Genomic DNA, 55,550 nt, shown 5'->3' with positions numbered 1-55,550 from the left:
GATAGGACGTCCAGCAAATTCCTATAGGTGGCATACGTGGTCAACGAGTTGCCCGTCGTCACCGGAATCTGCGTGCGCTCCAGTGTCTGCAGGCCACGATTGCCAACGATGGACGTGAAGCCACCCAGTCCTACAAGTTCTGCCCCCTCGTCCTTGAGCGCATTGACACCTTCGACGACACGCTCGGCGATGCGCCTTGGCTGACTCAACATCTGCTCGGCCGTCAATGGCATGAACTGCAAGATGCCTTCACATTGCGATCCGCTGGCACTCACGATGCGGGTGAACTCAAGGAACGGAACCAAATTGCGGCGACGCCAGTGATCGGCGTCGTAGCCATTGGCCTGATCTTCAAGCATGCGGCCCGCCATATCGATCAGCTTGACCTGATGCAGCAAGTCCCGGGTGGTAGGATGGGCGATAAATCCGAATTTCATAATGTGTTCACTCCCCATGAGTACGCAGGCGACTCCAAGACTCTTCCGAGATCAGGCTCAAGCCATCGCCCTCCGAGTTGTGCCCAAGCCAGACATCGAAGAAATTGACGCGGCGCGGAGACACCAAGGCCTCGCCTAGAAGTTCCGGGCAGAACCGTCGGATAACGCGGCGATGAACCCTCACACCGCCTCCAACGTGCTCGACGGACTCGTCCTTCCACTCCGTCAATGGCACGTTGACCTGGCTGCAGCCGTTCAGCGTGTAGCGTTTGTCCAGATAGGTCTGAATCATGGAGAGCACGCCGTTGCTCAGATAGAAAACGGTGACATTGCCACCACGCCCAGCCACGCCACGGATCGACGAGCTAACCAGGCGCTGCTCCACATTCGGCACCACTGCGCGAGCACCGTCACCGATGAACGCCAGCACATTGCGTTCGTTCTTCAGGGAGATGTAGGGCAGCGACATCAGGCCGTCTCCCATCAAGGCCCGGCCATACCAACCGGAGAAACCGGGATCGGTGCGTGCCACGTTGCGCAGTGCCGACAAACCACAACGACCAACGTCGTAGATCCCGGTATAGCGATAGCCTTGCGACTCGATCAGGTCGACCACCAACTGTCCCAACTGATGGAAGAAATAATTGGGGGTCATCGGCATTGTCTCGATCAGGTCGCTTGGCTGAGCTGCCGGCAGCTTTCGCAATTGTTCGAGTCGCGCCCGACGCTGACGCAGTACTGCGTCGGCTACGTTTAGACGTGGTTCGAGATAGTTCAGGAAGTCCGCCAACCGAACGTCCAGCCCCAGCAGTGTGAATGGCGAGAGATGCGCCTTATTGCAGTTGACCTGGCCAATGCGGAAGTTGCGCTTGAGTTTGCCTTCCGAATACGGGGTAGCGGATTGTTCCACTTTGCCCTTGAGGAAAAAGAGCCAGGGCATGCCTTCCTCGTCAGAACTTTGTGCTTCCAGGAACTCATAGACCGCACGATTGAATCCATACATGGAAAGCGGTCCCAGATAGTTCGGTACGGGCACGCCATCGCGGAAAGCGGGCACGCTTCCCGGATGAATGATGCTGTCCACCAGGGCGATGCCGGCCTTTTCAGCCAGGCGAAGAATCTGCTTCCGCTCGTCCGACGTGAGCCGGCCGCAATGCCACAGCATCCGAGCATTGTCGTGGTTGATTGCGGCCACCGCCTGATCCAGCCGTTCGCATTGCGCGGAAGAAAGCATGGCTATCTTGGGGGAGGGGCGTTGCGTCACGATTGCTGGGATTTTCGACTGCGATTCCAGCACGTTCTGAGTCGCCAGGACAAACGTTGGGGCCGGGCGCTCGTCGAGCGTCTGGAAAGCATTCACAAGGCAAGTTGGCATGTCATCGGGTGTGCGCATGAACCCATGCCATAAGCCGCGTGCTGCGATAACTGCATGTCCGTCGCCGTCGGCATCGAGCGTACCCTGGAATGGATACCAGACCGTTTCCGGAGAGTCGGCGCAGACGATGATCCCGGGGGCCGCCGCACGCTTGAGGTTTGCCAGGGTGCCACGTGCTTCGTCGATCATGCCGGAGGTCATGGCCATGACATAGGCACGGCCATACAACTGCCAGCCGGCCAGCGCGCTCACGGCTAACGAGTGTTCGTTGTTACCGGTCAGGCAGCGGTTTTCCGTCCCCTGCAGCAGGGTCTTCATCGAGTCGATGAAGCCGGCGACCATGGAACCCGTGTAGAAGTGGAAATCCCATTGATTACCCCAGCGTTCAGTCATCAGGTGATGAATCTGGTGTGCCAGCGTCACATGACCGTTGGTTTTATGGTTCGCGCGCGCAAGCATGCGGTTGAAATGGGCATGCTCCAGATGATCCAGAATCAGCCGGAGGATATCGGCACGGCGTTGCCACGGATTGGAATGAGGCACTCGCACCAGTCGGTTGCCTCCCAGCCGGCACATCCACTTGCCCAGGACCTTTTCCTCGCACAGCAGCATTGCGGAGCAAGGGGAGGGCCGGGTCGGTGGCTGTTGCAGCGTAAGCGGAAGGAAGGGGTCGTCATCGAGCGGCTCTTCATGTCGCGTATCCAGCAACACGCACTCGACTGGAGATAACGTCCGGTCGTAAGTCGACAGGGCTTGGCAGGCCGTTGCCATCGAACTGAAACACCGCGAAAACAAGGTGGGAAGCTTGTCTTTGCGTTGTGAGCGCAAGTATCGGCACGCCTGCGCGAAAATCTGGCAATAGGGGAAGCACTCGTCGTCCGATGGCACATCGTATGGCGTGTCGGTATTGCCATTGAGCAGACCGTTCACGCTTTCCAATACCATGTCCAAGTCCAGTGCCAATTTTTTATCCTGGCTGACCAGGAAAACTCCGATCTTCCGTCTCTCTTGCTGCATATGCCCGCGTCCTCTCTGGCTTGGTGCCACTGCCCCATCCGGTGGGCTTCCGACCGTTCCGTTTACAGACGCCATGTCAATCGCAGGCCCGCTTCACGCGGTGGGCTGTAGACGGTGACGAAGCCGTTCTGGTAGCCCACTGCGTCGTAGCGCTGATCGGTAGCGTTGTCGGTATAGGCCGCGATTTCCCAGCTGCCGCGCTGGTAGCCGGCCACCAGGTTCACCAGGGCATAACCGTTGCGTTCGTACTGGTTGGCTGCATCCAGATAGACCTTGCTGCTGCCTGTCACGCTGGCTTGCGCATACCAGCCCTGTGGCGCGTCGTAGCGGATGCCGATGTACCCAGTCAGATCCGGGGCGAACGGGTTGTGCTTGCCGTCGTAATCGGCAGCACCATCCCGGAAGTGGTCGAAGCGCGTGCGGTTCCAGGCCAGCCCGCTCTTGAATTGCCAGCCAACGCCGAGCAGGTAGTCCATATCCAGCTCGACACCTTTGGACGTCGCCGTTGCGGCACTGGTGATGTACATCATGCCCACGGTGGGCATCTGCATGACCTGCATGTCATCGATGTCCATGATGTAGGCGGCCAGCGAGTAGCGAATACGCCTGTCGAGAAGCCAGCCCTTGAGGCCGGTTTCATAGGACCAGTTCTTCTCCGGGTCGTAGGGCAGATAACCCAGGGTGGGGGCCAGAACATTGAAGCCGCCTGTGCGAACGCCTCGGCTGGCACTCACATACCATTGGTGATTGGCGGTTATCTGGTATTGCAATGCGAGTTTGGGTGATACGTGCGTCCAGCCCTTTTTCTGGCTTGCGGATCCTTGCGGGCGCAGTTCCACTTCGTTGCGTTCGATACGCGCTCCGGTAGCCAGGGACCAGTTGGCTGACAGAGGGATGTTCCAGTGGGTGAACAGGGCAGCGGTATTGCTTTCCTGATCTGCGCGCACGTCCGACAGCCCCATCATGGTCTTGCTGGTACTGTGCAGATCGTTGTCGCTGTGATCTCCATAGACGCCAACTAGCCAACTGGACTCGCCAAGCAGTCCTTCCAGGCGGAGCTCCTGGGATAACGTGCGCAGGTGATTGTCGCGACCGACGTGCAGGGCGTCGATTGGCATGAAGTCCGTGTCCTGCTGAATCCGGTCCTCGAAGTCGTTCCAGGCCGTCACCGAATGCAACTGCAGGCCGGAAGCGAGCTCATGCTGGACGTTGAGGGACAATGTCTGCCCTTCGGAGTGATTCCAACTCGGCGTTCCGGAAGCAACATGCGTTCTTGGCGCGCTGGGCGAGCCCCAGAGGGAAGCGCCATCGTCGTATGCCTGACGCGCGTAGCGCATGACCACGTCCGTTGACACCGTCGGCGTCCAGCGCAGCCCCAGGTTGAGGTTTTTCTGCTCGCGATCGTCCTCTTCGTGTCCCGTATGGGTGTTGTCGATGAAGCCGTCCTGGCTCGACCAGTTGCCCGATACGCTGGCATATAAAAGGTTGTCCACCAGCGGCTGGCTGAGCGCAAAGCGCGTGACCCGCTTATCCCGGCTGCCTGCTTCCGCTGACACGCTGGCTCTTGGCGTGGCGTCCATCGGCAGGCTGTGGATGGCAATCACGCCGGCCTCGGCGTTGCGGCCATACAGCGTGGATTGTGGACCGCGAATGACCTCGATGCGATCCAGGTCCAGCATGCCATTCTCGAATCCCTGCGCTGTCAGCGTGGGAACGCCATCGACCAGCAGCAGTGTCGAAGTGGAGAAGCTATTGAAGTTGGCCGTCAGCCCGCGCATGACGGGTGAATTCATACCCGCTTGCCCGAACGGCTGGAATGACAGACCGGGAATTCGTCCTTCAAGTTGCTTCAGGCTGGTGATGCCTGACTGCTCGGCGTCCCAGCCATCGATCACCGCTACACTGGCGGGTACCTTTTCCAGCGGCTGTTCGATTTTTTCTGCCGTGATGGTGATCTCCGGCAGAGTCCTGGGCTCCGACTCCACATCCGTGCCTTGCGCTGCAAATGCCAACTGCGATCCAGGCGATAACGCAGAGATCAAAACCGAGGCCACCATGGTCAACTGGCCAAGAGTATCTCCGAGAGGGGGGCGTGCTGATTTCTTCATGCGTGTTCCCTTGAGCTGTGGTTCAGTTCGAGCGTCGATCGCTCCGGCTCAGGGGGATAAGGGCCCGGAATGCCCAACTCGCGTGCTTCTTCGGCCAGTGCCTTTTTGTCAATCTTTCCGGCTGGAGTCAGCGGCAGAGTGCGGTAGAAGCGCAGGTACTCGGGTAGCTTGTTCACCTCCAGCCCCTGTTCGCGCAGGAAGTCGGTGATTGCTTTCAGGGAAAACTTCGCCGCACCCTCGCGCAAGGTGACGCAAAGGCACACCCGCTGTCCGAGATCAGTGTCGGGAACAGGGACGCAAGCCACGGTGACGACATCGGGATGCGCCATGGCCAGACCTTCAATCTGGATCGGGCTGATGTTGGCGCCCCCACGAATGATGATGTCCTTCTTGCGACCGGCCAGTACCAGATAACCCTTGTCGTTGATAAAGCCCAGATCTCCGGTCTTCACCCAACCTTGCGGGTCGCGGTAACGCTCGTCCAGTTCCGGCGCGTTGACATACTGCATCGGGCTCAATGGTCCGCGGGCGGTGATTTCGCCAACCTCGCCTTGCGGTACCTCGAGGCCGTCGTCGTTCACCAGCCGAATCTCGCAGACCGCTGGGTTGGGCGTGCCGACGCTGGTCAGCACCACCTCGATGGGGTCGTCCAGGGTGTTATGGCAGTTAACACCGTCGGCGGAACCATAGAGGCTAATGAAGCCGCAGCCAAAGGCATCGCAGCATTTGCGTACAGTGGCTTCGTCGATGACCGAACCGCCGACGATCAAACCGCGCAGGCTGGATTTGTCGATGCTACCCAGTGCCGGTTGAGCGGCGATGCGCTGCAGCATGGTTGGTACGCCGAGAATGAAGCTCGGCCGGAATCCTGCAATCGCCTTGATTGCTTCGTCCACGTCGAATTTGGGCAGTACGACCAGTGAACCGCCCAGCCAGCACAGCACGCCGAAGGTGGCGGTAGATCCGAAGGATGAACCCAGCGGAACGAGGTACATGCCGCGAAATTCTTCGCCGTCCGGAGCTATGCGTTGCAGGAAGCGCCCGCGTCCACCAACCAGGGCATTGTGCGAGTACGCCACCAGCTTGGGCTCCGACTCGGTACCGGAAGACACTAGCAGACGTACCGGTGAGTCGGGGCACACTCTGGGCAGGCTGTCGAGGTCCAGCGGCTCGGCGCTCAACAGCTCATCCAGCGTGACCCATCCTTCACGGGGCTTCCCCTGAACAATCAGCCGACGCATGGACAGCAGGGTGGGCCGCAGTGATTCAATGACCTCGCAAAGATTGATGCCTTCGTATTCTTCGGGGACGATCACCGCCCGAGCGTCGCAGCGACGAACCAATGACTGGATATCCAGCTTGCCGCGTCCCGGCGGGAATGGCGCGACGATGGCGCCCAGCGCTGCCACCGCCAGGTCGATGGCGCAGCACAACCAATGGTTGGTCAACTGGTAGGCGACCACGTCACCGGCCACGATGCCTGAATCGCGAAGGCTGTGGGCCAACCGCAAGGCTGCATTCAGGAGTTCGCCATAGGTCACGTTACCTTGCGGCGACAGCACTGCTTCCTTGTCGGGATGTGCTTTGGCCTGGGTGGCGAACAGCGTGAATACAGGCTGGTTGGGATAGGTACCGTCCCGCGCCCAACGTTTGCGTACCTCAGCGGGAACCAAGTCGATGATGCCGGCGTTGTTCATAGGAAGCTCCAGGGGGCGTTGACAGAGGAATAGGCCTTGTGGCCCAGGCATTCGGCAATGCGGGTGTCGGTAGCGAGTTGCTTGAGGTCTTCGATGACCACGCAGGCGCCGATACCGTGTTCGTTGAGCATCGTTTCCCACTCCAGAGCGGGTCGTGTGCGTAGGTGCTCCGCCAATGGCTCCTGGCAGGTGTCCACGTCGGGAGGTATATCCAGCAGCATGGCCAGCGACTGGAGTTGATCAGGGTGTTGGCAGTCGATGGCGATCAGTCCGGATTGCGTGGGATACACGCCGGACAGGACACCCCTCGACGTCTTACCGCTGCCTTGCATCAGTAGATCGGCGGCTCCCAGCAACGAGCTTTCGACATGAGCGCCTATGCCCGTGACCGCACGATTGAGCAAGGCGGCCGTCACACCCAGCGCCGCGACCGCACCGCCCAGTACATCCAGCACCGTGAACAGCGAGCCGCCGCGGGTACTGCATTTCGTTGCAGTGGCGTCGGCGACACCCGACCAAGCCTGGACGGTGAAGTCGGTACCGGGGGCATTGACGGGTGCCTCGCCCCAGCCACCGGCGTAGGCATAAACCAGATGTGGCTGAACTCTGCGCAGGTGTTCGGCATTCAGTTGCATCTCCTGGGCCTTGCCGGGAGCCCAGTTATGCAGAAAGACATCCGCCTCACGGGCCAACTCGTAGACCAACTGCCGTCCCTGGGTGGATTTGATATCGACCTCGAGAATGGACTTGAGGTGGTTCAACGCATCGAAGCGCACCGAACAGCCTGCCGCGCAGGGCGGCATGGCACGTAGTGGGTCGCCACCTGGAGGCTCCAGACGAATGACTTCCGCGCCCAGCAGTGCCAGCAGATGCCCGGCTAGTGGTCCCTGAATGCGCCGACAGGATTCGATGACGCGCAGGCCCTGTAGTGGTAGATGTGGCGGAGCTGCGATGTCCCGGTGCTTTCGGGAGGGCGTAGGGGAAAGCTCGAACTGCCATGGCGCACCCAGTGTCTGCTGGTAATCCATATCCTCATGGCGTTGCGCAATGGAGCGAACAGGAACCACCGCAACGCCCGCTTGCGCTGCCAATTGCTGGATCTTTGCGTAACGCAGGCGTGCCAGAGCCATGGGACATGCAGCAGGCAGCGGTGATATGGCCCTGGCATAGCGAAGCAAAAATCCTTTCCAGGCCGTTCCAGCCAATTCCGATGCAATGCCAACGGATGTCCAGAAGTTTCGCCATGGTGAGCTGTCGAGCGTTTCCAGCTCGAACGTGATGCCGTCAGAGGAACGAAATGGCGGCCTCAACTGCGGATCGGAGCAGCCAGGCTGGAACTCCTCACGGTCTTCCGGTGCCGTGGCCCCTGCCAGATATTGCCCGATACTGAGTAGCCCGCAGCCAAGTGGCGATATCCGAACCTGATGGAACACGCCCCCGCGCAGCTGTCCAACGGCAGCGGCCAGCGTGCCGTGCAGCGTCATGGCAGCGGTCAACGCCGAGAGATAGTCCACGCCCAGCGGTTGCGCGTTGCCGCTGGCACGGCCATGCACGGACATGAGGCCGCTGCCCGCCTGCAGTAGCAGCTCCGAGAGGTGTCGATTCGGTAGCCAGCCGGCTGGAGAAGCGTAATGGCCCTGGATGGGTGAGATCGCCGGATGTTGCAGTACGAACGCAGTACTGCCCATATCCACTGGGGGGGAAATCGACAACTGCTGAATACCCAACAATCTGGCCTGTTCCATCAGGCAAAGTTGCAATGCATTCCATTTCGGCAGAGACGCTGTGTTTGAATGCAACAGGGAGAATTCATTCAAGAGTGTCGGCATATTCAAGACCAAGAGACAAAAGCGTTGCACTTGCCCCTGGCTTTGAATCGCCAGGGGTCATTCTTTCAGCAGTGTCCTGGCGTACGAATCAACCACCTGCGACGGCAGGCAATACGGTCAGACTGTCACCGGCCTTGATCGGCGTGTTGAGTCCATCGGCAAAGCGAATGTCGTCTTCGTTGACGTAGATATTGACGAAGCGGTGCACCTGTTCCGCGTTGACCAGCCGGGCCTTGATGCCAGGGAACTGGCGCTCAAGATTGTCGATGGCCTCTGCCACCGAGTTACCGTGGGTGGAAACTCTTTTTTCCCCATTGGTCAGGGGCCGCAGCAATGTGGGGACAATCACTGAAATCGACATGCAGAACTCCTTTGCCCCCAATAACGGCTGGGGCATTCCTTGTTGAAATGTTGGAAAAGTCGCTACTCCAGAATGGAGATGCTCTCTTCGATGACCTTTCCATGAAGAACCCGGAAACTCCGGACAGGCTCTTTGGTCCTTTCCCAGGTGGACACGATCAGGTGATGCGCCTCCGGGTAGCCCGCATACTCAACATCATCCTGGCTCGGATAGGCTTCACTCGCGGTATGGGAGTGGTAGATCGCCTGGTGGAACTCGTTGCGTTCTTCCAGGCTGCGAAACACCTGGAGTTGCTCCCGCGAGTCGAACTGGAAGAAGGTTGTTGAAGCCGCCTGGTTGCGCATCGGGACTACCCGGGTCGCTACCTGGCCTGCCAGTGAAGACGCAACGATGCCGCAGGTTTCGATTGGGTGATCGCGGCGTGCATGAGCCAGAACCTGCTCCAACGCCCGACGCTTGATATGCAATGCCATCTCCTTGGCCTCCTTATCAGTAGCTGGGCAGCGAAGGATCTACGTCCTTCACCCAGGCCAACACACCACCTTCCAGGTTGCGCACATTGCGCATGCCCAGTTTCAGCATCTCGATGGTCACGTCGGCGGAGCGCCGGCCGGACTTGCAGACGATCACCAGGTTGGCATCTGCCCCGTATCGCTGCCTGAGTGTCTGGGCCGCTGTGGGTGATTTGGTCACCAGCATCGCTCCCGGAATATGGGCGATGTCCCACTCGGTGGGTTCGCGGACATCGATCAGCACGGGCATTTCGTTCCGATCCATCAGTTCCTTGAGTTGCGTCGCGCTGATGCCCGGCACGGAGGCCGCTGCGCTGCCATTCGGCAACCCCAGGCCGCAGAACACTTGGTAGTCCTCGGCCAGTTCGGTGATCGGCTGTCGGTTATGCAACCGGCGCACGGGAAGTTCGCGATAGCGCATCTCCAACGCGTCATACACCACGAGCCGTCCCAGTAGCGGCTCACCGATGCCCGTGATGAGCTTCACCGCTTCAGTGGCCATGATGGAGGCGATGGATGCGCAGAGCACGCCGAATACACCGCCCTCGGAGCACGACGGAGCCATCTCGGGTGGCGGGGGTTCCGGATACAGGTCGCGGTAGTTCAGGCCCAGACCGTTCGGGGCGTTCTCCCAGAATACGGAAGCCTGTCCTTCGAAACGGAAGATCGAGCCCCACACGTATGGCTTGTTGGCCAGCACGCAGGCGTCATTGACCAGGTAGCGGGTTGCGAAATTGTCGGTGCCGTCCATGATCAGGTCGAAGCGCGAGAACAACTCGATCGCCATGTCCCGTTCCAGGCGATCCGTGTAGGTCTCCACCTGGACAAAGGGATTCAGCCGCGCAATGGCTTTCTTGGCGCTGTCCACCTTGAGTTCACCCACGCTATCCACGCCGTGGATGACCTGGCGCTGCAGGTTGGAGTCATCGACCCGGTCGAAGTCGATTATCCCGATGGTGCCCACACCGGCTGCGGCCAGGTAAAGCAGGGTTGGAGAGCCAAGACCACCGGCACCGATGACCAACACCTTGGCGTTTTTCAACCGACGTTGCCCGATCACGCCCACGCTGGGAATCAGCAGATGGCGGCTGTAGCGGTTGATCTCAGCACGGCTCAATTCCGAAGCCGGCTCGACCAGAGCAGATAGGGTCATATCGCTTTTCCTATTCAGTGGATATAAGAAATATAATCATTATCATTACTGGTATTGGCTATGACAACCGGCGTTGGCTGTGACTTCCTATGGCATGGGCACAAAAAACTATGCGAAAGAACCCCGGCTTTCGGATGATGCCGAAAGGGCACCTGTCCGTTTCCACGCGCTTCAAACCCGTTCGCCTTCCAGTATTGACTGTGTCGAGCGCTCCACTTTTCCGCGTACCCGCCAGGCCAGTGCGAAGGAAAACAGCACCGCCAAGGTCAATACCAGGAGCATGCCGGTGTAGCCCAGGCGGTCGAGCGACACCCCGGCGGCGATCGGCACCGCCAGGCGTGCCAAGGTAAACACCGTGGTTTGCAGACCATAGTCCGAGGCGTTGCGCTGGCGCCGGGTGAAGAACATCGTCAACCCGAACATCAGCGCCGAGACCGCCCCCATGCTGGCTGCCACGCAGATGGTGCTGGCGATCAGCCAGGCCGACCCCAGTTCGGCCCATACGGTGAGCGTCAACAGCGCCAGCGCACCCAGCGCCGCCAGCAGGTACAGGGCGATGGCCCGCGCCATGCCCAGTATCGGTACCAGGCGTCCACCGAGCAGGCTGAACAGTGCGCCGGTGGCGCCGCCGCCGATGCCGACGATGAAGGCCACGCGCTCCAGCGGCATGCCCATATCCAGCATCAGTGGCTTGAGGTACAGCCACGCTGCGCCGATGAAGGGGAAACTGGTCAGCAGTAACAGCGTCCATTGCCGTGCCCCCGGCTGGTGGAAGAAACCTGCCCAGTCCGCCATCACACCCAGGGCCGGAGCGTTGCAGGGCGCGGCCTGTTCAGGCAGTGCGGCCTGTGCACGCAACAGCAGGAAGGGCAAGGCGCCGATCAGCAGCCCGGCACCCATCAGCCAGAAGGGTGCCTGCCAGCCCAGGCGCGACTGCACCATGATCATGACGCCGCCGCCGACGATCGCCCCCAGGAACAGCGCTGCGGAGCGAATGCTGCCGGCGCGTAGTTGTTCGTTGCGCGGCAGCCACTGCACCGCCAGCGCATTCAGCGGGATATCGGCCCAGGTGGCGGCAATGCTGATGGCGAAGGTCAACGCGAACAGTGTCATGCGATTGCCGATCAGGTTGTGCCGACCGATCAGCCAGTACAACGCCAGCAGCAGCGCACTGAGCAACAGCAACCAGTGCACGAAGTGTCCGCGCCCCAGGCGCACGCGCTGCACTGGCACGGCAAAGAGAAATTTGAAAATCGCCGGTAGCGCGGCAAGCTGGAACAACCCTATCTCGGTACCGCTCCAGCCATGCTGGCGCATCACCAGGGGCATGCCGAGCATCAGATAGATGCTTGGTACCGCCAGCACCAGATTCATCCAGCCAAACAACAGTTGCAGGCCGAGCAGGCGGGACCTGGTCATGACAGGGGCATTCCTTTGTGGGCGAGCAGAACGGCAACGGGGGCGACTGGAAAGCAGACCTCATCCAGTTGCTCGACCCGAACGAAGCCGGCTTGTCGCAACTGCATCGCCAGTTGCCCGGCGGGCAGCACCTGGCGTCCCTGCATGCGCATGTGCAGGTAATACTGCAGAACCGGCCTGGCTTGGCGCGCGGCATCTGCGATCTCGGCATGACAGCAGACCAGTAGCCCGCCAGGACGCAATGCCGCATGCAGACGGTTCAGGATGGCTGGGATATCCGGCACGAAATGCAGTACCGACGAACACCAGATCAGGTCGTAGTCACCGCCGAAATCGTCCTGCAGCAGATCGCCGCCCCGTGCGCTGAAACGACCGGAGAGGCCAGCGCGCTCGATATTCTCCTGCGCTACCTCGGCGACGGCCGGGTATTCGAATACCACGCCGGACAGTTCCGGCTGCTGTTTGGCCAGTGCAATCGCCACCAGGCCGGGACCGCCGCCCAGGTCCAATATCCGCCTTGCGCGGGCAAATTCTGGCCGGTGGCGAAGAACCTCGCAGGCCACATCGACCGTGACTGCGCGCTGCTCTTGGGCGATCTGCACTTTGGCCGCCTCGGCCCAGCCCCGCTGCTGTGCGGCAGGGGCAGGCAAGGGTGGGGAGGGGACGCCTTCGCCCAGCAAATCGGCCAACTGCGTGCCGACCTGTCGCAGCACCTTATGGCGATAGAGCAAGGCATCCCCGCAATACCGTGGCGAGTCCGCATGCAGATAAGGCCTCAGTTCTGCACGGGTGCGGTAGGCCGCGCAGCCATTGCCCGGGTGTTGGCGCTCCAGCACGTCCATGCTCCACAGCAGCTCAAGAAAATAGCCGGTGTTGGCAGGTATCCATGACAGGTGTTCAGCCAGTTGCGACGCGCTGACGAAATCGTCCAGTTGGGCAAACATCCTGGCCTCCAGGGCTACGCGCAAGGCGTCTGCCCCCAGGCCGGCCAACTGCGCGTCCCAGGAAGGTTGAAGGGGAAGTGGTTCGAGCGGAGAAGAGCAGGTGCTCTGAATAGGATTAGACGCCATGGGTGGAACTCTCGACCGCATGAATCACATAGGTGCAGTTGGCTGTGTTCATGGGGGCTCTGCATGTGGCAACCCATTCTTCAGATTCTGTCGCGCAGGTGATGGATTGCTTATAAAGCATTGATTTTCCTTTGATTTTCTCTGTTTCTAGAGAAGCAATGTCTGGGCTCCTAGGAAATGATGCATTACATTAATGAGAATCATTGGCATTTTTGCTATGCGAGAATCACGAATTCCTATGCGGAAAACTTCAGGGACCGAGAAAGGACGGGAGGCGAGAGGTGAGCGAACGGAAAAATTGCTGTCGGTTGACAATGGAAGAGCCGCGCACCCGCACCGTCCTGGGGGATGGCAAGACCCGGCTGCAGTTGCCCGAGGAAATCGGTCAGTGCTTCCATGACTTCGTCGAACTGGAGCCAGGGCTTGGTCTTGGCAGGCTGCACTATCGTCCAAGCGTACCGCTGATCGAGGAAACCAACGGACCGCATGAAGGCCGGGTCATGGTCATCACCCTCGGCATGAAAGGCCGCTCCTGCTACCAAGGGCAGGACGCCACCTGTCTGGAGTTTCAGAAGGGCTATACCACCATCTCTTCGTTTCGAGGCATTCCTGGCGAGAGGCGTTATGAGGCCGATGACACCGTGTCGCAGCTGCGCGTGGTGGCGCATGAGTCGCTGATCTGCAAATACGTGGGCTCCGAACGTGCGGCGGAGATTCTCGGAAACCAGCAGCTCAGTCGTCTGGCGTTCCGCGCCAGTACACCGGCGGCGATGGCCCATGCCAATGCGCTGATCAGCCATCTGCTGCCCTGCCAGAGCCGGCTCTCGCGGCTGGACCTGCACATTCACACCCTCAGCCTGCTCAACGAACAATTCAGCCTGCTGGCGCCGCAACATGGCGCCGCGGCATCCCCGTTCTCGCCAGCTGAGATTGAGCGTATCGAGCAGGCGCGGCAGACGATGGAGGAGCGCCTCGACAAGCCCCTGACGCTCGATTACCTGGCCACCATCGTCGGCATCAACAAGAACAAGCTCAAGGACGGCATGATCTATCTGTACAACGCTACGCCGACGGAACTGCTGCTGGAACTGCGCATGACCAAGGCCCTCACGCTGTTGGAAACCGGCCTGCAGGTTTCCCAGGTTGCCTGGCGGGTGGGCTACAAATACGCCAACAACTTCACCGTCGCCTTTACCCGGTACTACGGCAAATCACCCAAGGCGCTCTTTGGCAAGCGGGTTGTAGAGCCTTGATCAACGCCAGCAGGAGCTGGACTGATGCGGGCGATGGGAGAGCCCTTGGTACCTATCGCGCACCAGGCAGCGTCCCCGTTCAAAATTACCGAGCAAAACGCTTATCACCCAGGTGGAGTGGAGCTATCCCGAGTACGCCCAGCTCCACTCTCGCTTGACAGCCCGGCCAGATCGCCTGGAAGGTCTACACTGGAGATCGGCCCGGAGGCGAGCGAGATGAAAGTCCGTATCTACCGTTATCTCCCGGAACAGGATGCAGCGCCGCGCCTGCAGGACTACACCTACGACCTGCAGCCGGGCGAGGACATGATGGTGCTCGACCTGCTGGAGCACCTGAAAACCCAGGACCAGACGCTGACCTACCGGCGCAGTTGCCGCGAAGGCGTCTGCGGCTCCGACGGCATGAACATCAACGGCGCCAATTGCCTGGCCTGCATCACCAGCGTCTCGACCCTGCTCCACGGCGGGCAGCTGCCATCCGGGCAGGCGATCAGGCCGTTGCGCGGCGAGGTGGACATCGTCATCCGGCCATTGCCCGGCCTGCCGGTGATACGGGACCTGGTCGTCGACATGCGGACGTTCTACAGGCAGTACGAGCGGATAAAGCCCTACCTCATCAACGACCAGCCGCCACCGGCCATCGAGCGGCTGCAGTCGCCGGAGGAGCGGGCCAGGCTGGATGGCTTGTACGAGTGCATCCTGTGCGCCTGCTGCTCGACGCAGTGCCCCTCCTGGTGGTGGAACCCGGAGCGCTTCATCGGCCCGGCGGGCCTGTTGAATGCCTACCGCTTCCTCGTCGACTCCCGCGATACGGCCACCGAGGCGCGGTTGGCGGCGCTGGACGACCCGTTCAGCGTGTTTCGTTGCCGCTCGATCTACAACTGCATCGCCTTCTGCCCGAAAAAGCTCAAGCCGCGGGCGGCCATCGGGCATATCGAGAGGATGCTGCTGAAGCGCGGTACCTAGCCGCTCACGCCGGCGGCGAACCAGTCGCGGGATAGACCACCGAGCCATCCGCCTGGACGACGGCGCCGGGCGTCAGCCGGGCCGGCTCCAGGCGGCCTTCCCCCATGATGTGGAAGACCGTCTCGCCCCTGGCGATGAGGTAGTCGCTGACGATGCGGCGGTGGCAGCGCCACCACACGGCTTCCGAGCACATGATCGCGCAGCGGCGCTGGCGCCCGGCTTCCAGCAGGTGCTCCAGTCCCTCGTGGAACTGCTCCGAGAGCGCGTAGTCGGCATAGTTGTGGAAGCTGCGGTTGTCCCAGAATCCATTGACCTGCGCCGGCAGGCCCCGGGCCTTGCCGCGCAGCCCGCCGAGCGCGGCAAGGTGCTCGTAGGCAATGCCGCAGTCGGCCAGCGCCCCGGGAAGCGTATCGGCATTGAACTGCGGGTTGGACGCGGAGCGCGGAACCTTGCGGATGTCCACGAGCAGCCCGACGCCGGGCTCGCGCAGCAACTCGACGAAGGCCTCGAGGCTCCGGTTGGAGTGGCCGATGGTGAAGAACGGAAGCTTCACGGGCCGCCCGCATCACACAAGGGTAAGGGCGCTGCCCTTGTGCGCCGCGATGTGATCGGTCCTGTCGCTCTTGATCTCGTACTGCGGATCGTCTTCCGAGGCGTGATGGCGGTGGCCCTTGTAGTCGAAGTCGCGGGTATGGATGGCGATGATCGTCCCCGACACGCGGCCCGCCTCGGAATTCCAGCTCACATGATCGCCGATCTCGAATCTCCTGGTCATCGTGCAGGCTCCTCAGGATGTTGCGCTAACCGCTGGCGCTGCCAGCACGGACAGTCTAGCTCGCCCCGGATGCGCGAAGCCGAGCTGCGCCCGGCGGAAGTTCTTGATCCCGCTCAGGAGGCGCAACGCCCACATGGGTGTATCTTTGGACGGACGACTTGCAGCGACAGACTGCCAGCGTCCGAGGAGCCGTGCCATGTCTGAGTCGATGAGTTTCAACCGCGCGCTGGTCGAGAAGTACGATCGCCCCGGCCCGCGCTATACCTCCTATCCCACCGCGCCGCAGTTCCATGGCGCGTTCGCCGCCGACGACTATCGCCAGGCCGCCCGGTCGAGCAACCGGGCGCCGGCCAAGCCGCTGTCGGTCTACATCCACATCCCGTTCTGCAAGAGCCTCTGCTACTACTGCGCCTGCAACAAGATCATCACCCAGAAGACCCACCGCGCCGTGGAGTACCTGGACTACCTCAAGCGCGAGATCGCCATGCAGGCGGCGCTGTTCGAGGGTTCGCGCAAGCTCACCCAGCTGCACCTGGGCGGCGGTACGCCGACCTACCTGACCAGCGAACAGTTGTCGGATCTGATGGACAGCCTGCGCGAGCACTTCAACCTGGACGAGAGCGACGACCACGAGTTCTCCATCGAGGTCGACCCGCGCACCATCAGCCGCGAGCGCATCGCCGAGTTGCGCGCCCAGGGCTTCAACCGCCTCAGCTTCGGCGTGCAGGACTTCGACGAGAAGGTCCAGGCCGCGGTCAACCGCGTGCAGAGCGAGCAGCAGATCTTCGACCTGGTCCAGGCCGCCCGCGAGGCGCGCTTCAAGTCGGTCTCGGTGGACCTGATCTACGGCCTGCCGCTGCAGACGGTGGAGAGCTTCGACGCCACCCTGGGCAAGATCATCGCGCTGCGCCCGGACCGCATCGCCGCCTACAGCTACGCCCACCTGCCCGAGCGGGTGCGCGCGCAGCGGCTGATCCGCCGCGAGGACATGCCGCCGCCCGAACGCAAGCTGGAGCTGCTGGAGCTGACCATCCGGCGGCTGACGGGGGAGGGCTATGCGTACATCGGCATGGACCACTTCGCGCTGCCCGACGACGAACTCACCGTGGCCCGCGCCAGGGGCACGCTGCAACGCAACTTCCAGGGCTATTCGACGCATGCCGACTGCGACCTGATCGCGCTGGGCGTGTCGTCGATCAGCAAGGTCGGCGACACCTACGGGCAGAACGTGAAGGAGCTGTCGCAGTACTACGCGCGCCTCGACGAGGGCCTGCTGCCGGTGCACAAGGGCTACCGGCTGACCGACGACGACCGCCTGCGCCGCGAGGTGATAGGCGCGCTGATGTGCCATGGCCGCGTGGACTACGCGCCGCTGGAGGCGCGCCATGGCATCCGCTTCAGCGAGTATTTCGCAGGCTCGCTGCGGCAGTTGCGGGAGCAGGTCGACGACGGGCTGGTGGAGCTGCGCGACGACGCGCTGATCCTGCTGCCCCAGGGCCAGCTGATGATGCGCAGCGTGGCGATGGCCTTCGATGCCTACCTGGGCGGCGAGCAGCAGGAGCGTTTCTCGCGCACGATCTGAGGCGGGCCACGGTGCGGCCCTGGCCGGCGGCCTTCCTATCGTCGCCCGCCGGGGGCCCGCTGCCGAGCGGGCTCCCCGGCGGGCTTCGCGCTACTCAGTCGAGCCCGAACAGGCGCGCGGCGTTGCCATGGAAGAAGCGCTCCAGGGCGTGTCCGCTCAAGCCCAGGCGCTGGGCGTCCTCGATGCTCTGGCGAATGGGCCTGAAGGTGTAGGAGGAGCCGAACAGCAACTGGTCGGCGAGGAAGCCGTTGGCGGCCTGCACGTAGGCTTCGCTGCCGGGCAGGAACAGGTACATGTCCGGTACCAGGTGGACGTTCTCGTAGCGGAACGCCAGGCCGATGGCCTGCTGCACGTTGGGCCAGAAGCCGTGGTAGACGACGATCCGCAGGTCGGGGAAGGCCCGGGCCACTGCCGCCAGGCGGCCGGGGTCGTTGTAGGCCGGGTCGGGTGTGGTCGGCCCGCTCATCAGGAACAACGGGATGGCGCGCTTCTGCAGGTGCTCGTAGATCGGCCAGTACAGCGCGTCGTCCGGGTGTCGGGCCGGTTCGCCGAAACCGGGCTCCAGGTCGATGCCGGCCAGGCCCAAGTCGTCGATCGCATGGTCGATCTCCGCGAGCGCGCCTTCCACGCCCTGCAGCGCCGGGTCCACCGAGCCGATGCCGAGCAATTGCGCGTGGCCGTCGACGATGGCGTGGATCCGCTCGTTGGGCAGGTGTTGCGCCGGCGTGTGCCGGCCGACCACCACGGCCTTGTGCAGGCCGGCGTCGCGCACCTCGGCGAGGAAGCCTTCCTGGGTCAGCGAGCGCTCGAAGTGGGCGTCGTCGCCGCGGGTGCCGACGCGCCGGTTCAGCCAGCGCGCCGTGGCGTGCTCGGCCGAGCCGGGCACGGCGCCGAAGAACGGATGCAGGAAGGCCGGGCGGCAGCGCATGTCGATGATCTTCATGCGCCGTGCTCCTGTTTCCGGTCGCCGCGGGAGAGGCTTGGCTGGCGGTTGTCGCTGGAAGAGGGTGGGGCGCGGAAAGCGTCCAGACTCATGTTGCTGTCCTCGTTGGCATCGGTTGGCGCCGTTCACCTGGCAGGGAAGGGGGCCATGGGAGGTGTTCCCGAAATAAGCGGTGATGCCCCGAGGCAATCCCTGTGCCACTGGCATACCTCAGTGATTTCGGGGGTTGTGGCTTTCTGCCAGGCTTTTACTGTTGTTCTTCCAACTGTTCTGTTGGGGCGCTGTCGGCGGGCCAACAGTTGGCCCGGCCTGCCGCAAGTGATTTCAGAACGGGTGGGCGACGGCCTTGAGGAAGATGCCGATCGAGAGCCCTGAGGCTGGCAGGTGAGTCTTCAGAGGCGAATGAAGAAATTTAATCTCAGGTGTTGCCAGCCTTGTCCCATTAGTCCATAATCCCGGCCATCGAAAGCGCAGGGCGATGAAAACTCTGTGTAATCAATAGGTTAGAGCTTGAAAGAAAGCCAAGCCGAACAGAATTGCAGCGAACCGCAGCGCGGTTTGCCAGGTTCAAAGGCTGAGTAGCAGAGTGGTTATGCAGCGGATTGCAAATCCGTGAACGCCGGTTCGATTCCGACCTCAGCCTCCAACAGAAAAGCCCCGTAGATCAAGGTCTACGGGGCTTTTTCTTTGCCCGCTGTAAGCCCGGCGATTTCCACTATTTCAGAATCATTTCCACTATCCGCGCGTCAACGTGTCGGGCTGCCGGCGATGCGTCGGTATGCGAAAGAGGGCGACAAAAGGCCCGGACGGAGCCGGGCGAGGAGGGTGGCGTACTTGCCAGGGAGGTCAGGGGGGGGATTGCGAATTACAGGGAAAGTAGATATGAGTTCATCGTTGGAACCCGCCGAAATATCGCCAGGTAAGGCACCAAAATGAAATCGCCGTATACCCCGCCGCTTAGCAGCATCAAAGGATTGCCAGCCGCTCATGAGAGTCGTCCACTGTGGAAGGTTTTTTGGCTGATCTACCTTCCAGGGTTTCTACTCACGCTGTTCCTGTCGCACCTCCTCAAGGAGGGATTCTGGATGGCATGGGTCGCCTATCAAGTTTATGTAGCGAAGGCATCCCTTATTCAGATGGGGTTTGCCTTGCACCCTGGTCTTCTCTTGTCGTCCCTGATGCTCAGAGCAGCTCCATTCGCTGTTTTCTTTCCATGGATAATTAAGATCGCCTGGCGGTGCTCTAGAAATACCAGTAGGGAGATCTTTGGATATTCGGCGAGGGCTGCGGTGATACTTGGATTGCTCCTTGTCGCAGGGCGCTTTGTCTACGAGGCCAGTAGCATCATTCGGATCATCTTCCCGTAGCGTTCTGTGTGTCTTGCTGCTGGCTGGACTAGGGGATCGGTTCCTACTGATTAATCGCGAATGCAGTCGAAGCTGCGGGCCCCCGTGTCGCAATCGTTGCCACGGCCGTTCGAGCCGAGTTGCCCCTAAACCTTGGCGTCGTAGTGATAGAACAGACTGCCGCTGGCACGGTACGCCTCATCGCGTCACGACCAGTAGGGAGAAGCAGAAATGAAACGGCCGTACTCGATGGTGCGGCCTTGTCTGGGCATCGCTGTCTTCCCATGTCGCAAAAGCCGCACAGGGAATCCTGCTTCAAGAGTCAGCGCTGGGTGAAATGATCCGCTACCTGGGATCGATGCAGAAAATCAGGCCACTGGAGAGAACACGGCTTCGTCTCCTCGGAGCAGGCGTGCTGCCCTTGCGGCGCACACGAAAAAGCCCCGTGGGTTCGCACCCACGGGGCTTCGGCATTCCAGTGCGGCGCTGGATTTACTTCTTGCCGCCGAGGGCGCCGCCCGCCGCGCCGCCCAGGCCGGCGCCGATGGCCGCGCCGGTGCTGCCGCCGAGCTTGTTGCCGATGAGCGAGCCACCGGCGGCGCCCAGGCCGCCACCGATGGCGGCCTTGGTCTTCCTGCCTTTCTTGGCGGTGGCCGCGCTACCTGCCGCGCCGCCGACGCCGGCGCCGATCGCGGCACCGGTGCTGCCGCCCAGTTGCTGGCCGACGACGTTGCCCAGGGCGCCACCCAGGCCACCGCCGACGGCTGCCTGGGTACCGCCGCCGGCCATGGCGGCTTGGGCGAAGAGCAGGCTCAGGGCCAGGGCGGGGAGTGCTTTGCGCATATTGCTAACCTCGAGGGATGAAGGGCGGCAGGCTTGCCGCCCGGGATGGTCGATGGAGCGTCCGGATCGCAGGGCGATCCGCAATGTGAATTCGCTGGCGGTGTCAGACCGGCCGTAGCCGTTCCGGTTCCCGGGGCGGCGGAATTCTACCGGGCCCGGCGCTGCGCCGCTCGTTTCCTTGCCTGCCGCTGAATGCCGGATGCCATCCATGGTTCGCCGTGGCATACTGGCACTTTGGAATTGCGCTGCTCAAGGATGAGAGATGTCGCGCTTCGAATGGCTCGTCGTGGCCGCCGCCTGTCTTTTCATCGTCTGCTATCTGGCGGCCTATCTGCTGCTCCCATACGAAAACATCGCGCCCGGCTGGCTGCCGCTGCGCTAGGCCGCGCCGTCTAGAGTGAAGGGAAAGCCCGATCGCGGAGGGGCCCGGTATGGCTGGCGTGAATCGGCGGTTGCTCTGGCACGGCTTGCTGCTGCTGTTGCTCGGGCTGCTCACCGGGCTGGTCGAGGCGCAGCTGAGCAATCCGCGCATGGCCCTGGCGGCCCACCTGGAGGGCATCCTCAATGGCCTGCTGTTGCTGGCGCTGGGGGCGATCTGGGATGAGGTGGCACTGTCGCGCAGGTGGCTGGGTGTCACTTTCTGCGCATTGCTCTACGGCGCCTATGCCAATTGGGCCTTTACGTTGCTCGCCGCGGTTTTCGGCACCGCGGCCATGTCGCCCGTCACCGCCGCTGGGCATAGCGGGGAGCCCTGGCAGGAGCTACTGGTGACCCTTGGTTTCGTCAGCGTCGGCCAGGCGATCATCGTCGCCATCGGACTGCTGCTCTGGGGATTGCGCGGCAGGGTGGCGCGCTGAGAAGGGCGAGTGGCTGGCCGTCGCGTCCCTGCTCGGCCGGCCATGTCCTCAGCAAGAGGGCCAGGCATATTGCCATTACGCGACAGCGAAATAAACATACATCCTCGATTGCATGTATGCGAATCGCTCATACCTTGAGCTGATGCAGGTTTTCACTCGAACGATGGATAGCGGAAAGGAAAAAGCCCCGCGGCGAGGCGAGGCTTCTTCGTACTACCGATGGGGGCTGGTCCGTCAGCCTTCATGCAGTATAGAAGCGTGATGTTGCTTTGATATTGCAGGCGGTCGAGCGATACGCTCTTTCGTCAGCCAGCCCGCAGGGCAGGGGCTGTCTGCGGGCTGGCCAGCATGGAAGGTGGCAGCGACCCGTCCAGGGTGGCGATCACGGTCGCTCCGTCGCGGGCCCGCAGCAGGTTGCGAACCACGCCGACGCGCTGGCGGCTCAGGGGCAGGCGGGTTTCCGTGCCGTCGATGCCGATGCTGGCTGAATAGGCGTCCCAGCGCAGGTTGCTGACCAGGCTGCGGCGCACCAGGTGGCTGCGATGGATGCGGATGAACTCCTCCGCGAACTCGATTTCCAGGGCCTTCAGGGTGGCGTCGAAATGGATGCGTCCCTTGGCGGTGAAGGCCGTCACATACTTTTCTTCCGCGCTGAAATGCGTGATGTCCTTGGTTTCGATGACGACCAGGGACCTGCCCACGCGGGTGGCAATACGTTGCCTCATCGGACCTCTCCTGTTTGGCGTTTCGTGATCCACTGAACGTCAAAGTCTTGTACCGATGATGGCTCTGTGCTGGCTTTTCGACGGTTATGTGATTGGGTTCACGCTGCTCGGCTGTCCAGGGAAGGTGGCGGAAGAAAAAGCGGCCGCATCCGGGGTAATGCGGCCCAAGACGGAGTCGGCTTCCCTTCCGCCCCGTGGGTGGGCAGCTTATGCGACAGGGGAGATGGCAAAAAGCCGGTAATTCCGACTAGTCCCTTGTGCAGGGCGCTCGGAAAGAAAGGAATCGGCTGTGCCATCAAGCGCTTACGCCCGTGGTCCCGGCTTTACCGCAACGAGTCGACTCGGTATAGTCTCGGCCCTTCCACATTGCCCGGTGGCCGCGCTCTTCCGGCCTCGGCAATGCCCGCCCGGCTCGGATGGTGAAATTGGTAGACACAGCGCACTTAAAATGCGCCGGCCTCACGGTCTTGCGGGTTCGAGTCCCGCTCCGAGCACCAGAATCCCCCCTCTGCATTCCCAGCTTCCCGATTCGGCAGCGTGACAATCGGCCGCGCCGCCGATGCTTGCCGCCGCGTCATCCGCCGGCTTGCGCACGGGGCCTGCGCTTGACCATTGGTCAGAATGCAACTCGCTGAAATCTTTGAGAAATATTGTTGTCCTAGGGTGCTCGCACTTTGTCATGAGGACCTGACGTGCAACGTGCAGCCCGCAACATCCGCAAGGTGCTGGACTCGGTAGCCAGCAACAACGAAGCCACTGCCATCGAAGTGATGCGCGCCGTGGAGCAAGTGCCCGACGAACTGCTGCGCCAGCGGTTGCTCAAGGCCATCCACCACCTGAACCAGGATGCAGCCGAATTGCGCGCCCTGCGCGACGAGGTCACCGGCGCGGACATTCGCCTGGCCTGAGGTCGGGTAGCCGGGGGAGCCGGCCTGCTCCGGGGCTGTCCAGCCTCGCCCGTCGGGCGAGAAAGCCGGGGGAGGGGCCTGTGCGGGGTTTCCGAAAAGCCTGAATGACGGCGGCCTGCTGCCGCCTCAGCGATGACTCCACGTTAGCCAGCCGGCATGGCGCCTGCGCGGGGCCGCCTGCGGCTGCGCCTGGGGTGCCGGCGCCTCGTGGGAGTGGGCCTGGGCCTCGCTGTGCGAATGCAGCCGGGCCCGGCGCATGGGCACGCGCAGGAAGGCCCACAGGGTGACGCCCGCCAGCAGCAGCCAGCCGAAAATCATGAGTGTGACGAACGTGCCAGGATTCATGCTGAAACTCCTCGCCCCCACACGAAGGATAGACCACGCCGGCGCGCTTGCCGGTGGCTGTCAATGGAGTAGGGAATGGCTTGCCGGGTTCACATTGTTTCTGGTATCTGTATGTATGTACAGTATTCCGAGGATGCCCCGTCATGTCTCACACCGCTTTCCTTCCTGCCGCCGCCGATCCGTCGGCGTTCCTTCAGGCGCAGCCGCGGTCGCTGGATGACCTGCTCGAGCTGCACACCCCCCATACCTACATAGTCCGCGCACATGGCGACGGTATGACCGGCGCCGGCATCCACGACAACGACCTACTGGTGGTGGACCGCGCCTGCCTGGCCAGCTCCGGCGAGGTGGTGGTGGCCGCGGTGAACGGCGAGCCGCTGATCCGCCGCCTGGACATCATCGATGGCGGCTACGCGCTGCTGCCGGCCAACGACCGCTACCCGCCGATCCGCATCGGCGAGGGCGACGAGCTGGCGATCTGGGGCGTGGTGCGCTGGAACCTGCACCGCCTGGCCAGCTGAGCCACTAGCGGAAATCGCGGCTGGGCACGTCCAGGCCGCTGAGCAGGGGCGTCAGGTCGACCAGTTGCTCGGCGATCACGTGGCGCACGCCGCTCTCGCTTTCCAGCCGGCCGCGCACCTGCAGCAGTTGCGCTTGCAGGAAGACGCGGCGCTGGCGCTCGGCCAGGTCGCGCCAGACCACCACGTTGACCAGGCCGAACTCGTCTTCCAGGGTGACGAAGGTAACGCCGCTGGCGGTCTGCGGCCGCTGCCGGCCGATGACCAGCCCGGCGACGCTGACCGGCCGGCCGTGCTCCAGGCCGGGCAACTCGCGGGAGCTGCGGCAGCGCAGCGCCTTCAACTGGCCGCGCAGCAGGTTCAGCGGGTGCGGGCCGAGGGTGGTGCCCAGGCTGGCGTAGTCTGTGAGCATTTCTTCGCCCAGGCTGGGCAGCGGCAGGCTCACCGCGGTCTCCGCCATCACATCCTGGCCGGCGAACAGCGGTAGCTGCGGCTCCACCCCGGCCACGGCCCAGCGCGCCCGGTGGCGGTGCCCGGCCAGGCCGCGCAGGGCGCCGGCGTCGGCCAGGCGTTCGCGGGCCGCGGCGTCCAGGCCGGCCCGGTAGCTGAGGTCCTCGACGCTTTCGAAGGCCCGTCGCCCGCGGGCCTGGACGATGCGCAGGGCCAGCTCCTCGCGGAAGCCGCGGACCATGCGCAGCCCCAGGCGGATCGCCGGTTGCGCCTCGCCCTTGTCCTCCAGGCCGCAGTCCCAGTGGCTGTAGCGCACGTCCACCGGGCGCACCTCGACGCCGTGGCGGCGGGCATCCTGCAGGACCTGGTCGGGGCTGTAGAAGCCCATCGGCCAACTGTTGACCAGGGCGCAGGCGAAGGCTGCCGGCTCGTGGCATTTCAGCCAGCTGCTGGCGTAGGTGAGCAGGGCGAAACTGGCGGCGTGGGACTCGGGGAAGCCATAGCTGCCGAAGCCTTTGATCTGTTCGAAGATGCGCGCGGCGAATTCGGCGGTATAGCCATTCTTCAACATGCCTGCGGTCAGGCGCAGGCGGTGTTTTTCCAGGCCGCCGTGGCGTTTCCAGGCGGCCATGGAGCGGCGCAGGTCGTCGGCTTCGCCGGCGGTGTAGTCGGCGGCCACCACCGCGACCTCCATGACCTGTTCCTGGAACAGCGGCACGCCCAGGGTGCGCCGGAACACCTGTTCCAGGGCCGGCGAGGGATAGGTGATCGGCTCCTCTCCATTACGCCGTCGCAGGTAGGGGTGGACCATGTCGCCCTGTATCGGACCCGGGCGGACGATGGCGACCTCGATCACCAGGTCGTAGAAGGTCTTCGGCCGCAGCCGCGGCAGCATGGCCATCTGTGCGCGGGACTCGATCTGGAACACGCCTATGGCGTCGGCGCGGCTGATCATTTCGTAGGTGGCCGCGTCTTCCGGGGGGATGTTGGCAATGCTCATTGGCGTGCCGCGCAGTCTATGCACCAGGTCGAAACAGCGGCGCAGGGCACTGAGCATCCCGAGGGCGAGTACGTCGACCTTGAGCAGCTTCACTGCGTCGATATCGTCCTTGTCCCACTGGATCACGGTGCGCTCGGGCATGGACGCGTTCTCGACCGGGACCAGGCTGGTCAATGGCTGCTCGGAAATGACGAAGCCGCCGGGATGTTGCGACAGGTGGCGGGGAAAGCCGATCAGCTCGGCGGTGAGCGCCAGCACCCTGCGCATGACCGGGCTCTGTGGATCGAAGCCCGCTTCGCGCAGTTGCTCTTCGGGTGGCGTTTGCTCGCTCCAGCGCCCGCAGCATCCGGCCAGGGCGTCCACCTGGTCGGGCGGCAAGCCCAGGGCCTTGGCTATGTCGCGCATGGCGCCTGCGCCGCGGTAGCTGCTGACCACGGCGGTCAGGGCTGCACGCTGGCGGCCATAGCGACGGAAGACGTACTGGATGACCTCTTCGCGCCGCTCGTGCTCGAAGTCGACGTCGATGTCCGGCGGCTCGTTGCGTTCGCGGGAGATGAAGCGGCCGAAAAGCAGCTTGCTGCGCGATGGGTCCAGTTCGGTGATGCCCAGGGCGAAGCACACCGCGGAGTTGGCGGCCGAGCCACGCCCCTGGCAGAGAATGCCCTGGCTGCGGGCGAACTGGACGATGTCGTGGACCGTGAGGAAGTAGTTCTCGTACTCCAGTTCGGCGATCAGCAGCAGTTCCTTGCCGATGCGCTTGAGCACCTTCTTCCGCGCCCCCTCAGGCCAGCGCCTGCGGATGCCGGCATAGGTCATCTGGCACAGCCAGGACTTCGGCGTGTGCCCCTCGGGCACCAGTTCGCGGGGATACTGGTAGCGCAGTTGTTCGAAATCGAAACTGCAGCGCCCCGCGATCCGCAACGTCTCCTCCAGCAACGGCGGTGGATACAGCCCGGCCAACACTTCCCGCGGGCGCAGGTGGCGTTCGCCGTTGGGAAACAGATAGGCGCCGGCTTCGCTGACCGGCAGGTGCTGACGGATGGCCGTCATGCAGTCCTGCAGGGCGCGGCGGCCGCGGCTGTGCATGTGCACGTCGCCGCAGGCCACGGCGGCGATGCCATGGCGGGCGGCCTGGGCCAGCAGGGCTTGCAGGCGGGCGCTGTCATCCGCGCCGCGGTGCAGCTCGACGCCTAGCCAGAGGCGTTGCGGGAAGCGTTCGCGCAGCCAGGTTCCGTCGGTATCCGTTGGCGCGTCGGGCAGCCAGATCGCCAACAGGCCATCCAGCTCGGTTTCCAGGTCTTCGCGCAACAGGCGGTAGCTGCCCTTTTCGGCCCGGCGCCGGGCGTGGGTGATGAGCCGGCAGAGGTTCTGGTAGCCGGCGAGGTTCTCGGCCAGCAGCACCAGCTTGGGGCCGGCCTCGATGCGTACTTCGCTGCCGACGATCAGCGCCAGCTTGCATTCCTTCGCCGCCTGCCAGGCGCGGACGATGCCGGCCAGGCTGCATTCGTCGGTGATCGCCAGGGCGCGGTAGCCCAGACGCGCGGCGCGTTCGAAGAGTTCCCCGGCGCTGGAGGCGCCGCGCTGGAAACTGAAGTTCGACAGGCAGTGCAGCTCGGCGTAGGCGGGAGTCATGCGAACCAGCCGTGGATCAGCCACGGCCCCTCGCTGCCGACCTCGCGGTAGACCCAGGCCTGCTGGCCGGCGCGGGTCTGCACCCGGTAGTAGTCGCGGCGCAGGTCGGCGCCGTCCCACCAGCCGGACTCGATGCGTTCCGGCCCGGCGAGCACCCTGGGCAGGCTTTCGCGCAGCGCCTGTGGCTGCAACAGCAGCCACCCGGGGCGCGGCCCGCAGGGCGGCAAGGGCAGGGCGCGCGGGCTTTCCCAGGGTTGCCAGGCCTGCTCCGGGCGGTGCTCGGCGAGGGCGCCCAGGCCATGCACGGCCTCGTCGCCGAGGCGCGCGCGCAGGCGTTCGCGCAACTGCTCCCAGGGCTGCGTCTGCTGGGGGCGCTCGTCGAACAGCTGGCGCCGTTCGGGGGCGAAGGGTGGCAGGTCGTCGGCCTGCAGGCGCACGGCGTGTACCGCGGCGGGCAACTGCAAATGTTCCAGGCGGCCGCGGCTCAGCTCGAAGAGCATGGCCGGCTCGCGTTCGGCGCTGAGCAGGCCGACCGGCATGCAGGTGTCACCGCGGCCGTGGTGCTCCAGGTACAGCTCGAAGCGCTGCACGCCGCTGTCGCGCCCGGCGAGGAAGGCGGCGAGGTCGCCGGTCAGGCGGCGCAGGGGGAAGAGCAGGGCCTGGGTCGATTCGACGTCGAAGTTCAGCTCGATGCGGCTTTCGAAGCGCTCCGGCGGCCGGTAGAAGTCCAGGGCCAGCGGCCGCTGGCCGAGCAGGCTGTCGACCTGCCGCAGCAGTTCCGCCGGAAAGCGCCGGGCCAGGCCATCGCGGGGCAGGGCGAGCAGTTGCTGCAGGCTGCGCAGGCCCATGCGCGCCAGGCTGGCCACGCTTTCCCGGGGCAGCCCGCAGCGCTCCAGGGGCAGACGGCCGAGGGCGCTGCGTAGGGCTTGCGGCCGTTCCACCAGCAGGCCGTCGCCGACGTTGACCAGTACCCGCGCGGCGGCGGGATTGGGCGCCACGCCGATGCGGTGGCTGAAGCCCAGGGCCCGCAGTTCCTCGCGCAGGCGGGCCTCGAAGCGCGGCCAGGGGCCGAACAGCGCCAGGCTGGAGGCGACCTCCAGCAGCAGCGCGCGCGGGTAATGCTGGCTGACCTGGGAGCTGAAGCCGTAGGCCCAGGCGGCGAGCAGGTCCTGGCTGCGCTGGATGGCCGCCTGGTCGTACTCGGCGCAGTCGAAATCGCGGCACAGGGCGCGCGCCGCGGTCAGCGACAGGCCGGGGCGCAGGCCGAGCCGGCGGGCCGCCGGGTTGACCGCCTGCAGCACGCGCCGCTGCGGCGGGCCGGCGAGCAGGGCGAGGGGCGCCTCGGGATCGCTGCGCTGGCGCAGGGCGGCGTCCATGGCCAGTTGTGGCAAGAGAATGCAGGCCCAGAGCATGGCGACCTCAGTTCAGGGCAGCCAGCGGCAGGGGGCTGGCCGGGGCGAGGCCGCCACGGCACTTGAGCACCCGCAGCTGTGCCGGGCGGGCTTCGAGGGCCAGGCGCAGGGCTGCCGGCGAGGGGTTGAGCGCCTCGCGCAGCGGGCGAAAGGCGAAGGCCAGCGTCTGGCCGCTTTCCGCCGCCACCTGCAGGCGGCGCAGGGCGCGGTCGTCGGCCTGCTGCGGCCAGCACAGCACGGCGCCGCAGCAACCCGAACGCAGGCATTGCTCGGTCGCCCAGAGCGCATCGCGGCCACTGGCCTCGACCCACACCAGGTGTTGCAAGTCGACGCCGGCCGCCAGCCAGGCGCGGGGGTAGGGAATGTGCGGCGGCGCCACCAGCACCACGCGCTCGCCGGCGCGGCTCAAGCGCGCCAGGGTCGGCCAGAGCAGCTGCAGCTCACCAATGCCCTCGGCGCCATGGAGGATCTCGCTCAGCGCCGACTCCGGCCAGCCGCCGCCGGGCAGCAGGGCGTCCAGACGGGCGTGGCCGGTGGGCTGGGCCGCGCTGGGCGCGGTGCCGGCCTGGCCTTTCCAGACGCGTCGCTGGTCGAGCAGCGCGCCCAGGTCTACGGCGAGGCCCATGGTCGGCACCGGTGGTGGGGAAGGCAGAAGCGACGCAAGATGGAATCCTAGAGTGCTGTATGTAAATACAGTATCCGGTCTCGTCCCTATCCGGTCAATACGGCCGGATCGCTCCGCCGCGACGATCCGCCGGAAGGCTGAGCCAGGTCAGCCCGGGGCGTGGCGGTGTCCTTCAGAGTGTGTAGGTCGAGGCCGACAGACGGTCGCCGAGGGCAGCCGGTGCTGACTTTTTGCCAGTATCGGCCGAACTTGCCGGCGCCGCGGCGGTCTGACTAGCCGTTGCCCATCTCCCGACGGGCCTGCGCCTCCGCTGGCGGGCGCGCAGCGTGGGCATTGTAAGCCGCACGCGGGCTCATTAGACTGCGCGCCATTCACACCCTCGTTCATGTCGAAGGACTTCCATGATCAAGAAATGTCTGTTCCCGGCTGCCGGCTACGGCACCCGCTTCCTCCCGGCCACCAAGGCCATGCCCAAGGAAATGCTGCCGATCGTCAACAAGCCGCTGATCCAGTACGGCGTCGAAGAGGCGCTGGAAGCCGGGCTGTCGGAGATCGGCATCGTCACCGGCCGCGGCAAGCGTTCGCTGGAAGACCATTTCGACATCAGCTACGAGCTGGAAACCCAGATCCGCAACACCGACAAGGAAAAGTACCTGGTCGGTATCCGCCGCCTGATCGATGAGTGCACCTTCTCCTACACCCGTCAGATCGAGATGAAGGGCCTGGGCCACGCCATCCTCACCGGCCGCCCGCTGATCGGCGACGAACCCTTCGCCGTGGTCCTGGCCGACGACCTCTGCCTGAACCTGGAGGGCGACAGCGTCCTGAAGCAGATGGTTAAGCTGTACAACCAGTTCCGCTGCTCCATCGTGGCCATCCAGGAAGTGCCGCCGGAAGAGACCAACAAGTACGGCGTGATCGCCGGCGAGATGATCCGCGACGACATCTACCGCGTGAACAACATGGTCGAGAAGCCCAAGCCGGAAGAAGCGCCGTCGAACCTGGCGATCATCGGCCGCTACATCCTGACCCCGGACATCTTCGAGCTGATCGAGCAGACCGAGCCGGGCAAGGGTGGCGAGATCCAGATCACCGACGCCCTGATGAAGCAGGCCCAGGACGGCTGCGTGCTGGCCTACAAGTTCAAGGGCAAGCGTTTCGACTGCGGTAGCGCCGAGGGCTACATCGAGGCGACCAACTTCTGCTACGAGAACCTCTACAAGACCGGCAAGGCCTGGTAACCCCAGCGCGTTCCCGGTCCGTCGAAGAAGCCACCCGCGGGTGGCTTCTTCGTTTCCGGCGCCCGCACGATCCACACGCTTTTCGTAGGAGCGAGGGGGACGCCTGGTTCTTGCTCGCGAACACTGTTTCCGGTGCGTGGGCGGTTCGCGAGCAAGCTCGCTCCTACAAAAAACGCTGCAAAGCTATAGCGCCTGCGGGATCGGCATGTCTTCCGAGCCTGGTCCCAGGGGTTGGCCGTAGCTGAACTCGACGTAATTGCCTGCTGGATCCCTGAGGCCACAGTAATAGCCAACAGGGTAGGGCTCCTGGCGTGGCGCCCAGATCAGGCAGCCGGCGCGTTCGGCCTCGGCGGCGATGGCGTCGACCTTCTCGTGGCTGTCCACCGCGAAGCCGAAGTGGCTGTAGTCGTCGCTGGCCAGGTGGCGGGCCTCGCCGCCCGGCATGATGACGAAGATGAACTGGTGCTCCTTGCCCGGCTCGGCCATCCACACGATGCGCGAGCCCTTGCCCTCGCGCTGGTGGATCACGCGCATGCCGCAGAAGCGTTCGTAGAAGGCGATGCAGGCCTCCAGGTCCGGTACGTGCAGGGCCAGGTGGGTCAGAGTCGGGCGCATGGCGGCTTCCTCCTGTGGGCTCTGCTGGCAGGATAGGCCAGCGGCGATGAGGTATGCTGCCGGGCATCTGCCAGTGGAGAACGACGATGGCTTTCGATTTCGACCTGTTCGTGATTGGTGCGGGTTCCGGCGGCGTGCGCGCCGCGCGGTTCGCCGCGGGGTTCGGCGCGCGCGTGGCGGTGGCCGAGAGCCGCTACCTGGGCGGCACCTGCGTGAACGTCGGCTGCGTGCCGAAGAAGCTGCTGGTGTACGGTGCGCACTTCCACGAGGACTTCGAGCAGGCCGCCGGCTTCGGCTGGAGCCTGGGCGAAGCGCGCTTCGACTGGCCGACGCTGATCGCCAACAAGAACCGCGAGATCCACCGCCTCAACGGCATCTACCGCAACCTGCTGGTGAACAGCGGGGTGAGCCTGCTCGAAGGCCATGCGAGCCTGGTCGACGCCCACACCGTGGAAGTCGATGGCCAGCGCTTGCGTGCCGCCAACATCCTCATCGCCACCGGCGGCTGGCCCCAGGTGCCGGACATCCCCGGCAAGGAGCACGTCATCACCTCCCAGGAGGCCTTCTTCCTGCCGCAGCTGCCGCGCCGGGTGCTGGTGGTGGGCGGTGGCTACATCGCCGTGGAGTTCGCCTCCATCTTCCATGGCCTGGGCGCGCAGACCAGCCTGCTGTACCGCCGCGAACTGTTCCTGCGCGGCTTCGACCGCAGCGTGCGCGAGCACCTGCGCGACGAACTGACGAAGAAGGGCCTGGACCTGCAGTTCAACGCCGACATCGCGCGCATCGACAAGCAGGCCGACGGCAGCCTGCTGGCGACCCTCAAGGATGGCCGCCTGTTGGAGGCCGACTGCGTGTTCTACGCCACCGGCCGCCGGCCGATGCTCGATGGCCTGGGGCTGGAGAACGTCGATGTAGCCTTGAACGACAAGGGCTTCGTCAGGGTCGACGAGGCCTACCGCACCAGCGAGCCGTCGATCCGCGCCATCGGCGACGTCATCGGCCGCGTGCAGCTGACCCCGGTGGCCCTGGCCGAGGGCATGGCCGTGGCGCGCCACCTGTTCCGCCCCGAGGAATACCGGCCGGTGGATTACAAGCTGATCCCCACGGCGGTGTTCAGCCTGCCGAACATCGGCACCGTCGGCCTCACCGAGGACGAGGCGCGCGCCGCCGGGCACCGCGTCAAGCTGTTCGAGAGCCGCTTCCGCGCGCTCAAGCTGACCCTTACCGAATCCCAGGAAAAGACCCTGATGAAGCTGATCGTCGACGCCGACAGCGACCAGGTGCTGGGCTGCCACATGGTCGGCCCGGAGGCCGGCGAGATCCTCCAGGGCATCGCTGTGGCGCTCAAGGCCGGGGCCACCAAGCGCGTGTTCGACGAGACCATCGGCATCCACCCGACGGCGGCCGAGGAGTTCGTCACCATGCGTTCGCCGGTGGCCTGACTTCGCGGGGCATCAACCTGTAGGAGCGGGCCCTGCCCGCGATTCGCGCGCAGGGCGCGCTCCTACAGGCAAATATGACGCCCCGTAGGATGGGTTGAGCGAAGCGATACCCATCGCCGTGGCCGCATGGGTTTCGCCAAGGCTCAACCCATCCTACGAAAAGCGCCCCGGCGCAGCCGGCAAGACACGTCGCACCGAATGGCTCAGCGCGACTGCGCCACCTGCGCCGCCGCTGCGCTTTCCTGCTGGCGCCTGGCGTAGCGCTGGGCCAGCACCGCGCAGACCATCAGCTGGATCTGGTGGAAGAGCATCAGCGGCAGCAGGATCACGCCGATGCTGCCGGTGGCGAACAGCACCTGGGCCATGGGCACGCCGGTGGCCAGGCTCTTCTTCGAGCCGCAGAAGACGATGGTGATCTCGTCCTCCTTGTTGAAGCCCAGGCGCCGGCTGAGCTGGCTGGTGGCGAACAGGGCGATCGCCAGCAGGATGCAGCACACTACCACCAGGCCGGCCAGCGCGGTCAGCGGCACCTGGTGCCACAGGCCCTGGATCACCGCGGCGCTGAAGGCGGTGTAGACCACCAGCAGGATCGAGCCCTGGTCGACGTAGCGCAGCACCGGCTTGTGCCGGTCCACCCAGCCGCCGATCACGCCGCGCAGGGCCTGGCCGGCGATGAAGGGCACCAGCAGTTGCAGGGTGATCTTGCCGATGGCATCGAGGGTGGAGACGCCGGTGTCGCCATGCACGCCCAGCAGCAGCTGGACCAGCAGCGGGGTGAGGAAGATGCCGATCAGGCTGGACGCCGAGGCGCTGCACACCGCCGCCGGGATGTTGCCGCGGGCCAGCGAGGTGAAGGCGATGGACGACTGCACGGTGGCTGGCAGGGCGCACAGGTACAGCAGGCCCAGGTACAGGTCCGGGGTCACCAGCGGCGAGAGCACCGGCTTGAGCGCCAGGCCGAGGATCGGGAAGAGGATGAAGGTGCAGGCGAACACCAGCAGGTGCAGGCGCCAGTGGGTGGCGCCGGCGATGATGGCCTGGCGCGACAGCTTGGCGCCGTGCAGGAAGAACAGCAGGCCGATGGCCAGGTTGGTGATCCAGCCGAAGGCGGTGGCCACCTGCCCCTGGCAGGGCAGCAGGCTGGCGATGGCCACGGTGGCGACCAGGGCCAGGGTGAAGTTGTCGGGGAGCAGACGTGGACGAGCCATGGTGATCATCTCGGGCAAGGTACGAAGAATACGGTCGCCGTCTCTGAAGGACGGACGACGGTTCCGACTCTATGCCCGCGGCGACCTTCCGGCTAACGCGAGAAAGCCAGCCTGTATCGCTGAACGGACAGATCGCTCCGTCAGCAGCCGCTGAACGCCAACTCCACCGCCGCCACGCTGACCAGCGAGCGCATGCGCTCGGCCATCACCTCGCCACGCTGCTCCGGCATGCCCGCGATGCGCAGGTCCACCTGCAGCCATTCGCCCGCCTGCACGACATGTACTTCGGCCGGCAGCCAGCCCTGCACGGCGAACAGGTTCAGCAGCTTGCACAGCACGTCGGCGTCGGCTTCGGCGCGGATGGCGAAGTGCGCCTGGCGCGCCATATCGGCCGGGCGGCGGGTCCAGCCGTCGGGGCGCTCGGCGGGAGCGGCGTCGAACAGGCTGGCGGGCAGGGTGGCGGTGCTGCTGGGCAGGGAAACGGCTTGGTTCATGGCGGGTGACCGGCAAGGCTGGGAGGTGGCTCATTGTCGGTGGCCCGGCCGGGTTTTGCTTTGCGAAATGGGCGCCAAGATGAGTGGATTGGGAATAGACTATGCGTGATTTTATGGATTGGAGAATAAGTCATGCCGATCGAGCTGGATGCCTATGACAAGCGCATCCTCGCCCTGCTGCAGGAGGAGGCGACCCTCTCCACGGCCGAGATCGCCGAGCGCATCGGCCTGTCGCAGTCGCCGTGCTGGCGGCGCATCCAGCGCCTGAAGGAAGAAGGTGTGATCCGCCGCCAGGTGACCCTGCTGGACCGCAAGAAGATCGGCCTGAACGCACAGATATTCGCCCAGGTGAAGCTGAACACCCACGGCCGCAACAACCTCACCGAGTTCGCCGCGGCCATCCGCGAGTTCCCCGAGGTGCTGGAATGCCATGTGCTGATGGGCGCGGTGGACTTCATGCTGCGCATCGTCACCGAGGACATCGAGGCCTACGAGCGCTTCTTCTTCGAGCGCCTGTCGCAGGTGCCGGGCATCCAGGAGATCAACTCCATAGTCGCGCTGTCGGAGATCAAGTCGACCACCAGCCTGCCGCTGCCGGGGCGTTGACGGGAGGAAGGCGCCGGCCTGGCCGGCGCCCGCGGGCGAGCTCAGGCGCCGCCGAGGAAGTCCATCTTGCCCAGCTCCACGCCGTTGTGGCGGAGGATGGCGTAGGCGGTGGTGACGTGGAAGTAGAAGTTGGCGTTGGCGAAGCCGAGCAGGAAGTCCAGGCCCTTGAACTGCAGCTCGCGGCTCGGCGTCTTGATGTGGATGTCGCGGGTTTCGGCGCCTTCGAACTGCTCGGGCTTGAAGCCCTTGAGGTAGTCGACGGTCTTCGCGATGCGCGCCTGCAGGTCGGCGAAGCTCTGTTCGTCGTCGGCGTAGCTGGGAATCTCCACGCCGGCCAGGCGGGCGGCGCAGCCCTTGGCGGCGTCGCTGGCGATCTGCACCTGGCGCGCCAGCGGGAACATGTCCGGGGCCAGGCGGGCGTTCAGCAGCACCGTCGGCTCGATGGACCTGGCCTGGGCATGGGCCTCGGCCTTGGCCAGGATGGCCGAGAGGTTGCCGAGCATGCGGATGAACACCGGAACGGAGATCTGGTAGATCGACAGGGACATGCGAGGTACTCCAGACAGGGAAAATGAGGCCTGCGCGACAGGGCGCACCCGCTGAGTCTACTGCCGGGCGCGGCGGCCGTCGCCTGGCTTTCAGCGCCCGGCGACGCTGCCCGCGCTGCCGCAGCCCTGCAGGTCGATCTTGCCCACGTAGGGGTTGCCCCAGCCCATCACGCAGCCGACCATCTGGTTGCGCTGGCGCTCCCAGGTTTCCACCGGGTACTGCTTGCTCCAGGCCTGGTACAGCTGGCGGTCCTGCCTGGACAGCCTCAGGCCGTAGCGGTCGCTCATGTAGAAGTAGGTGCGGGCGATCATCCCGCGGATCTGTGGGCGCGGCATGGCCTTCTTCGCCTTGAAGTCGATGACCATCGGGCAGGCGCCATACTGCGGCGCCTGCTGCGGCAGCCAGCCGTAGCCGAAGTTGTTGCGGTCGCCGTTGACCTCGCCGATGCTCGGCACCAGGTTGAACAGGTCGGCCTCGGCGCGCTGGTACACCGGGTCGTGCCGCGAGCAGTTGCTGCGCCCGCCGCTCTGCCAGCACTGGCGCTGGTGGCCGATGACCCAGGCCGGGACTATGTGCTCCCACTCGATGCGCCCGGCGCGCTTGGCGTTCTTGCGCGGTACGTAGCCGCAACTGGCCAGGTCGACGCGGTTGCCCTTGTAGCGGCAGCCGCAATAGAACTCCACCGACTGGCGGGCATAGAGCTTCCAGCCGATCTTCTTGGCTTCCTGGAAGGTGCGCGGGGCGGCGGCGGAGGCGGCCAGGGGCAGGACCGCGAGCAGGAGGAAAAGGGCTGGGCGACGAATATTCATCAGAAACTTCTTTCAGAAATCGTCGCATCTTACTGATATGAAACGATCTGCCAATCGTGGCAATCGAATGGCAAGGAACAGGTGCGTAGGAAACTGGAGTTGTTAGACTGGGAACATTTCCAGCCTAACCGGAGGTTCAGCCAGCATGACCCGCATGAAGAGCCGAGCGCTTTGCGGCCTGCTCGCCAGCCTGGTGGCCGGGGTGGCGCTGGCCGGCCAGCCGCCGGTGCGCAGCATCGAGCGCATCTATGTCAGCCCCGGTGCCAGCGGCAGCATCGACAGCTCGTCCAGCGTGCAGCGCTATGACGGCTATGGTGGCGTCCAGGTTCCGCGCAGCTACGAACAGGGCTCCAGCCGGGTGATCATCGACAACAGCGGCGGTGGCACCAACGGTGGCATCCGCCAGAGCATCGAATACCCCAATGGCGTGCAGTTCGACGTCACCCCGGGGACGACGCGTTCGAACGGGCAGCGGCGGTCGTATCCCTGAGGGTGTGGCGTTCGCGGGGCATGGCCGGCCTGGCGGCCGGATCGCGGATGAATCCGCTCCTACGTTGCCGGCTGCGCCGAGGTGCCTTTTGTAGGATGGGTTGAGCTTGCGAAACCCATGCGGTCGCGGTGATGGGTATCGCTTCGCTCAACACCATCCTACGAAAAGCCAGGTTCGCTCATACGGAGTGGGTCCGGTGCAGGACTACCGGAACGGTCCCTGCCCGCGATTCGCGCGCAGGGCGCGCTCCTACAGGGGGAGGGTGCGGGGTTACCTGTAGGACAACTGTCTTGCCGGCTGTGCCGAGATGCTTTTCGTAGGATGGGTTGAGCTTGCGAAACCCATGCGGTCGCGGTGATGGGTATCGCTTCGCTCAACCCATCCTACGAAAAGCCAGGTTCGCTCATACGGAGTGGGTCCGGTGCAGGACTACCGGAACGGTCCCTGCCTGCGATTCGCGCGCAGGGCGCGCTCCTACAGGGGGAGGGTGCGGGGTTACCTGTAGGACAACTGTCTTGCCGGCTGTGCCGAGATGCTTTTCGTAGGATGGGTTGAGCTTGCGAAACCCATGCGGTGGTGGTGATGGGTATCGCTTCGCTCAACACCATCCTACGAAAAGCCAGGTTCGCTCATACGGAGTGGGCCCGGTGCAGGACTACCGGAACGGTCCCTGCCCGCGATTCGCGTGCAGGGCGCGCTCCTGCAAGGGGCTCGGTGCCGCGAAGGCTCAGGATTCCTTGCGCACCAGGCGCGACTTGCTCAGCCCGCCCTTGCAGTAGAAGGGGCCGGTGTCGCCGCGCAGGTGGTAGAGGGTGGCGAGGAAGGCGGAACTGGTGCGGCCGACGGAGAGGCTGCGAAGTTTGTGGTAGGCCCACAGCCAGTCCTTGGGGAGCGTCTTGCTCATGGACTCGTCCTTGATTCAGCGTGCTGGTGCGAAACTGCCCCAAGGACATTAGTGGCCGAACCCCTTGTGCGCAAGTCCGGCCGCTCTGCGGCAAGCCTTTGCGGCCTTTTGCCATCTCCGCGGAGGGGGAGGCCTCAGGCCCCCGCCGCCTCGCTGTGGGCCTCCTCCACGTATTCCTTCAGCCAGCGCAGCACCTGCACCGCCTCCCAGCGCGTGGGGTCGAACATGGCGTAGGCCTGGCCCTGGTAGCCCACCACGTCCAGCGGGCGGTGGTAGCCGGCGCGCTGCAGCAGCGCCTCGATCTCGGCGAAGCAGGTGTTGAAGTGGGTGCGCGAGAAGGGCGTCTTGCCCTCGGTGACCAGGCCCTCGAGGTGCAGCTCGGCGACCGCCTCGCTGACTTCCTCCACGCCCATGTGGTTCACGGTGTATTTCATCTGGCGGATGTCCACCATCGCTTTCGCTCCTGTTCGGGTCCTTGCCTGCCACCTGTTGCCAGGGTGCCTTTCGTCGATGACAGAAGCATAATCGAAAAATACTGTATGCATGAACAGTATTTTGTGGCTACCATGGTTTCGCTGGCTCACAGAATCCATGGCCGCCGCGAAACCGGGCCCCGCCCCGCGGCGACGACGAAGAAGAGGAACGCGTGATGAAGCAAGTCAAAGCCCTGCTGGTGCTCGCCCTCCTGGCCCTGCTCGGCGGCTGCGCCCAGCCGCCGGCGGAAGGCCCCAAGGCCAATGGCGCCTACCTGGTGATCGACGGCCGTGAGGCCTGGGCGGTGCTGGTGGCCGACGGCAAGCGCGTGGAGGAACACGGCATCGTGCGCGACGCCATTCGCGTGCCGCGCTCGCGCTCGGCGATGGTGGCCAGCTATGTGATCGACACGCCCAACTGCGGGCGCCTGCAGACGCTGACCGAGGTGCACGACGACGGCACCGGCGCCACCCGCCTGCTGAGCGTGGGCGAGGAGGGCGGCGACCTGTCCGCCTGCCGCATCCGCGACGACCTCAGCCGTGCCTGGACGGCGCTGGATTATTCCGGCTGAGCCCGAGTTTCTTCACGAAATTTTCACGCGCGTGGGGCGATGGTAGGCACATTGCTAAAGGACTAGCGCCCCAATAAAGAACCCGCCATAGGCGGGTTTTTTATTGCCCGCGATTCCTCTGCGGCGAAAGGCGGCTCGCGGCGGCGCGGCGGGCGGGCTAAGGTTGCCTGGCGGGTCCGTTTCACGGACTTCTTCAGACGAGGTGCAGCATGCTCGCCAGCCAGATGACCAGGGCCCTGTGGCAGGCCCTGGAAGAGAACGCGGCCCTGCCCGCGTCCCTGTCCTTCCAGGCCGAGGGCGGGCTGCCCTCGACCTTCGCCGTCACCGACCTCGCTGGCGCCTCCATCGCCACGGCCGGCCTGGCCGCCGCGGCCTTGCTCAAGCGCGCCGGCCTGGCGCCGGGGGCGCTGCAGGTGGACCGCCGCCTGGCGTCCTTCTGGTTCGCCTGGACGCTGCGCCCCCAGGGCTGGGCGCTGCCGCCCATGTGGGGCGACATCGCCGGCGACTACGCCACCCGCGACGGCTGGATCCGCCTGCACACCAACGCCCCGCACCACCGTGCCGCCGTGGTGCGGGTGCTGGGCCCGGTTGCCAACCGCGAAGAGGCGGCGGCCCGCGTCGCCACCTGGAACAAGACCGAGCTGGAACACGCGGTGGTGGCCACTGGCGGTTGCGCCGCCGAAATGCGCTCCATCGACGAATGGAAGGCGCACCCCCAGGGCCAGGCCCTGGCCGAACAGGACCTGATCTGGAGCCAGGACCAGGCCATCGCCCCCGCGCCGGCCTGGGCTCTGACGGCGGAGCGGCCGTTGGCCGGGGTGCGGGTACTGGACCTCACCCGGGTGCTCGCCGGGCCGGTGGCCAGCCGCTTCCTCGCCGGGCTCGGTGCCGAGGTGCTGCGCATCGATCCGCCGGGCTGGGACGAGCCGGGGGTGATCCCCGAGGTCTGCCTGGGCAAGCGCTGCGCGCGCCTGGACCTGAAGGACCCGCCCGGGCGCGAGCGCTTCGAGGAACTGCTGCGCCACGCCGACGTACTGATCCACGGCTACCGCGGCGACGCCCTGGAAAACCTCGGCTTCGACGCCGAAGTGCGCCAGGACCTGGCCCCGGGGCTGGTCGACGTGAGCCTGAACGCCTACGGCTGGAGCGGCCCCTGGCGCAACCGCCGGGGCTTCGACAGCCTGGTGCAGATGAGCACCGGCATCGCCGAGGCCGGCATGCGCTGGCGCCAGGCCGACAAGCCGGTGCCGCTGCCGGTGCAGGCCCTGGACCACGCCACCGGCTACCTGATGGCCGCCGCCGCGCTCTGCGGCCTGGGCCGGCGCCTGGCCAGCGGGCGCGGCAGCACCTGGCGCCTGTCGCTGGCGCGCACCGCGCAGTTCCTGGTGGAGCAGGGGATGCAGGCCGATGCCCTGCCGGCGCTGGCCGGGGAGGCGCCGGCCGACCTCGACCCGGCCATCGAGAGCACCGCCTGGGGCCCGGCGCAGCGCCTGCGCCCGCCATTGCTGCTGGAAGGCACGCCGCTGCAATGGGCCTTGCCGGCGGCGGCGCTGGGTTCGTCGAAGCCGTACTGGGCCTTCGAGCAGGGCGCCTGAACGGCGCTCAGCGCTGCGGCGGCAGCAGCAGGCCGCCGCGAGCCTGGCGCCAGGCGCGGAAGCTGGCGGCCAGGCGCGAGAACCACAGGTAGATCACTGGCGTGGTGTACAGCGTCAGCACCTGCGACACCAGCAGGCCGCCGACGATGGCGATGCCCAGCGGCTGGCGCAGTTCGGCGCCGGAGCCGGTGCCCAGGGCCAGCGGCAGGGCGCCGAACAGCGCCGCCAGGGTGGTCATGAGGATCGGCCGGAAGCGCAGGGTGCTGCCCTCGATGGTCGCCTGCTCCGGCGTCATGCCGCCGCGTTCGGCCACCAGGGCGAAGTCGATCATCATGATGGCGTTTTTCTTGACGATGCCGATCAGCAGGATGATGCCGATCATCCCCATCAGCGACAGGTCCTGGCCGCATAGCAGCAATGCCAGCAGCGCGCCGAGGCCGGCCGAGGGCAGGGTGGAGAGGATCGACAGCGGCAGCAGCGGGCTCTCGTAGAGCACGCCGAGGACGATGTACACCGTGACCACCGCCGCCAGGATCAGCCATGGCTGGCTGCGCAGCGAGTCCTGGAAGGCCTGGGCGGTGCCCTGGAAGGTGCCGCTGACGCTGTCCGGCAGGCCGGCCTGACGGGTGGCCTGCTGGATGGCGGCGACCGCGTCGCCCAGGGCGTAGCCCGGCGCCAGGTTGAACGACAGGGTGACCGCCGGGAACAGCCCCTGGTGGTTGATGGTGATGGGCGCCAGGTCCGGCTCCAGGCGGCCGAGCACGCTCAGCGGCACCAGCTCGCCGGTCAGGCTGGAGCGCGCGTAGAGGTGCTTGAGGCTTTCCTCCGACACCTGCCAGCGCGGGTCCAGTTCGAGGATCACGTGGTACTGGTCCAGCGCGGTGAACAGCGTCGCCACCTGACGCTGGCCGAAGGCGTCGTAGAGCACGTCGTCGATGGCCTGCACGTTCACGCCCAGGCGCGCGGCGCTGTCGCGGTCGATGTGCAGGGTGGCGCGCGGCGCCGCCTGCTGCTGGTCGGTGGCCACGTCGCGCAGTTGCGGCAGCTGCTTCAGGCGCGCCAGCAGCACCGCGGCCCAGTGGTCCAGCTCGTGGCTGTCCGGGTCCTGCAGGGTGTACTGGAACTGCGTCTTGCTCGGCCGCCCGCCGATCTGCACGTCCTGGCGGATCTGCATGTACAGGGCGATGCCCGGCACCACGGCGAGTTCGCGCTTGAGCCGCGCCACCACCTGGTCGGCCTTGGCCGCGCGCTGCTCGTAGGGCTTGAGGTTGATCATCACCCGGCCCTGGCTGAGGGTGGGGTTGGGGCCGATCCAGTAGTAGACGTTGGCCACGTCCGGGTCGCGCTGGATCACCTCGCTGAGCGCGGCCATGCGTTCGCGCATCGCAGCGAAGGAAATGTCCGCGTTGGCCTCGGCCACGCCCATGATCACCCCGGTGTCCTGCTGCGGGAAGAAGCCCTTGGGCACCTCGACGTAGAGCACGGCGGTGACCAGCAGGGTGAGCAGCGCCACCGCCAGGGTCAGGCGCTCGTGGCGCAGCACGCGGCGCAGGCTGCGCCGGTAGCCGTCGAGCAGGGCGTCGAAGGTGCGCTCGCTCCATTGCAGGAAGCGGTTCTGCGCGCCGTGCAGGTCGTGGCGGATGAACCAGGCGCAGAGCATCGGCGTGACCGTCAGCGAAACCACCCCGGACATCACCACCGCCACGCTTACGGTCACCGCGAACTCGCGCAGCAGGCGGCCGATCACCCCGCCCATGAACAGGATGGGGATGAACACCGCCACCAGCGAGACGGTCATGGAGACGATGGTGAAGGCCACCTCTGCGGTGCCCTCGATGGCCGCCTGCAGCGGCGGCTTGTGCATCTCCAGGTGGCGAATGATGTTCTCCATCACCACGATGGCGTCGTCCACCACGAAGCCCACGGCGATGCTCAGGGCCATGATCGACAGGTTGTCCAGGCTGTAGCCCAGCACGTACATGGCCGCGAAGGTGGCCACCAGCGACAGCGGGATGGTCAGCGCCGGGATCACAGTGGCGCTGACGTTGCGCAGGAACACGAAGACCACCGCCACCACCAGGACGATGGACAGCAGCAGGTTGAACTGCACCTCGTCGATGGAGGCGTCGATGGTCTGGGTGCGGTCGCCCACCAGGTTCACTTTCACGTCGCGCGGCAGTTGCGCGATCAGCGCCGGCAGGCGGTTCTTGATCGCCTGGGTCACCGCCAGCACGTTGTAGCCGGGCTGCTTGTGGATGTCGACGATCACCGTCGGCCGGCCCTGCAGGCCGGCGGCCTGGCGCACGTCCTCGGCGCCGTCGATCACCGTGCCCAGGTCGCTGATGCGGATCGGCACGCCGTTGCGGTAGGCGATCACCAGCGAGCCGTACTGCGCGGCGCGGGTGAGCTGGTCGGTGGTGTCGAGAGTCACCGCGCGCTCGGCGCCGTCGAGGTTGCCCTTGGGCGCATCCACAGTGGCGTTGCCCAGCACCTCGCGCACGTCGTCCAGGGTCAGGCCACGGGCGGCCAGGGCGTCCGGGTCTATGCGCACGCGCACCGCCGGGCGCTGCTCGCCGTGGAAGTCCACCAGGCCGACGCCGGGAATCTGCGACAGCTGCTGGCCGAGGTAGTCGTCGGCGTAGCGGTCCAGCTCCGGCATGGTGCGGGTGGGCGAGGTCAGGGCCAGGGAGAGGAAAGTGAACTCCGCCGGGTTGACCTTGTGGAAGGTCGGCGGCGCCGGCAGGTTCTTCGGCAGGTTGCCGCCGGCGGCGTTGATCGCCGTCTGCACGTCCTGGGCGGCGCCGTCGATGTTGCGCTCCAGGTCGAACTGCAGGGTGATCTGCGTCAGCCCGAGGGAACTGGCGGAGGTCATCTGGGTGACCCCGGGAACGCTGGCGAAGGCCCGCTCCAGCGGCGTGGCCACGGAAGACGCCATGGTCTCGGCGCTGGCGCCGGGCAGTTTGGCCTGCACCTGGATGGTCGGCATGTCCACCTGCGGCAGCGGCGCCACCGGCAGCAGGAAATAGGCGGCGGCGCCGAGTAGCAGCACGCCCAGGGCCAGCAGGGTGGTGGCCACCCGGCGGCGGATGAAGGGCTCCGAGAGCGTCATGGGTGCTGCTCCGCGCTGGCGGTCTGTCGCGCGTCGGCCAGGGCGGCGACCTTCAGCCCCGGGGCCAGGCGGTACTGGCCGCCGGTGACCACGGTCTCGCCGGGCGCCAGGCCCTGGTGGATCCACTGCAGGCCATCGACCACCGCGCCGGCCTTCACCTCGCGCACCTGGGCCTGCTGGTCGCGCCCCACCACGTACACGAAGCTGCCCTGCGGGCCTTGCTGCACGGCGCTGGCCGGCACCACTGTGGCGGCCTTCTCGGTGCGCAGCAGCAGGCGCACGCTGAGCAGTTCGCCGGGCCAGAGCTTGCCGTCGGCGTTGGCGAAGTCGGCCTTGAACAGGATCTGCCCGTTGCCGCTGGAGACCTGGCTGTCGATGAAGCTCAGCCGCCCCGTGGCGATGTGCTGGCGGCCGTCGCGGCTCAGCGCCTCGACCTGCAGCGGCTGCCCGGCGTTGGCCTGCAGCACTTCGGCCAGGTCCTCCTGGGGCAGGCTGAAGGCCAGGGAAATGGGCGCCATCTGGGTGAGCGTCAGCAGGCCGGTGTTGTCGCTGGCGTGGACGATGCTGCCGGCGTCCACCAGGCGCTGCCCGGTGCGCCCGGCGAAGGGCGCGGCGATGCGGGTGTAGCCGAGCTGCAGCTGGGCGGTGTCCAGCGCCGCCTGGTCGGCCTGGATCGTGGCCTGCAGGGTGGCCACCTGGCCGCGCAGGGTGTCCACGTCCTGGCTCGGCCCGGCATGGGCGGCGGCCAGCTTGCTGGCGCGCTCGAGGTTGACCTTGGCCACCGCCAGCTGCGCTTCATCGCGCGCCTTGTTGGCCTTGGCCTGCAGCACCTGGGCGGCGTAGGGGCGCGGGTCGATCTCGGCGAGCAGTTGCCCGGCCTTGACCATCTGGCCCTCCTGGAAGTGCAACTGTTGCAGCTCTCCATCCACCCGTACCTTGATGTCCACCGCATTCAGCGCCTGCACCGTGCCGATGGTCTGCAGCCAGATCGGCAGGTCGCGCTGGTCGGCCACCCCCAGGCTCACGGGCACCGGCGCCTCGGCCGGCTTGGCCGTCGTGGTGGCGGAGAAGTGGCGCCAGGCGAAGGCGGCCAGCGCCACGGCCAGGAGGAGGAACGCTAGGCGCCAGTAGCGCCGCTGGGAGGAGGGCTGGGACGGGCTCACGGTCGGGTCGCCTGTGCGGAAGGTTGATTACTGGCCAGCTCGGCATCTGCCGGTGCCTGGAAGCCGCCGCCGAGGGCGCGGTTCAGGCCGACGGAGGCCTGCAGGCGTTGCAGGCGCACCTGCAGCAGGCTGTCCTCGGCCTGGTACAGGGTGCGCTGCACGGTCAGCAGGGTGAGGAAGTCGGTGCTGCCCAGGCGATAGCGCACCTGGGCCAGGTCGGCGGCCTTGCGCGCCGAATCCACGGCGGCCTGGTCGATGCGCTGGGTCTGCGCCAGGCGGGCGTTGGCGCTGAGCTGCGTCTCCACGTCCTGCAGGGCCTGGAGCACGTTCTGCCGGTAGTCGGCGACCAGCTCGCGGGCATGGGCGCGGTCGGCCTGCAACTGGCCTTCCAGCAGGCCGCCGTCGAACAGCGGCTGGCTGAGGCTGGCGGCCAGCTGCCAGAGCCCGCCGCCGGTGTGCACGTCGCTACCGGCGAGGGCGCCCAGGGAGATGTTCGGCAGGAAGGCCGCGCGCGCCGCGCCGACATCGAAGTTGGCCGAGACCAGCCGCGCCTCGGCGGCCTGGATATCCGGCCGCTGGCTCAGCAGGCTGGCCGGCAGCCCGGCACGCGCCTCGGGCAGCTGGACGCCGTCCAGGCCGCTGTGCTGCAGGGCGAAGCCCTCGGGCGCGGCGCCCACCAGCACCGCCAACTGGTAGAGCGCGGCGTCGCGCTGCTGGGCCAGGACGCTGACGTTGGCCTGGAAGTTCTGCAGGGCGTTGCGCTGCTGCTCTACCTCCAGATCGGAAGAGGAGCCCAGCCGCGACTGCGTCTGCACCAGTTGCAGGATGTTCTCGGCGTCGCTGGCGATGCGCCTGGCCACGGCCAGGCGCTCGTCCAGCGAGAGCACCTGGAAGTAGCTGTCGGCGATATCCGCCTGCAGGCCGATGCGCGCCGTTTCCAGGTCGTAGGCCGTGGCCTGGGCCTGCGCCGTGGCGGAGTCGGCCAGGGCGCGGTTGCGGCCCCAGAAGTCCAGCTCGTAGCTGGCCTGGGCATAGAGGTCGTGGGCGTTCTTGCTGCTGTCGTGATCGTGGACGTAGCTGCCGCCCAGGCTCAGGTCCGGGTACAGCGCGGCCCCGGCGACGCGGGCGCTGGCCCGGGCCTGGTCGACCCGCGCCACTGCTGCCTGCAGAGTGAGGCTGTCGCTGCCGGCGCGCTGGATCAGGCTGTCCAGCTCGGCGCTGGCATAGTCCTTCCACCACTGCTGCGGCGCCTGGGCGGCGGGCGCGGCGGCATTGTCCCAGTGGCTGGCGACGGGTACGCCGGGCCGCTGGTACTGCGGCACCAGCGAACAAGCCCCGAGCAGGGCCAGGGAAAGGGCGGCGGCCAGCCGGGGCAGGGCGCCGGCGGTGGTTGGGGGCATGGGTTCGTCCTTCTGCGTCCCGCGTGCTGCGGGCTGCTGTGATGGACGAGCCTAGCGCCGGGTAGCTACCGGGCGGTTCTTCCCAAGCTGAATAAAAGTTTAGGTGTGGGGGCGCGGGGATGTGATCCGAGCCGGTGGAATCCATTGTTGTAGCGGGAATGGCTGAAGCCGCGTAGGAGCGGACTCTGCCCGCGATCCCGCCGGCAGGGCCGGTGTTCGGTTGGGGGGCGATGGGTATCGCTTCGCTCAACCCATCCTACGAAAAGCGCCTTGGCGCGGCCTGTTCCGGCGGCGTTTCGCTGAGCATGTAGCCGGCGCCGGGGACCGTGTGGATCAGCGGGTGCCCGAAGCCCTGGTCGACCTTCTGCCGCAGGCGGTGGATGTGCTTGTCGATGACGTTGTCGCGCGGGTCGAAGTCGTAGTCCCAGGCGCTTTCCAGCAGCATGCCGCGGGTCACCACCTGGTCGGCGTGGCGCATGAGTTTTTCCAGGATCAGGAACTCGCGCTGCTGCAGCACGATGCTGTGCCCCTGGCGCTGGGCCACGCGGCCCTCGCAGTCCAGTTGCAGGTCGCCGACCTGCAGGCGCGCGCCGAGCAGGCGGCGGCCGGGGCGGCGCAGCAGGGCGGCCAGGCGGGCGTGGACTTCGACGAAGGCGTAGGGCTTGGCCAGGTAGTCGTCGCAGCCGGCCTGCAGGCCCTCGACGCGGTGGTGGGTAGAGGCCAGGGCGCTGAGCATCAGCACCGGGGTGTCGGAGCCGGCGGCGCGCAGCCGGCGCACCAGTTCCAGGCCGTCCAGGCCGGGCAGGCGGCGGTCCACCACCAGGGCGTCGTAGAGGTTCTCCAGGGCCAGGTCCAGGCCCTGGACGCCATCGCCCGCGGCGTCGACTATGTGGCCGCTCTCGCGCAGGCCCCGCACCAGGTAGCCGGCGGCCTGCGGGTCGTCTTCGATGACCAGGATTCTCAAGGTTGCACCTAAACTTTTGTTCATCTTGGCGCGAGGCCGACGTTCGCCCGCGCCAGACAAAATATACTGCCGAACACCTCCCGCCGCCGCCACGGACCGCGCCCATGACCCAGGTTCTCGTCGTCGAAGACGACCCCGCTACCGCCGCCGAGATCAGCGCCGCGCTGCACGACCACGGCTACCAGGTCAGCCTGGCCGGCAACGGCCGCGACGGCCTGGTGCGGGCCCTGAGCGAAAGCTTCGCGGTGATCGTCCTCGACCGCATGCTGCCCGGCGGCATGGACGGCCTGGCCATGCTCACCGCGCTGCGCTCGGCCGGGGTGGAGACGCCGGTGCTGATCCTCAGCGCGCTCTCCGACCTCGACGAACGCGTGCGCGGCCTGCGCGCCGGCGGCGACGACTACCTGACCAAGCCCTTCGAGTTCATCGAGCTGACCGCCCGCCTGGACGCCCTGACCCGCCGCGCTGCGCGTGGCGGCGAGGCGCGCGACAGCCGCCTGCGCATCGGCAACCTGGACATCGACCTGCTGCGCCGCTCGGTGCGCCGCGGCGAACGGTCGATCGACCTGGTGCCGCGCGAGTACCAGTTGCTGGAGTACCTGGCGCGCCACGCCGGGCAGATCGTCACCCGCACCATGCTCTTCGAGGCGGTGTGGAACTACCGCTACGATGAGCGCACCAACGTCATCGAGGTGCACATCGGCCGCCTGCGGCGCAAGGTCGACGTGGACGGCGAGCCGCCGATGATCCACACCGTGCGGGGGGCGGGCTATGTTCTCCGGGCGCCTGAGTGAGATTCCGCGCACCACCAGCTTCCGCGTGGCGCTGCTGTTCCTGCTGCTGTTCGGGGTGGCCTCGCTGGCGCTGTTCGGCTACGTGTACTGGCGCACCGCCGGCTACCTGCGCGCCGAGGTGCAGGCCAACCTGACGCGGCAGATCCACAACCGCGCCGGCCTGGAATTGCCCGAGCTGCTGCGCGAGGTGCAGGAGCACGCCGCCAAGGACCCCGAGCAGCACTTCCCCCAGGCGCTGTTCGACGCCAGCGGCCGGCGCCTGGCCGGCACCCTCGCCGAGCAGCCGCCGACCGCGGCGCTGGACACGCCCATCGAGTTCAGCCGGCGCAGCCTTTCCGGCGGCGAGCGGCGGGTGCGCGGCATCGTCCACCGCATGCCCTCGGGCGAGGTGCTGGTGATCGGCCAGGACATCCAGGACCTGCTGGAATTCGACGAACTGCTGGTCAGCGCCATGGCCTCCGGCGGGGTGCTGATCCTGATCCTCGGCCTGGCCGGCGCGATCATCGCCGGGCGCACCTCGCAGCAGCGCCTGGACGCGGTGACCGGGGCCATCGAGCGGATCGTCAAGGGCGACCTCAGCGAGCGCCTGCCGGTGCGCGGCAGCTCCGACGACGTCGACCGCCTGGCGGTGGTGGTGAACCGCATGCTCGACGAGATCGAACGGCTGATGCATGAGGTGAAGGGCGTGTGCGACGACGTCGCCCACGACCTGCGCACGCCCCTGACGCGCCTGCTCGCCGGCCTGGAGCGCGCCCAGCGGCGCGACTGCAGCAAGCAGGAGTACGCAGCGGCCATCGACCAGGCCATCGAGGATGCCCACGGCCTGCTGCTGACCTTCCGCGCGCTGCTGCGCATCTCCGAGATCGAGGACAGCGCGCGGCGCACCGGCTTCGTCGCGGTGGACCTGACCCAGGTGGCGGCCGACGTGGTCGAGTTGTTCGAGCCCCTGGCCGAGGAGCGCGGCCTGCACCTGAGCTACAGCGGCCCGGCGCAGCCGGCCTGGCTGCAGGGCGATGCGCACCTGCTGTTCGACGCCCTGAGCAACCTGGTGGACAACGCGCTGAAGTTCACCCCGGCCGAGGGGCGTGTCGAGGTGCGGGTGGAAGCGGATGGGGACGCGGTGGAAGTACAAGTGCGCGACAACGGGCCGGGGATTCCCGAGCACGAGCGCGAGGCGGTGCTGCGGCGCTTCTACCGTTCCGAGCGCAGCCGGCATACGCCGGGCAATGGCCTGGGGCTGAGCCTGGTGGCGGCGGTGGCGCGGTTGCATGACCTGGCGATGAGCGTGGGGGATGGGGCGCCGGGGTGTTGGGTGAGTTTGCGGGGGCGGGTGGTTTCGGCGGCGGTGCGAGGGTAGGGCTGGGTGTGGGGTTTGAGCGCGGCTGCCCTCACCCCAGCCCTCTCCCAGAGGGAGAGGGGGCTGTCCTCTGCCTGCTGAAGCATCAGAGCACTCCTGCACCACCGGCTGAGGCCAGGCCATCAGAGCATGCCGAACGGCCCCCTCTCCCTCCGGGAGAGGGTTGGGGTGAGGGGCTCTTGCCCTTTATGCCTTAACCACCTGAAACGCCTCCCCCGTCGCAAAGAAAGCCCCACCCGCCTGGTAATGAATGGTCCGCGACTCCTCGTCCGGAAAATGCCAGCGCCCCTTCGAGAACACCCGCTCGTCCGCATAGGCCGCCACCACCTCGGCGATGAACAGGTCGTACTTCTCCTGGTTGTGCGGCTCGGCGATCACCTTGCATTCCAGGTAGGCCAGGCAGCCTTCGACGATCGGTGCCTGCACCTGTTGGGCGCGGGCGGTGGCGATGTCGTAGCGGGCGAACTTGTCCAGTTCGCCGCCGTTGCTGGAGCCTACCGCCAGGGTGAGTTCGGCCTGGCGCCGCGAGGGCAGCTGGATGACGAAGGCGCCGGAGCCCTCCACCAGGTGCCGCGACCAGGTGTTGCGGTCCAGCACCAGCATCAGCTTGGGCGGGTCGAAGTCCAGCGGCATCACCCAGGCCGCAGCCATCACGTTGGCCACGCCTTCGTATTCGCTGGTGACTATCGTGGACGGGCCATGGTTGAGCAGCAGGTAGGCCTTGGCCAGGGGAACGTCTTGCAGGTGGTTCATGGGTGGTCCTCTCAGGATCAGAGCAGCAGGCCGTCGACCGGCTCCAGCGGCGCCGGCAGCTCGCTTTCGCCGAGGATCTCCATGACGGCGATCTCCAGGTGGCGGCTCATGGCGTCCAGCGGCAGGTCGTTGGGCTGGGTGTCGAACGGGTCGGCGATCTGGTCGCCGAGGGCATCCAGGCCGAAGAAGGTATAGGCCAGCACGCACACCGCCAGCGGGGTGAACCAGCCGATGCTGTCGACCAGGCAGAACGGCAGCAGGAAGCAGTACACATGGACGATGCGGTGCAGCATCAGGATGTAGGGGTAGGGGATGGGCGTGCCCTTGATCCGCTCGCAGCCGCCGAGCACGTAGGACAGGCGGCTGACCTGCTGGTCGACGTTGGCCAGCAGCATGTCGCTGGCGTTGGCGCGGCGGCCGGCTTCGGCGAAGTCGCGGCCCAGGCGGGCGAGCAGGGCGCTGGCCGGGCCGGGCGTGTGCGCCAGGGCGTCGGCCAGTTCGCTGCCGAGCAGGCGGCGGGCGTCTTCGCTTTGCGGGCGCTCGCGCAACTGGTCGCGCAGCACGTAGGCGAAGGCGGCCAGGCGCTGGGCCAGCAGGCGGCGCCCGGCGTCGTCCAGGCCGGGCAGCAGCGACAGGCTCTGCCGCGCCAGGTTGCGCGACACCACCAGCAGTTCGCCCCAGAGCGTGCGCGCCTCCCAGAAGCGCTGGTAGGCCACGTTGTTGCGGAAGCCGAGGAAGATCGCCAGGGTCAGGCCCCAGAGGGTGAAGGGCGTGGAGGTGATCACCACCTTGTAGTGGTAGAGGGTGCCGTGGGTGGCCACCACCAGCGAGCTGAGCAGCACCGTGTAGAGCACCTTGCGCCAGATGGCCGGGATGATCGAGCCCTTGAGGGAGAACAGCAGCACCCAGAGTGTCGGGGTTTGCGGGCGGAGGATCATGCGCGGGCTTCCAGGCGGGGACACGGAGAGCGCGCATCATAGCCGAGATGGCTGCCGGGGGCAGCGGGGGCGGAGGGCGCAGCGCCCTCCGCCGTGGGCTCAGGCGCCGGTCTGTACCTGCCGGGCCTTGCGTTCGGCCAGTTCGTACAACTGCCGCGCTTCTTCCAGCAGCGGCGCGAGGCTGGCGGACAGGCGCGCTACGCCCAAAGGCATGGGCATTTCGTCGGCGCTGTCTTCCAGCAGGCGCAGCAGCACGCTGAGGGATTCCAGGCGACGTTCGGCGGTGCCCATCAGATGGTCCACCGGGGCCTGCAGGTTGACGTAGAGCACGTCCTCGTGGGGTTGGGAAAGGGTGGTGAGGGGGATCATGTCAGGCATCGTCTGCCTCCGGATGAGAGGCAGCAGGGCGATGCACACGGATGGCCGGAAATTGCATGTCCATTGCTCCTCGAGTGGGTGAGGAACCGCCTTCCGGAATGGGAGGCGGGCCGCGCGGGGGTAGCAAGCCGGTGTCAGAAAAACCGGTCAGGCCGAAGCCTGCCCCGTGCGGCCCGCCATGAGTACCCTTGAGAGGGTGGCGGGGAAAAGTTCCCTGCATAGGGATGCAGGGAACTACCGCACTCTGACTCTACGGGTTGCTACACCCGTGTCACGGCATTGACCGTGACGGGCAGAGCCTACCGGTGGGGTTTGTAGGGGCTCAATGGAAAGGTCGGGTGTGAAATTTCGCAGAGTGCGGGAGGGGATTGGAGCTTTTGTAGGAGCGAGCTTGCTCGCGAACGGTGCTTGCCGGCTGGGGCGGTGCCTGTGCTGAAGAGCGCCCTCTCCCTAACCCTCTCCCTGAAGGGAGAGGGGACTGTTCGGAGTGCTTGGGTATTTCGGAGTTAGCCGGCAACACCGGAGGTTTCCGGCTGAAACCATTCTTCCTCTCGGCACGAACAAGCCCCCTCTCCCTTCAGGGAGAGGGCTGGGGAGAGGGTGCGGAGTCAACCCAAAGCACCACCACCGCCGGTTGACTCCATTCGCGAGCAAGCTCGCTCCTACGAGAGCAGAGGATCTCACCCCTCCTGATACAGCTTCACGATCGCCGAGAAATCCAGCTGCCCATTCCCCTGGTTGCTGAACGCCTGGAACAGCTGCTGCGCCAGCGCCCCGAGCAGCACCGGTTGGCGCACCTGGCGGGCTGCCTCGCTGGCCAGGCCCAGGTCCTTGAGCATCAGGTCGGTGCCGAAGCCGCCGCTGTAGCCGCGCCCCGCCGGCGCGCCGGTGAGCGGGTTGTTCACTTCCGAGGCCCAGCAGCGGCCGCTGGAGGTGTTGATGATGCCGGCCAGCACTTCTGCATCCATGCCCAGCTTCACGCCCAGGGACATGGCTTCGGCCACGCCGATCATGCTGATGCCCAGCAGCAGGTTGTTCGCCACCTTGGCCACCTGGCCGTTGCCGGCGCCGCCGCAGTGCACGATGTTCTTGCCCATGGCCGCCAGCACCGGCCTGGCGCGTTCGAAGTCGGCCGCCTCGCCGCCGACCATGAAGGTCAGGGTGCCGGCCGCCGCGCCCGCGGTGCCGCCGGAGACCGGGGCGTCGAGCATCGGGTTGCCGTGGGCCTGGGCCGCCGCCGAGACCTCGCGGGCGCTGTGCGGGTCGATGGTGGAGGAGTCGATCAGCAGCACGCCGGGCTGCACCCTGGCCAGCAGGCCCTCAGCGCCGAGGTAGACCTGCTTCACGTGGGCCGCCGCGGGCAGCATGGTGATGATCACTTCCACGTCGGCGCCAGCCAGTTCCGCCGGCGAGGCCACGGCCTTGGCGCCCTGGGCTACCGCAGCCTGCACGGCAGCGCTGGAAAGGTCGAAGACGCTCAGGTCGAAGCCGGCCTTGAGCAGGTTGGCGGCCATGGGGCCGCCCATGTTGCCGAGTCCGATGAAGCCGATGCGCATGGGGTTTCCCCTTGTTGTCGTTGTCGGGAACAGGGCCCGCGCCGCGCGTGGCCTGCGGCCCCGCTGCTTCCTGCTGGGGGGGCCTGGCCGGCGGGGCGCGCGGGCGGGTTCTGGCGGCTTACTTCAGGTGGATGGTGGTGTTCACCGCGCCGCCCACTTCGTTCTCGTCGAACCAGCGTTCGGTGACCGTCTTGGTCTGGGTGTAGAACTGCACCACCTGCTTGCCGTAGGGACCCAGGTCGCCCAGCTTGGAGCCGCGCGAGCCGGTGAAGGAGAACAGCGGCACCGGCACCGGGATGGGCACGTTGACGCCCACCTGGCCGACGTCGATCTCTTCCTTGAAGTGCCGCGCGGCGGCGCCGGAGCGGGTGAAGATGGCGGTGCCGTTGCCGTTGGGATTGGCGTTGATCAGCTCGATGGCCTCGTCCAGTGTCTTCACCGAGACCACGCAGAGCACCGGGCCGAAGATTTCCTCGCGGTAGATGCTCATCTGCGCGCTGACGCCGGAGAATATGGTCGGGGCGACGAAGTTGCCTTTCTGATAGCCGGCCACCTGCGGGTTGCGGCCGTCCAGTTCCAGCTTGGCGCCTTCCTGGATGCCGCGCTCGATCAGGCCGCTGACGCGGTCCAGGGCGGCGCAGGAGACCAGCGGGCCGACGTCGGTGCCGGCCTCGGTGCCGCCGCTGACCTTGAGGGTCTTGGCCTTGGCCACCAGGTCCGGGATCCACTCGTTGGCCTCGCCCACCAGGATGGCCACGGAAACCGCCATGCAGCGCTGCCCGGCGGCGCCGAAGGCCGCGCCGGCGATGGCGTTGAGGGTCTGCTCCTTGTTGGCGTCGGGCAGGATCACGGCGTGGTTCTTGGCGCCCATCATGCACTGCACGCGCTTGCCGGCCAGCGAGGCGCGGTTGTAGACGTGGGTGCCGACGCGGGTGGAGCCGACGAAGGACACGGCCTTGATGTCCGGGTGGTCGCAGATGGCGTTGACCACGTCCGGGCCGCCGTGGATGACGTTGAGCACGCCCGGCGGGATGCCGGCCTCATGGGCCAGCTCGACCAGGCGCATGGTCACCATCGGGTCCTGCTCGGAGGGCTTGAGGACGAAGGTGTTGCCGGTGGCGATGGCCATCGGGAACATCCACAGCGGGATCATCGCCGGGAAGTTGAACGGGGTGATGCCGGCGCATACGCCCAGCGGCTGCAGCAGGGTGAAGGTGTCGACGCCGCCGGCCACGTTGTTGGCCAGCTCGCCCAGCTGCAGGTTGCCGATGGCCGCGGCGTGCTCGACCACCTCCAGGCCGCGGAACACATCGCCTTCGGCGTCGGGCAGGGTCTTGCCCTGTTCGGCGGTGAGGATGGCCGCCAGTTCCTTCATGTTCTCGCGGATCAGCTGCTGGTACTTGAGGAAGATGCGCGCGCGGGCGCCGATCGGGGTTTTCTTCCAGGTCTTGAACGCGGCCTTGGCGCTGGCCACGGCGCGCTCGACTTCCTCGGCGGTGGCGAAGGGCACGCGGGCGAGGACTTCCTGGGTGGCGGGGTTGATCACCTCGCGCCATTCGCTGCTGGTGGACTCGACGGGCTTGCCGTCGATGAAGAGTTTGACCGTGGGAACGGCAGTAGTGGTGGTACTCATCGGAACTCCCAGCCTGCGGCGGTTTGTTGTTATGGGCCTTGGGCATGCCTCAAGGCGGTTGGATTGATCCTAGCAGTGCATTTTTGATGAATTCAATGCGGTGATGTGCAAGCATGCTCTGCGTTTTTGCACACTCGGAGCCGGCGATGGACTGGGACAACCTGCGTTTCTTCCTCGAACTCTCCCGCGCCGGCAAGCTCACCGTGGCCGCGCGGCGCCTGGGCGTGGACCACACCACGGTGGCGCGGCGCCTGCAGGCGCTGGAAAAGAGCATCGGCGCGCAGCTGCTGGTGCGCGAGCCTTCCGGCTATCGGCTGACCGAGGCCGGGCACGGCCTGCTGCCCCAGGCCGAGGCCATGGAAAGCGCCTGCAAGGTGATCGAGAAGCGCCTGGCCGGGGCCGAGGACAACCTCTCGGGCAAGGTGCGCATCGGCGCCACAGAAGGCTATGGCTCGACCCTGCTGACCTCGCAGCTGGTGGAGCTGAACCGCCGTCACCCGCACCTGGGCGTGGACCTGCTGGCGGTGCCGCGCGCGCTGCAGCTGTCGCGCCACGAGGCGGATATCGTCATCACCCTGGAACGCCCCGGCCGCGGGCCCTACCTGATCACCCGGCTGACCGACTACGTGCTGCGCCTGTACGCGGCCGGGGACTACCTGGCCGAGCGCGGGCCGATCCGCAACCGCGACGACCTGCGCAAGCACGCGCTGGTGGGCTACGTCGACGACCTGCTGTACAGCAAGGAGCTGCAGTACCTGGACGAGATCGGCCGGCCGCTGCACATGGCCCTGCGCTGCACCAGCATCCTGGCCCAGCAGCGCGCGGTGGCCGAGGGCGCGGGGCTGGCCATCCTGCCGGCCTTCGCCGCGGCGGAGGACCCGACGCTGCAGCCGGTGCTGGCGGGCGAGATCGAGTTCGTGCGGACCTTCTGGATGCTGATGCCCACGGAACTCAAGGACATCGCGCGGATGCGCACCACCTGGGACTTCCTCCGCGAGAAGGCCGAGGCGAGCCAGGCGGTGTTGATGGGGCGGGGAACGTAGGGCGAATAACGCTCCGCGTTATCCGCCGTTTGGCCTTGGTCGAACCCCGCCTGGGGGCGAGCCTGGGCATTGCGCTGCGTTTCGCGGATGAGATCCTACAGTCCCGTAGGATGGGTTGAGCGAAGCGATACCCATCACCATGGCTCAGCCATGGCGTTGGCGATGAAAAGGGTGAAACGGCGTATAACCGAGAACGGTTATACGCCCTACGCCCCCGGGAACCCGGCGTGTGGCGTCAGGCCAGGCCGACGTAGAGGTTCTGCACGTCGTCGTTGCCGTCCAGGGCGTCGAGGAAGGCTTCGACTT

At 66.0% G+C, this 55,550-nt stretch carries 51 protein-coding genes and 2 tRNA genes (2 of these 53 cut by a window edge); 17 read left to right on the top strand and 36 right to left on the bottom strand.

Annotated elements, in window-relative coordinates:
• The 10 genes from pigE to QSJ95_RS20095 form a co-directional block, all read right to left on the bottom strand.
• Window positions 1-437, bottom strand: the 5' portion of a protein-coding gene (gene pigE / locus QSJ95_RS20140) for a prodigiosin MAP biosynthesis aminotransferase PigE (RefSeq protein WP_285644837.1). Its footprint begins 2,083 nt before the window's first position; the window shows 437 of its 2,520 coding nt (coding positions 1-437); its start codon is at window positions 435-437; the stop codon falls past the left edge of the window.
• A gap of 7 nt (window positions 438-444) precedes the next feature.
• Window positions 445-2,829 (bottom strand): decarboxylase, encoded by a 2,385-nt coding sequence (locus QSJ95_RS20135; protein WP_285644835.1) that lies wholly within the window; start codon window positions 2,827-2,829, stop codon window positions 445-447.
• Between the two features lie 62 nt (window positions 2,830-2,891).
• Window positions 2,892-4,937 (bottom strand): TonB-dependent receptor, encoded by a 2,046-nt coding sequence (locus QSJ95_RS20130; RefSeq protein WP_285644833.1) that lies wholly within the window; start codon window positions 4,935-4,937, stop codon window positions 2,892-2,894.
• A complete protein-coding gene (locus QSJ95_RS20125) occupies window positions 4,934-6,634 on the bottom strand; it encodes a class I adenylate-forming enzyme family protein (RefSeq protein ID WP_285644831.1) in 1,701 nt (566 codons plus the stop codon). Before QSJ95_RS20125 ends, QSJ95_RS20130 begins: the two co-directional genes overlap by 4 nt.
• Window positions 6,631-8,463: a CoA transferase gene (locus QSJ95_RS20120; RefSeq protein ID WP_285644829.1), complete on the bottom strand. Its 1,833-nt coding sequence runs from the start codon at window positions 8,461-8,463 to the stop codon at window positions 6,631-6,633. The genes QSJ95_RS20125 and QSJ95_RS20120 overlap by 4 nt, the downstream gene beginning before the upstream one ends.
• Window positions 8,464-8,551: 88 nt before the next feature.
• The gene (locus QSJ95_RS20115) at window positions 8,552-8,824 is read right to left on the bottom strand and encodes a MoaD/ThiS family protein (RefSeq protein WP_064582929.1); all 273 of its coding nucleotides are present in this window, start codon (window positions 8,822-8,824) and stop codon (window positions 8,552-8,554) included.
• A gap of 62 nt (window positions 8,825-8,886) precedes the next feature.
• A complete protein-coding gene (locus QSJ95_RS20110) occupies window positions 8,887-9,297 on the bottom strand; it encodes a M67 family metallopeptidase (RefSeq protein ID WP_285644827.1) in 411 nt (136 codons plus the stop codon).
• Window positions 9,298-9,313: 16 nt separating this feature from the next.
• Complete coding sequence (moeB, locus tag QSJ95_RS20105; protein ID WP_285644825.1) at window positions 9,314-10,489, bottom strand: molybdopterin-synthase adenylyltransferase MoeB; 1,176 nt, start codon at window positions 10,487-10,489, stop codon at window positions 9,314-9,316.
• 171 nt (window positions 10,490-10,660) lie between these two features.
• Window positions 10,661-11,908: an MFS transporter gene (locus QSJ95_RS20100; protein ID WP_285644824.1), complete on the bottom strand. Its 1,248-nt coding sequence runs from the start codon at window positions 11,906-11,908 to the stop codon at window positions 10,661-10,663.
• Window positions 11,905-12,852 carry a class I SAM-dependent methyltransferase gene (locus QSJ95_RS20095; protein WP_285644822.1) on the bottom strand — a complete coding sequence of 316 codons (948 nt, stop codon included), beginning with the start codon at window positions 12,850-12,852 and terminating at the stop codon, window positions 11,905-11,907. Before QSJ95_RS20095 ends, QSJ95_RS20100 begins: the two co-directional genes overlap by 4 nt.
• A gap of 407 nt (window positions 12,853-13,259) precedes the next feature.
• On the opposite strand from QSJ95_RS20095, the gene QSJ95_RS20090 reads away from it, so the two are divergent.
• The gene (locus QSJ95_RS20090) at window positions 13,260-14,231 is read left to right on the top strand and encodes a helix-turn-helix domain-containing protein (RefSeq protein WP_064582934.1); all 972 of its coding nucleotides are present in this window, start codon (window positions 13,260-13,262) and stop codon (window positions 14,229-14,231) included.
• 216 nt (window positions 14,232-14,447) lie between these two features.
• Window positions 14,448-15,197: a succinate dehydrogenase iron-sulfur subunit gene (locus QSJ95_RS20085; protein ID WP_058072347.1), complete on the top strand. Its 750-nt coding sequence runs from the start codon at window positions 14,448-14,450 to the stop codon at window positions 15,195-15,197.
• A gap of 4 nt (window positions 15,198-15,201) precedes the next feature.
• On the opposite strand, the gene QSJ95_RS20080 is transcribed toward QSJ95_RS20085, so the two are convergent.
• On the bottom strand, window positions 15,202-15,750 hold the full coding sequence (locus tag QSJ95_RS20080; RefSeq protein WP_285644818.1) for a DUF488 domain-containing protein: 549 nt from the start codon (window positions 15,748-15,750) through the stop codon (window positions 15,202-15,204).
• 12 nt (window positions 15,751-15,762) lie between these two features.
• Complete coding sequence (locus tag QSJ95_RS20075; RefSeq protein WP_009619863.1) at window positions 15,763-15,972, bottom strand: hypervirulence associated TUDOR domain-containing protein; 210 nt, start codon at window positions 15,970-15,972, stop codon at window positions 15,763-15,765.
• A gap of 196 nt (window positions 15,973-16,168) precedes the next feature.
• Between QSJ95_RS20075 and hemN the strand changes: the two genes are divergently transcribed.
• Window positions 16,169-17,554, top strand: a complete 1,386-nt coding sequence (gene hemN, locus QSJ95_RS20070) for an oxygen-independent coproporphyrinogen III oxidase (protein ID WP_009619865.1) — start codon at window positions 16,169-16,171, stop codon at window positions 17,552-17,554.
• A 94-nt stretch (window positions 17,555-17,648) separates the two neighbouring features.
• Here the strand turns inward: hemN and QSJ95_RS20065 are convergent, their stop codons facing one another.
• On the bottom strand, window positions 17,649-18,497 hold the full coding sequence (locus QSJ95_RS20065) for an amidohydrolase family protein (protein WP_285644813.1): 849 nt from the start codon (window positions 18,495-18,497) through the stop codon (window positions 17,649-17,651).
• Window positions 18,498-19,069: 572 nt separating this feature from the next.
• Here QSJ95_RS20065 and QSJ95_RS20060 point away from each other — a divergent pair.
• Window positions 19,070-19,143, top strand: a tRNA-Cys gene (locus QSJ95_RS20060).
• Between the two features lie 1,192 nt (window positions 19,144-20,335).
• Here the strand turns inward: QSJ95_RS20060 and QSJ95_RS20055 are convergent.
• Window positions 20,336-20,686, bottom strand: a complete 351-nt coding sequence (locus tag QSJ95_RS20055; RefSeq protein WP_009619928.1) for a hypothetical protein — start codon at window positions 20,684-20,686, stop codon at window positions 20,336-20,338.
• A gap of 431 nt (window positions 20,687-21,117) precedes the next feature.
• Here QSJ95_RS20055 and QSJ95_RS20050 point away from each other — a divergent pair, with 431 nt between their 5' ends.
• Window positions 21,118-21,543: a styrene oxide isomerase gene (locus QSJ95_RS20050; protein ID WP_069865485.1), complete on the top strand. Its 426-nt coding sequence runs from the start codon at window positions 21,118-21,120 to the stop codon at window positions 21,541-21,543.
• 305 nt (window positions 21,544-21,848) lie between these two features.
• Here the strand turns inward: QSJ95_RS20050 and QSJ95_RS20045 are convergent, their stop codons facing one another.
• Window positions 21,849-22,268 (bottom strand): LytR/AlgR family response regulator transcription factor, encoded by a 420-nt coding sequence (locus tag QSJ95_RS20045; protein ID WP_052267801.1) that lies wholly within the window; start codon window positions 22,266-22,268, stop codon window positions 21,849-21,851.
• Between the two features lie 410 nt (window positions 22,269-22,678).
• On the opposite strand from QSJ95_RS20045, the gene QSJ95_RS20040 reads away from it, so the two are divergent.
• Window positions 22,679-22,765, top strand: a tRNA-Leu gene (locus QSJ95_RS20040).
• A gap of 195 nt (window positions 22,766-22,960) precedes the next feature.
• Window positions 22,961-23,176, top strand: a complete 216-nt coding sequence (locus QSJ95_RS20035; protein WP_009619935.1) for a hypothetical protein — start codon at window positions 22,961-22,963, stop codon at window positions 23,174-23,176.
• A 126-nt stretch (window positions 23,177-23,302) separates the two neighbouring features.
• On the opposite strand, the gene QSJ95_RS20030 is transcribed toward QSJ95_RS20035, so the two are convergent.
• Entirely contained in the window at window positions 23,303-23,521 is a 219-nt protein-coding gene (locus QSJ95_RS20030) for a hypothetical protein (protein ID WP_285644809.1), read from the bottom strand.
• 143 nt (window positions 23,522-23,664) lie between these two features.
• On the opposite strand from QSJ95_RS20030, the gene QSJ95_RS20025 reads away from it, so the two are divergent.
• Entirely contained in the window at window positions 23,665-24,042 is a 378-nt protein-coding gene (locus QSJ95_RS20025; RefSeq protein ID WP_064582945.1) for a LexA family protein, read from the top strand.
• Between the two features lie 4 nt (window positions 24,043-24,046).
• Here the strand turns inward: QSJ95_RS20025 and QSJ95_RS20020 are convergent, their stop codons facing one another.
• The 3 genes from QSJ95_RS20020 to imuA are packed head-to-tail and all read right to left on the bottom strand — an operon-like array spanning window position 24,047 to window position 29,158.
• Window positions 24,047-27,121, bottom strand: a complete 3,075-nt coding sequence (locus QSJ95_RS20020) for an error-prone DNA polymerase (RefSeq protein ID WP_285644806.1) — start codon at window positions 27,119-27,121, stop codon at window positions 24,047-24,049.
• Window positions 27,118-28,533 carry a Y-family DNA polymerase gene (locus QSJ95_RS20015; protein WP_069865481.1) on the bottom strand — a complete coding sequence of 472 codons (1,416 nt, stop codon included), beginning with the start codon at window positions 28,531-28,533 and terminating at the stop codon, window positions 27,118-27,120. Before QSJ95_RS20015 ends, QSJ95_RS20020 begins: the two co-directional genes overlap by 4 nt.
• 7 nt (window positions 28,534-28,540) lie before the next feature.
• A complete protein-coding gene (gene imuA, locus QSJ95_RS20010; protein ID WP_064582950.1) occupies window positions 28,541-29,158 on the bottom strand; it encodes a translesion DNA synthesis-associated protein ImuA in 618 nt (205 codons plus the stop codon).
• 401 nt (window positions 29,159-29,559) lie between these two features.
• Between imuA and galU the strand changes: the two genes are divergently transcribed.
• Window positions 29,560-30,399 carry a UTP--glucose-1-phosphate uridylyltransferase GalU gene (gene galU, locus QSJ95_RS20005; protein ID WP_009619948.1) on the top strand — a complete coding sequence of 280 codons (840 nt, stop codon included), beginning with the start codon at window positions 29,560-29,562 and terminating at the stop codon, window positions 30,397-30,399.
• A gap of 183 nt (window positions 30,400-30,582) precedes the next feature.
• On the opposite strand, the gene QSJ95_RS20000 is transcribed toward galU, so the two are convergent.
• Window positions 30,583-31,014: a VOC family protein gene (locus QSJ95_RS20000; protein ID WP_285644801.1), complete on the bottom strand. Its 432-nt coding sequence runs from the start codon at window positions 31,012-31,014 to the stop codon at window positions 30,583-30,585.
• Between the two features lie 86 nt (window positions 31,015-31,100).
• Here QSJ95_RS20000 and gorA point away from each other — a divergent pair, with 86 nt between their 5' ends.
• Window positions 31,101-32,456, top strand: a complete 1,356-nt coding sequence (gene gorA, locus QSJ95_RS19995; protein WP_285644800.1) for a glutathione-disulfide reductase — start codon at window positions 31,101-31,103, stop codon at window positions 32,454-32,456.
• Window positions 32,457-32,659: 203 nt separating this feature from the next.
• Here gorA and QSJ95_RS19990 read toward each other — a convergent pair whose 3' ends face one another.
• The gene (locus QSJ95_RS19990) at window positions 32,660-33,664 is read right to left on the bottom strand and encodes a bile acid:sodium symporter family protein (RefSeq protein WP_061563256.1); all 1,005 of its coding nucleotides are present in this window, start codon (window positions 33,662-33,664) and stop codon (window positions 32,660-32,662) included.
• Between the two features lie 140 nt (window positions 33,665-33,804).
• On the bottom strand, window positions 33,805-34,158 hold the full coding sequence (locus QSJ95_RS19985; protein ID WP_281686186.1) for an ACT-like domain-containing protein: 354 nt from the start codon (window positions 34,156-34,158) through the stop codon (window positions 33,805-33,807).
• A 132-nt stretch (window positions 34,159-34,290) separates the two neighbouring features.
• On the opposite strand from QSJ95_RS19985, the gene QSJ95_RS19980 reads away from it, so the two are divergent.
• Entirely contained in the window at window positions 34,291-34,764 is a 474-nt protein-coding gene (locus QSJ95_RS19980; RefSeq protein ID WP_064582954.1) for an Lrp/AsnC family transcriptional regulator, read from the top strand.
• A 41-nt stretch (window positions 34,765-34,805) separates the two neighbouring features.
• On the opposite strand, the gene QSJ95_RS19975 is transcribed toward QSJ95_RS19980, so the two are convergent.
• Together QSJ95_RS19975 and QSJ95_RS19970 are read right to left on the bottom strand one after the other, a co-directional pair.
• A complete protein-coding gene (locus tag QSJ95_RS19975) occupies window positions 34,806-35,312 on the bottom strand; it encodes a DUF1993 domain-containing protein (protein WP_064582956.1) in 507 nt (168 codons plus the stop codon).
• A 90-nt stretch (window positions 35,313-35,402) separates the two neighbouring features.
• Window positions 35,403-36,122: an endonuclease gene (locus tag QSJ95_RS19970; protein ID WP_285644795.1), complete on the bottom strand. Its 720-nt coding sequence runs from the start codon at window positions 36,120-36,122 to the stop codon at window positions 35,403-35,405.
• A 145-nt stretch (window positions 36,123-36,267) separates the two neighbouring features.
• Here QSJ95_RS19970 and QSJ95_RS19965 point away from each other — a divergent pair, with 145 nt between their 5' ends.
• Entirely contained in the window at window positions 36,268-36,612 is a 345-nt protein-coding gene (locus QSJ95_RS19965) for a hypothetical protein (protein WP_009619964.1), read from the top strand.
• A 727-nt stretch (window positions 36,613-37,339) separates the two neighbouring features.
• Here the strand turns inward: QSJ95_RS19965 and QSJ95_RS19960 are convergent.
• On the bottom strand, window positions 37,340-37,516 hold the full coding sequence (locus QSJ95_RS19960; protein ID WP_009619965.1) for a hypothetical protein: 177 nt from the start codon (window positions 37,514-37,516) through the stop codon (window positions 37,340-37,342).
• Window positions 37,517-37,650: 134 nt separating this feature from the next.
• A complete protein-coding gene (locus QSJ95_RS19955; protein ID WP_009619967.1) occupies window positions 37,651-37,968 on the bottom strand; it encodes a hypothetical protein in 318 nt (105 codons plus the stop codon).
• A 197-nt stretch (window positions 37,969-38,165) separates the two neighbouring features.
• Here QSJ95_RS19955 and QSJ95_RS19950 point away from each other — a divergent pair, with 197 nt between their 5' ends.
• Complete coding sequence (locus tag QSJ95_RS19950) at window positions 38,166-38,561, top strand: hypothetical protein (protein ID WP_058489772.1); 396 nt, start codon at window positions 38,166-38,168, stop codon at window positions 38,559-38,561.
• A 224-nt stretch (window positions 38,562-38,785) separates the two neighbouring features.
• A complete protein-coding gene (locus tag QSJ95_RS19945) occupies window positions 38,786-40,156 on the top strand; it encodes a CoA transferase (protein ID WP_285644865.1) in 1,371 nt (456 codons plus the stop codon).
• 7 nt (window positions 40,157-40,163) lie between these two features.
• Here the strand turns inward: QSJ95_RS19945 and QSJ95_RS19940 are convergent, their stop codons facing one another.
• The 4 genes from QSJ95_RS19940 to QSJ95_RS19925 all read right to left on the bottom strand — a co-directional run bounded on the left by QSJ95_RS19940 (window position 40,164) and on the right by QSJ95_RS19925 (window position 46,792).
• Entirely contained in the window at window positions 40,164-43,265 is a 3,102-nt protein-coding gene (locus tag QSJ95_RS19940) for an efflux RND transporter permease subunit (protein ID WP_285644794.1), read from the bottom strand.
• Window positions 43,262-44,428, bottom strand: coding sequence for an efflux RND transporter periplasmic adaptor subunit (locus QSJ95_RS19935; protein ID WP_285644793.1), 1,167 nt, complete (start codon window positions 44,426-44,428; stop codon window positions 43,262-43,264). Before QSJ95_RS19935 ends, QSJ95_RS19940 begins: the two co-directional genes overlap by 4 nt.
• Window positions 44,425-45,828, bottom strand: a complete 1,404-nt coding sequence (locus QSJ95_RS19930; RefSeq protein ID WP_285644792.1) for an efflux transporter outer membrane subunit — start codon at window positions 45,826-45,828, stop codon at window positions 44,425-44,427. The genes QSJ95_RS19935 and QSJ95_RS19930 overlap by 4 nt, the downstream gene beginning before the upstream one ends.
• Before the next feature lie 256 nt (window positions 45,829-46,084).
• On the bottom strand, window positions 46,085-46,792 hold the full coding sequence (locus QSJ95_RS19925) for a response regulator transcription factor (RefSeq protein ID WP_285644790.1): 708 nt from the start codon (window positions 46,790-46,792) through the stop codon (window positions 46,085-46,087).
• Window positions 46,793-46,896: 104 nt separating this feature from the next.
• On the opposite strand from QSJ95_RS19925, the gene QSJ95_RS19920 reads away from it, so the two are divergent.
• Together QSJ95_RS19920 and QSJ95_RS19915 are read left to right on the top strand one after the other, a co-directional pair.
• A complete protein-coding gene (locus tag QSJ95_RS19920; protein ID WP_009619984.1) occupies window positions 46,897-47,586 on the top strand; it encodes a response regulator transcription factor in 690 nt (229 codons plus the stop codon).
• Window positions 47,564-48,943, top strand: coding sequence for a sensor histidine kinase (locus QSJ95_RS19915; RefSeq protein ID WP_064582969.1), 1,380 nt, complete (start codon window positions 47,564-47,566; stop codon window positions 48,941-48,943). The genes QSJ95_RS19920 and QSJ95_RS19915 overlap by 23 nt, the downstream gene beginning before the upstream one ends.
• A gap of 186 nt (window positions 48,944-49,129) precedes the next feature.
• Here the strand turns inward: QSJ95_RS19915 and QSJ95_RS19910 are convergent, their stop codons facing one another.
• The 5 genes from QSJ95_RS19910 to QSJ95_RS19890 all read right to left on the bottom strand — a co-directional run bounded on the left by QSJ95_RS19910 (window position 49,130) and on the right by QSJ95_RS19890 (window position 54,201).
• Window positions 49,130-49,696, bottom strand: coding sequence for a flavin reductase family protein (locus QSJ95_RS19910; protein ID WP_269963330.1), 567 nt, complete (start codon window positions 49,694-49,696; stop codon window positions 49,130-49,132).
• Window positions 49,697-49,713: 17 nt separating this feature from the next.
• Window positions 49,714-50,634 carry a bestrophin family protein gene (locus tag QSJ95_RS19905; RefSeq protein WP_009619989.1) on the bottom strand — a complete coding sequence of 307 codons (921 nt, stop codon included), beginning with the start codon at window positions 50,632-50,634 and terminating at the stop codon, window positions 49,714-49,716.
• 99 nt (window positions 50,635-50,733) lie between these two features.
• Window positions 50,734-51,012, bottom strand: coding sequence for a hypothetical protein (locus QSJ95_RS19900; protein WP_009619991.1), 279 nt, complete (start codon window positions 51,010-51,012; stop codon window positions 50,734-50,736).
• A gap of 680 nt (window positions 51,013-51,692) precedes the next feature.
• On the bottom strand, window positions 51,693-52,568 hold the full coding sequence (mmsB, locus tag QSJ95_RS19895; RefSeq protein WP_285644782.1) for a 3-hydroxyisobutyrate dehydrogenase: 876 nt from the start codon (window positions 52,566-52,568) through the stop codon (window positions 51,693-51,695).
• A 118-nt stretch (window positions 52,569-52,686) separates the two neighbouring features.
• Complete coding sequence (locus QSJ95_RS19890; protein WP_043273745.1) at window positions 52,687-54,201, bottom strand: CoA-acylating methylmalonate-semialdehyde dehydrogenase; 1,515 nt, start codon at window positions 54,199-54,201, stop codon at window positions 52,687-52,689.
• A 146-nt stretch (window positions 54,202-54,347) separates the two neighbouring features.
• Here QSJ95_RS19890 and QSJ95_RS19885 point away from each other — a divergent pair, with 146 nt between their 5' ends.
• Window positions 54,348-55,244: a LysR family transcriptional regulator gene (locus QSJ95_RS19885; RefSeq protein ID WP_285644780.1), complete on the top strand. Its 897-nt coding sequence runs from the start codon at window positions 54,348-54,350 to the stop codon at window positions 55,242-55,244.
• A 235-nt stretch (window positions 55,245-55,479) separates the two neighbouring features.
• Here QSJ95_RS19885 and QSJ95_RS19880 read toward each other — a convergent pair whose 3' ends face one another.
• Window positions 55,480-55,550 carry the 3' portion of a YebC/PmpR family DNA-binding transcriptional regulator gene (locus tag QSJ95_RS19880; protein ID WP_285644778.1) on the bottom strand. It continues 631 nt past the right edge of the window, so only the last 71 of its 702 coding nucleotides appear in the window; its start codon lies beyond the right edge, outside the window; its stop codon occupies window positions 55,480-55,482.

Source organism: Pseudomonas sp. NBRC 100443 (genome assembly GCF_030268185.1).
Taxonomy (GTDB): Bacteria; Pseudomonadota; Gammaproteobacteria; order Pseudomonadales; family Pseudomonadaceae; genus Pseudomonas; species Pseudomonas citronellolis.
The sequence above is the reverse complement of the archived record's forward strand: the minus strand, read 5'-3'. Positions and strand labels throughout refer to the sequence as shown.

Excerpts from the sequence above, each read along its gene's own strand:
- QSJ95_RS20135 (WP_285644835.1), bottom strand. The coding sequence starts at position 2,829 with ATGCAGCAAGAGAGACGGAAGATCGGAGTTTTCCTGGTCAGCCAGGAT.
- QSJ95_RS20130 (WP_285644833.1), bottom strand. The coding sequence starts at position 4,937 with ATGAAGAAATCAGCACGCCCCCCTCTCGGAGATACTCTTGGCCAGTTG.
- QSJ95_RS20125 (WP_285644831.1), bottom strand. The coding sequence starts at position 6,634 with ATGAACAACGCCGGCATCATCGACTTGGTTCCCGCTGAGGTACGCAAA.
- QSJ95_RS20120 (WP_285644829.1), bottom strand. The coding sequence starts at position 8,463 with ATGCCGACACTCTTGAATGAATTCTCCCTGTTGCATTCAAACACAGCG.
- QSJ95_RS20115 (WP_064582929.1), bottom strand. The coding sequence starts at position 8,824 with ATGTCGATTTCAGTGATTGTCCCCACATTGCTGCGGCCCCTGACCAAT.
- QSJ95_RS20110 (WP_285644827.1), bottom strand. The coding sequence starts at position 9,297 with ATGGCATTGCATATCAAGCGTCGGGCGTTGGAGCAGGTTCTGGCTCAT.
- moeB (WP_285644825.1), bottom strand. The coding sequence starts at position 10,489 with ATGACCCTATCTGCTCTGGTCGAGCCGGCTTCGGAATTGAGCCGTGCT.
- QSJ95_RS20100 (WP_285644824.1), bottom strand. The coding sequence starts at position 11,908 with ATGACCAGGTCCCGCCTGCTCGGCCTGCAACTGTTGTTTGGCTGGATG.
- QSJ95_RS20095 (WP_285644822.1), bottom strand. The coding sequence starts at position 12,852 with ATGTTTGCCCAACTGGACGATTTCGTCAGCGCGTCGCAACTGGCTGAA.
- QSJ95_RS20085 (WP_058072347.1), top strand. The coding sequence starts at position 14,448 with ATGAAAGTCCGTATCTACCGTTATCTCCCGGAACAGGATGCAGCGCCG.
- QSJ95_RS20075 (WP_009619863.1), bottom strand. The coding sequence starts at position 15,972 with ATGACCAGGAGATTCGAGATCGGCGATCATGTGAGCTGGAATTCCGAG.
- hemN (WP_009619865.1), top strand. The coding sequence starts at position 16,169 with ATGTCTGAGTCGATGAGTTTCAACCGCGCGCTGGTCGAGAAGTACGAT.
- QSJ95_RS20065 (WP_285644813.1), bottom strand. The coding sequence starts at position 18,497 with ATGAAGATCATCGACATGCGCTGCCGCCCGGCCTTCCTGCATCCGTTC.
- QSJ95_RS20055 (WP_009619928.1), bottom strand. The coding sequence starts at position 20,686 with ATGCGCAAAGCACTCCCCGCCCTGGCCCTGAGCCTGCTCTTCGCCCAA.
- QSJ95_RS20050 (WP_069865485.1), top strand. The coding sequence starts at position 21,118 with ATGGCTGGCGTGAATCGGCGGTTGCTCTGGCACGGCTTGCTGCTGCTG.
- QSJ95_RS20045 (WP_052267801.1), bottom strand. The coding sequence starts at position 22,268 with ATGAGGCAACGTATTGCCACCCGCGTGGGCAGGTCCCTGGTCGTCATC.
- QSJ95_RS20030 (WP_285644809.1), bottom strand. The coding sequence starts at position 23,521 with ATGAATCCTGGCACGTTCGTCACACTCATGATTTTCGGCTGGCTGCTG.
- QSJ95_RS20025 (WP_064582945.1), top strand. The coding sequence starts at position 23,665 with ATGTCTCACACCGCTTTCCTTCCTGCCGCCGCCGATCCGTCGGCGTTC.
- QSJ95_RS20020 (WP_285644806.1), bottom strand. The coding sequence starts at position 27,121 with ATGACTCCCGCCTACGCCGAGCTGCACTGCCTGTCGAACTTCAGTTTC.
- QSJ95_RS20015 (WP_069865481.1), bottom strand. The coding sequence starts at position 28,533 with ATGCTCTGGGCCTGCATTCTCTTGCCACAACTGGCCATGGACGCCGCC.
- imuA (WP_064582950.1), bottom strand. The coding sequence starts at position 29,158 with ATGGGCCTCGCCGTAGACCTGGGCGCGCTGCTCGACCAGCGACGCGTC.
- galU (WP_009619948.1), top strand. The coding sequence starts at position 29,560 with ATGATCAAGAAATGTCTGTTCCCGGCTGCCGGCTACGGCACCCGCTTC.
- QSJ95_RS20000 (WP_285644801.1), bottom strand. The coding sequence starts at position 31,014 with ATGCGCCCGACTCTGACCCACCTGGCCCTGCACGTACCGGACCTGGAG.
- gorA (WP_285644800.1), top strand. The coding sequence starts at position 31,101 with ATGGCTTTCGATTTCGACCTGTTCGTGATTGGTGCGGGTTCCGGCGGC.
- QSJ95_RS19990 (WP_061563256.1), bottom strand. The coding sequence starts at position 33,664 with ATGGCTCGTCCACGTCTGCTCCCCGACAACTTCACCCTGGCCCTGGTC.
- QSJ95_RS19985 (WP_281686186.1), bottom strand. The coding sequence starts at position 34,158 with ATGAACCAAGCCGTTTCCCTGCCCAGCAGCACCGCCACCCTGCCCGCC.
- QSJ95_RS19980 (WP_064582954.1), top strand. The coding sequence starts at position 34,291 with ATGCCGATCGAGCTGGATGCCTATGACAAGCGCATCCTCGCCCTGCTG.
- QSJ95_RS19975 (WP_064582956.1), bottom strand. The coding sequence starts at position 35,312 with ATGTCCCTGTCGATCTACCAGATCTCCGTTCCGGTGTTCATCCGCATG.
- QSJ95_RS19970 (WP_285644795.1), bottom strand. The coding sequence starts at position 36,122 with ATGAATATTCGTCGCCCAGCCCTTTTCCTCCTGCTCGCGGTCCTGCCC.
- QSJ95_RS19965 (WP_009619964.1), top strand. The coding sequence starts at position 36,268 with ATGACCCGCATGAAGAGCCGAGCGCTTTGCGGCCTGCTCGCCAGCCTG.
- QSJ95_RS19960 (WP_009619965.1), bottom strand. The coding sequence starts at position 37,516 with ATGAGCAAGACGCTCCCCAAGGACTGGCTGTGGGCCTACCACAAACTT.
- QSJ95_RS19955 (WP_009619967.1), bottom strand. The coding sequence starts at position 37,968 with ATGGTGGACATCCGCCAGATGAAATACACCGTGAACCACATGGGCGTG.
- QSJ95_RS19950 (WP_058489772.1), top strand. The coding sequence starts at position 38,166 with ATGAAGCAAGTCAAAGCCCTGCTGGTGCTCGCCCTCCTGGCCCTGCTC.
- QSJ95_RS19945 (WP_285644865.1), top strand. The coding sequence starts at position 38,786 with ATGACCAGGGCCCTGTGGCAGGCCCTGGAAGAGAACGCGGCCCTGCCC.
- QSJ95_RS19940 (WP_285644794.1), bottom strand. The coding sequence starts at position 43,265 with ATGACGCTCTCGGAGCCCTTCATCCGCCGCCGGGTGGCCACCACCCTG.
- QSJ95_RS19930 (WP_285644792.1), bottom strand. The coding sequence starts at position 45,828 with ATGCCCCCAACCACCGCCGGCGCCCTGCCCCGGCTGGCCGCCGCCCTT.
- QSJ95_RS19920 (WP_009619984.1), top strand. The coding sequence starts at position 46,897 with ATGACCCAGGTTCTCGTCGTCGAAGACGACCCCGCTACCGCCGCCGAG.
- QSJ95_RS19915 (WP_064582969.1), top strand. The coding sequence starts at position 47,564 with ATGTTCTCCGGGCGCCTGAGTGAGATTCCGCGCACCACCAGCTTCCGC.
- QSJ95_RS19910 (WP_269963330.1), bottom strand. The coding sequence starts at position 49,696 with ATGAACCACCTGCAAGACGTTCCCCTGGCCAAGGCCTACCTGCTGCTC.
- QSJ95_RS19905 (WP_009619989.1), bottom strand. The coding sequence starts at position 50,634 with ATGATCCTCCGCCCGCAAACCCCGACACTCTGGGTGCTGCTGTTCTCC.
- QSJ95_RS19900 (WP_009619991.1), bottom strand. The coding sequence starts at position 51,012 with ATGCCTGACATGATCCCCCTCACCACCCTTTCCCAACCCCACGAGGAC.
- mmsB (WP_285644782.1), bottom strand. The coding sequence starts at position 52,568 with ATGCGCATCGGCTTCATCGGACTCGGCAACATGGGCGGCCCCATGGCC.
- QSJ95_RS19890 (WP_043273745.1), bottom strand. The coding sequence starts at position 54,201 with ATGAGTACCACCACTACTGCCGTTCCCACGGTCAAACTCTTCATCGAC.
- QSJ95_RS19885 (WP_285644780.1), top strand. The coding sequence starts at position 54,348 with ATGGACTGGGACAACCTGCGTTTCTTCCTCGAACTCTCCCGCGCCGGC.